Origin of the sequence: Phyllobacterium sp. OV277 (assembly GCF_900104355.1) — a bacterium.
In the GTDB taxonomy this organism is placed as follows: domain Bacteria; phylum Pseudomonadota; class Alphaproteobacteria; order Rhizobiales; family Rhizobiaceae; genus Phyllobacterium.
The window spans coordinates 57672-113786 of the sequence record NZ_FNIY01000010.1; the positions used below are offsets into that span (position 1 = coordinate 57672).

Annotated in this window: 60 protein-coding genes and 1 riboswitch (2 of these 61 running past the window's edge); of the genes, 17 read left to right on the forward strand and 43 right to left on the reverse strand. The window is 56.4% G+C overall.

The genetic code is table 11. From position 1 onward, the window contains the following. Together BLU05_RS22245 and BLU05_RS22250 are read right to left on the reverse strand one after the other, a co-directional pair. On the reverse strand, window positions 1-808 hold the 5' portion of the coding sequence (locus BLU05_RS22245) for an efflux RND transporter permease subunit (protein ID WP_091885012.1). Its footprint begins 2312 nt before the window's first position; only the first 808 of its 3120 coding nucleotides appear in the window; its start codon is at window positions 806-808; its stop codon lies off the left edge, out of view. Continuing rightward, window positions 805-2043, reverse strand: a complete 1239-nt coding sequence (locus BLU05_RS22250) for an efflux RND transporter periplasmic adaptor subunit (RefSeq protein ID WP_091885014.1) — start codon at window positions 2041-2043, stop codon at window positions 805-807. Before BLU05_RS22250 ends, BLU05_RS22245 begins: the two co-directional genes overlap by 4 nt. A gap of 337 nt (window positions 2044-2380) precedes the next feature. On the opposite strand from BLU05_RS22250, the gene BLU05_RS22255 reads away from it, so the two are divergent. Beyond that, on the forward strand, window positions 2381-4654 hold the full coding sequence (locus BLU05_RS22255) for a mechanosensitive ion channel domain-containing protein (RefSeq protein WP_091885017.1): 2274 nt from the start codon (window positions 2381-2383) through the stop codon (window positions 4652-4654). A gap of 4 nt (window positions 4655-4658) precedes the next feature. Here BLU05_RS22255 and BLU05_RS22260 read toward each other — a convergent pair whose 3' ends face one another. The 4 genes from BLU05_RS22260 to BLU05_RS22275 are packed head-to-tail and all read right to left on the reverse strand — an operon-like array spanning window position 4659 to window position 9266. After that, window positions 4659-5459, reverse strand: coding sequence for an ABC transporter ATP-binding protein (locus BLU05_RS22260; protein ID WP_091885019.1), 801 nt, complete (start codon window positions 5457-5459; stop codon window positions 4659-4661). After that, window positions 5456-6451 (reverse strand): FecCD family ABC transporter permease, encoded by a 996-nt coding sequence (locus BLU05_RS22265; protein ID WP_091885022.1) that lies wholly within the window; start codon window positions 6449-6451, stop codon window positions 5456-5458. The genes BLU05_RS22260 and BLU05_RS22265 overlap by 4 nt, the downstream gene beginning before the upstream one ends. Then, window positions 6448-7269 carry an ABC transporter substrate-binding protein gene (locus tag BLU05_RS22270; RefSeq protein WP_244518491.1) on the reverse strand — a complete coding sequence of 274 codons (822 nt, stop codon included), beginning with the start codon at window positions 7267-7269 and terminating at the stop codon, window positions 6448-6450. Before BLU05_RS22270 ends, BLU05_RS22265 begins: the two co-directional genes overlap by 4 nt. Before the next feature lie 32 nt (window positions 7270-7301). Beyond that, window positions 7302-9266, reverse strand: a complete 1965-nt coding sequence (locus BLU05_RS22275) for a TonB-dependent receptor plug domain-containing protein (RefSeq protein ID WP_091885027.1) — start codon at window positions 9264-9266, stop codon at window positions 7302-7304. A 173-nt stretch (window positions 9267-9439) separates the two neighbouring features. Further along, window positions 9440-9657, reverse strand: a riboswitch (cobalamin riboswitch). A gap of 391 nt (window positions 9658-10048) precedes the next feature. Between BLU05_RS22275 and BLU05_RS22280 the strand changes: the two genes are divergently transcribed. The 4 genes from BLU05_RS22280 (at window position 10049) to BLU05_RS22295 (ending at window position 14271) form a co-directional block, all read left to right on the forward strand. Continuing rightward, complete coding sequence (locus tag BLU05_RS22280; protein ID WP_091885029.1) at window positions 10049-10903, forward strand: ferredoxin--NADP reductase; 855 nt, start codon at window positions 10049-10051, stop codon at window positions 10901-10903. A gap of 174 nt (window positions 10904-11077) precedes the next feature. Then, entirely contained in the window at window positions 11078-11542 is a 465-nt protein-coding gene (locus tag BLU05_RS22285; RefSeq protein ID WP_091885032.1) for a MarR family winged helix-turn-helix transcriptional regulator, read from the forward strand. Continuing rightward, window positions 11535-12731, forward strand: a complete 1197-nt coding sequence (locus BLU05_RS22290; RefSeq protein ID WP_091885035.1) for an HlyD family secretion protein — start codon at window positions 11535-11537, stop codon at window positions 12729-12731. The genes BLU05_RS22285 and BLU05_RS22290 overlap by 8 nt, the downstream gene beginning before the upstream one ends. Beyond that, entirely contained in the window at window positions 12724-14271 is a 1548-nt protein-coding gene (locus BLU05_RS22295; RefSeq protein WP_091885037.1) for an MDR family MFS transporter, read from the forward strand. Before BLU05_RS22290 ends, BLU05_RS22295 begins: the two co-directional genes overlap by 8 nt. A gap of 12 nt (window positions 14272-14283) precedes the next feature. Here BLU05_RS22295 and BLU05_RS22300 read toward each other — a convergent pair whose 3' ends face one another. Continuing rightward, window positions 14284-15132, reverse strand: a complete 849-nt coding sequence (locus BLU05_RS22300; protein WP_244518492.1) for a TPM domain-containing protein — start codon at window positions 15130-15132, stop codon at window positions 14284-14286. A 193-nt stretch (window positions 15133-15325) separates the two neighbouring features. On the opposite strand from BLU05_RS22300, the gene BLU05_RS26030 reads away from it, so the two are divergent. Further along, window positions 15326-15493 carry a DUF1127 domain-containing protein gene (locus tag BLU05_RS26030; RefSeq protein WP_139210506.1) on the forward strand — a complete coding sequence of 56 codons (168 nt, stop codon included), beginning with the start codon at window positions 15326-15328 and terminating at the stop codon, window positions 15491-15493. Between the two features lie 56 nt (window positions 15494-15549). Here the strand turns inward: BLU05_RS26030 and BLU05_RS22305 are convergent, their stop codons facing one another. Further along, window positions 15550-16818, reverse strand: coding sequence for a D-alanyl-D-alanine carboxypeptidase (locus BLU05_RS22305; protein ID WP_091885040.1), 1269 nt, complete (start codon window positions 16816-16818; stop codon window positions 15550-15552). Window positions 16819-17167: 349 nt separating this feature from the next. On the opposite strand from BLU05_RS22305, the gene BLU05_RS22310 reads away from it, so the two are divergent. The 6 genes from BLU05_RS22310 to BLU05_RS22335 all read left to right on the forward strand — a co-directional run bounded on the left by BLU05_RS22310 (window position 17168) and on the right by BLU05_RS22335 (window position 22741). Then, entirely contained in the window at window positions 17168-17998 is an 831-nt protein-coding gene (locus BLU05_RS22310) for a metallophosphoesterase family protein (RefSeq protein ID WP_091885266.1), read from the forward strand. Further along, complete coding sequence (locus BLU05_RS22315) at window positions 17995-19149, forward strand: ABC transporter ATP-binding protein (protein WP_091885043.1); 1155 nt, start codon at window positions 17995-17997, stop codon at window positions 19147-19149. The genes BLU05_RS22310 and BLU05_RS22315 overlap by 4 nt, the downstream gene beginning before the upstream one ends. Then, window positions 19142-20080: a carbohydrate ABC transporter permease gene (locus BLU05_RS22320; protein WP_091885045.1), complete on the forward strand. Its 939-nt coding sequence runs from the start codon at window positions 19142-19144 to the stop codon at window positions 20078-20080. The genes BLU05_RS22315 and BLU05_RS22320 overlap by 8 nt, the downstream gene beginning before the upstream one ends. Further along, a complete protein-coding gene (locus BLU05_RS22325; RefSeq protein WP_091885048.1) occupies window positions 20077-20913 on the forward strand; it encodes a carbohydrate ABC transporter permease in 837 nt (278 codons plus the stop codon). Before BLU05_RS22320 ends, BLU05_RS22325 begins: the two co-directional genes overlap by 4 nt. A gap of 25 nt (window positions 20914-20938) precedes the next feature. Beyond that, window positions 20939-22204 (forward strand): ABC transporter substrate-binding protein, encoded by a 1266-nt coding sequence (locus tag BLU05_RS22330; protein WP_091885051.1) that lies wholly within the window; start codon window positions 20939-20941, stop codon window positions 22202-22204. Window positions 22205-22399: 195 nt separating this feature from the next. Next, window positions 22400-22741, forward strand: a complete 342-nt coding sequence (locus tag BLU05_RS22335; protein WP_091885269.1) for a PilZ domain-containing protein — start codon at window positions 22400-22402, stop codon at window positions 22739-22741. Between the two features lie 4 nt (window positions 22742-22745). Here BLU05_RS22335 and BLU05_RS22340 read toward each other — a convergent pair whose 3' ends face one another. The 35 genes from BLU05_RS22340 to BLU05_RS22515 all read right to left on the reverse strand — a co-directional run bounded on the left by BLU05_RS22340 (window position 22746) and on the right by BLU05_RS22515 (window position 52243). After that, entirely contained in the window at window positions 22746-23231 is a 486-nt protein-coding gene (locus tag BLU05_RS22340; protein WP_091885053.1) for a hypothetical protein, read from the reverse strand. Further along, window positions 23228-23674 (reverse strand): flagellar protein FlgN, encoded by a 447-nt coding sequence (locus BLU05_RS22345; protein ID WP_348271770.1) that lies wholly within the window; start codon window positions 23672-23674, stop codon window positions 23228-23230. The genes BLU05_RS22340 and BLU05_RS22345 overlap by 4 nt, the downstream gene beginning before the upstream one ends. A 20-nt stretch (window positions 23675-23694) precedes the next feature. After that, window positions 23695-24267 carry a rod-binding protein gene (locus BLU05_RS22350; protein WP_091885056.1) on the reverse strand — a complete coding sequence of 191 codons (573 nt, stop codon included), beginning with the start codon at window positions 24265-24267 and terminating at the stop codon, window positions 23695-23697. Between the two features lie 49 nt (window positions 24268-24316). Beyond that, entirely contained in the window at window positions 24317-24727 is a 411-nt protein-coding gene (locus tag BLU05_RS22355) for a hypothetical protein (protein ID WP_091885059.1), read from the reverse strand. 1 nt (window position 24728) lies between these two features. Next, on the reverse strand, window positions 24729-25487 hold the full coding sequence (gene fliR / locus BLU05_RS22360) for a flagellar biosynthetic protein FliR (protein ID WP_091885061.1): 759 nt from the start codon (window positions 25485-25487) through the stop codon (window positions 24729-24731). A gap of 11 nt (window positions 25488-25498) precedes the next feature. Further along, entirely contained in the window at window positions 25499-27589 is a 2091-nt protein-coding gene (gene flhA / locus BLU05_RS22365) for a flagellar biosynthesis protein FlhA (protein ID WP_091885063.1), read from the reverse strand. Window positions 27590-28426: 837 nt separating this feature from the next. Beyond that, a complete protein-coding gene (locus tag BLU05_RS22375; RefSeq protein ID WP_091885068.1) occupies window positions 28427-28693 on the reverse strand; it encodes a flagellar biosynthetic protein FliQ in 267 nt (88 codons plus the stop codon). Between the two features lie 16 nt (window positions 28694-28709). Then, the gene (gene flgD / locus BLU05_RS22380; protein WP_091885070.1) at window positions 28710-29108 is read right to left on the reverse strand and encodes a flagellar hook assembly protein FlgD; all 399 of its coding nucleotides are present in this window, start codon (window positions 29106-29108) and stop codon (window positions 28710-28712) included. Further along, window positions 29105-29545 (reverse strand): flagellar biosynthesis repressor FlbT, encoded by a 441-nt coding sequence (flbT, locus tag BLU05_RS22385; RefSeq protein ID WP_091885072.1) that lies wholly within the window; start codon window positions 29543-29545, stop codon window positions 29105-29107. Before flbT ends, flgD begins: the two co-directional genes overlap by 4 nt. A 4-nt stretch (window positions 29546-29549) precedes the next feature. After that, window positions 29550-29894 carry a flagellar biosynthesis regulator FlaF gene (gene flaF, locus BLU05_RS22390; RefSeq protein WP_091885075.1) on the reverse strand — a complete coding sequence of 115 codons (345 nt, stop codon included), beginning with the start codon at window positions 29892-29894 and terminating at the stop codon, window positions 29550-29552. Window positions 29895-29945: 51 nt separating this feature from the next. After that, on the reverse strand, window positions 29946-30995 hold the full coding sequence (locus BLU05_RS22395) for a flagellar hook-associated family protein (protein WP_091885078.1): 1050 nt from the start codon (window positions 30993-30995) through the stop codon (window positions 29946-29948). 2 nt (window positions 30996-30997) lie between these two features. Next, window positions 30998-32470, reverse strand: a complete 1473-nt coding sequence (gene flgK / locus BLU05_RS22400; RefSeq protein WP_091885080.1) for a flagellar hook-associated protein FlgK — start codon at window positions 32468-32470, stop codon at window positions 30998-31000. 28 nt (window positions 32471-32498) lie between these two features. Continuing rightward, on the reverse strand, window positions 32499-33785 hold the full coding sequence (locus BLU05_RS22405) for a flagellar hook protein FlgE (protein WP_091885083.1): 1287 nt from the start codon (window positions 33783-33785) through the stop codon (window positions 32499-32501). Between the two features lie 129 nt (window positions 33786-33914). Beyond that, complete coding sequence (locus BLU05_RS22410; protein ID WP_091885085.1) at window positions 33915-34586, reverse strand: flagellar transcriptional regulator FtcR; 672 nt, start codon at window positions 34584-34586, stop codon at window positions 33915-33917. Window positions 34587-34825: 239 nt separating this feature from the next. Continuing rightward, on the reverse strand, window positions 34826-35296 hold the full coding sequence (locus BLU05_RS22415; RefSeq protein WP_244518498.1) for a transglycosylase SLT domain-containing protein: 471 nt from the start codon (window positions 35294-35296) through the stop codon (window positions 34826-34828). Between the two features lie 52 nt (window positions 35297-35348). After that, window positions 35349-36590 carry a flagellar hook-length control protein FliK gene (locus BLU05_RS22420; protein WP_091885091.1) on the reverse strand — a complete coding sequence of 414 codons (1242 nt, stop codon included), beginning with the start codon at window positions 36588-36590 and terminating at the stop codon, window positions 35349-35351. Beyond that, a complete protein-coding gene (locus BLU05_RS22425) occupies window positions 36587-37798 on the reverse strand; it encodes a hypothetical protein (RefSeq protein ID WP_091885093.1) in 1212 nt (403 codons plus the stop codon). The genes BLU05_RS22420 and BLU05_RS22425 overlap by 4 nt, the downstream gene beginning before the upstream one ends. Then, on the reverse strand, window positions 37795-39054 hold the full coding sequence (locus BLU05_RS22430) for a MotB family protein (protein WP_091885096.1): 1260 nt from the start codon (window positions 39052-39054) through the stop codon (window positions 37795-37797). The genes BLU05_RS22425 and BLU05_RS22430 overlap by 4 nt, the downstream gene beginning before the upstream one ends. Beyond that, window positions 39051-39704: a hypothetical protein gene (locus BLU05_RS22435; RefSeq protein ID WP_091885098.1), complete on the reverse strand. Its 654-nt coding sequence runs from the start codon at window positions 39702-39704 to the stop codon at window positions 39051-39053. Before BLU05_RS22435 ends, BLU05_RS22430 begins: the two co-directional genes overlap by 4 nt. A gap of 1 nt (window position 39705) precedes the next feature. Continuing rightward, a complete protein-coding gene (fliF, locus tag BLU05_RS22440) occupies window positions 39706-41352 on the reverse strand; it encodes a flagellar basal-body MS-ring/collar protein FliF (protein ID WP_091885101.1) in 1647 nt (548 codons plus the stop codon). 125 nt (window positions 41353-41477) lie between these two features. Then, window positions 41478-42428: a flagellin N-terminal helical domain-containing protein gene (locus BLU05_RS22445; RefSeq protein ID WP_091885104.1), complete on the reverse strand. Its 951-nt coding sequence runs from the start codon at window positions 42426-42428 to the stop codon at window positions 41478-41480. Between the two features lie 167 nt (window positions 42429-42595). After that, window positions 42596-43333 carry a flagellar type III secretion system pore protein FliP gene (fliP, locus tag BLU05_RS22450; RefSeq protein ID WP_091885106.1) on the reverse strand — a complete coding sequence of 246 codons (738 nt, stop codon included), beginning with the start codon at window positions 43331-43333 and terminating at the stop codon, window positions 42596-42598. Next, window positions 43330-43818, reverse strand: a complete 489-nt coding sequence (locus BLU05_RS22455) for a flagellar basal body-associated FliL family protein (protein ID WP_091885109.1) — start codon at window positions 43816-43818, stop codon at window positions 43330-43332. The genes fliP and BLU05_RS22455 overlap by 4 nt, the downstream gene beginning before the upstream one ends. 5 nt (window positions 43819-43823) lie before the next feature. After that, window positions 43824-44537 (reverse strand): flagellar basal body L-ring protein FlgH, encoded by a 714-nt coding sequence (gene flgH / locus BLU05_RS22460; RefSeq protein WP_091885111.1) that lies wholly within the window; start codon window positions 44535-44537, stop codon window positions 43824-43826. Beyond that, window positions 44534-45037, reverse strand: coding sequence for a MotE family protein (locus BLU05_RS22465; RefSeq protein WP_091885114.1), 504 nt, complete (start codon window positions 45035-45037; stop codon window positions 44534-44536). Before BLU05_RS22465 ends, flgH begins: the two co-directional genes overlap by 4 nt. After that, complete coding sequence (locus BLU05_RS22470) at window positions 45034-46125, reverse strand: flagellar basal body P-ring protein FlgI (protein WP_244518500.1); 1092 nt, start codon at window positions 46123-46125, stop codon at window positions 45034-45036. The genes BLU05_RS22465 and BLU05_RS22470 overlap by 4 nt, the downstream gene beginning before the upstream one ends. Window positions 46126-46250: 125 nt before the next feature. Then, window positions 46251-46736 carry a flagellar basal body P-ring formation chaperone FlgA gene (gene flgA / locus BLU05_RS22475; protein WP_348271771.1) on the reverse strand — a complete coding sequence of 162 codons (486 nt, stop codon included), beginning with the start codon at window positions 46734-46736 and terminating at the stop codon, window positions 46251-46253. Window positions 46737-46741: 5 nt separating this feature from the next. Then, window positions 46742-47530: a flagellar basal-body rod protein FlgG gene (gene flgG / locus BLU05_RS22480; protein ID WP_091885120.1), complete on the reverse strand. Its 789-nt coding sequence runs from the start codon at window positions 47528-47530 to the stop codon at window positions 46742-46744. A gap of 9 nt (window positions 47531-47539) precedes the next feature. Beyond that, the gene (locus tag BLU05_RS22485) at window positions 47540-47857 is read right to left on the reverse strand and encodes a flagellar hook-basal body complex protein FliE (RefSeq protein ID WP_091885123.1); all 318 of its coding nucleotides are present in this window, start codon (window positions 47855-47857) and stop codon (window positions 47540-47542) included. Then, window positions 47857-48276, reverse strand: a complete 420-nt coding sequence (flgC, locus tag BLU05_RS22490; RefSeq protein WP_091885125.1) for a flagellar basal body rod protein FlgC — start codon at window positions 48274-48276, stop codon at window positions 47857-47859. The genes BLU05_RS22485 and flgC overlap by 1 nt, the downstream gene beginning before the upstream one ends. A 5-nt stretch (window positions 48277-48281) precedes the next feature. Then, entirely contained in the window at window positions 48282-48662 is a 381-nt protein-coding gene (gene flgB / locus BLU05_RS22495) for a flagellar basal body rod protein FlgB (protein WP_091885128.1), read from the reverse strand. A gap of 114 nt (window positions 48663-48776) precedes the next feature. Further along, complete coding sequence (locus BLU05_RS22500; RefSeq protein ID WP_091885130.1) at window positions 48777-49346, reverse strand: hypothetical protein; 570 nt, start codon at window positions 49344-49346, stop codon at window positions 48777-48779. Beyond that, window positions 49343-50689: a flagellar protein export ATPase FliI gene (gene fliI, locus BLU05_RS22505; protein WP_091885274.1), complete on the reverse strand. Its 1347-nt coding sequence runs from the start codon at window positions 50687-50689 to the stop codon at window positions 49343-49345. The genes BLU05_RS22500 and fliI overlap by 4 nt, the downstream gene beginning before the upstream one ends. Window positions 50690-50741: 52 nt before the next feature. Then, the gene (gene flgF / locus BLU05_RS22510; protein WP_091885133.1) at window positions 50742-51467 is read right to left on the reverse strand and encodes a flagellar basal-body rod protein FlgF; all 726 of its coding nucleotides are present in this window, start codon (window positions 51465-51467) and stop codon (window positions 50742-50744) included. After that, window positions 51464-52243: a DUF1217 domain-containing protein gene (locus BLU05_RS22515; protein ID WP_091885136.1), complete on the reverse strand. Its 780-nt coding sequence runs from the start codon at window positions 52241-52243 to the stop codon at window positions 51464-51466. The genes flgF and BLU05_RS22515 overlap by 4 nt, the downstream gene beginning before the upstream one ends. Before the next feature lie 163 nt (window positions 52244-52406). Between BLU05_RS22515 and motA the strand changes: the two genes are divergently transcribed. The 5 genes in view from motA to BLU05_RS22540 are tightly spaced (at most 50 nt apart) and all read left to right on the forward strand, a layout consistent with a single transcriptional unit that may run on beyond the window. Then, complete coding sequence (gene motA, locus BLU05_RS22520) at window positions 52407-53279, forward strand: flagellar motor stator protein MotA (RefSeq protein WP_091885139.1); 873 nt, start codon at window positions 52407-52409, stop codon at window positions 53277-53279. Window positions 53280-53287: 8 nt separating this feature from the next. Then, window positions 53288-54223, forward strand: a complete 936-nt coding sequence (locus BLU05_RS22525; RefSeq protein WP_091885140.1) for a FliM/FliN family flagellar motor switch protein — start codon at window positions 53288-53290, stop codon at window positions 54221-54223. Next, entirely contained in the window at window positions 54204-54686 is a 483-nt protein-coding gene (locus tag BLU05_RS22530; RefSeq protein WP_091885142.1) for a BAB2_0123 family type IV secretion system effector, read from the forward strand. The genes BLU05_RS22525 and BLU05_RS22530 overlap by 20 nt, the downstream gene beginning before the upstream one ends. A 23-nt stretch (window positions 54687-54709) precedes the next feature. Next, entirely contained in the window at window positions 54710-55063 is a 354-nt protein-coding gene (gene fliN / locus BLU05_RS22535) for a flagellar motor switch protein FliN (RefSeq protein WP_091885144.1), read from the forward strand. Window positions 55064-55113: 50 nt separating this feature from the next. After that, a protein-coding gene (locus tag BLU05_RS22540) for a flagellar motor switch protein FliG (RefSeq protein WP_091885146.1) crosses the window boundary here: on the forward strand, window positions 55114-56115 show its 5' portion. Its footprint extends 27 nt past the window's final position; only the first 1002 of its 1029 coding nucleotides appear in the window; it begins with the start codon at window positions 55114-55116; the stop codon falls past the right edge of the window.

The window sequence follows — 56115 nt, forward strand, 5'->3', positions numbered from 1 at the left end:
GCGTGTTCGCCACGGAATCGACCACGCGTGCCACATCGCCCAGACGAACCGGCTTGCCATTGGGCGAGGCAATCAGGATCTGCCTGAACGTATCGGCATTCTTCGATTGCGTATCGGCTTCAATCGCCATCTGCTGGGTCGGGCTTGTCAGCGTTCCCACCGGCGCAATCGAATTGTTGTCGGCGACAGCATTGGTCAATTCATCGATGCCGATACCGCGCGCCGTCATGGCATTGGGATCAACCTCGATGCGCACGGCAAACTGCTTGGCACCGAACACCTGCACTTCGCCCACTCCATCCACCGTCGACAGTGAGGGCGAGATCACCTGTTCGGCATAGTCGTCAAGCTTGGACAGTTGCGCCGTATCGCTTTGCAACGCGATCAGCAGGATCGGTGCGTCGGCCGGGTTGGTCTTGCGGTAGCTCGGCGGTGTCGTCATGTTCGCCGGCAATTGCCTTAATGTGCGCGCGATAGCCGCCTCGACATCCGCCGCCGCCTGATCGATGTTGCGGTCAAGCTCAAATTCAATGGTGACGCGGGTCTGACCCTGCGTGCTTGTCGCGCTGATGGTCGAGACCGAGGGGATCGTGGCAAATTGCTTGATCAGCGGCGTTGCCACCGCATTGGCCATGGTATCGGGCGCAGCGCCCGGCAATTGTGCAGAAACCGATACAACAGGAAAATCCACCTGCGGCAACGCCGCCACGGGCAGAAACTGATAGGCGAAAAGCCCCGATGCCGCCAGCGCAACGGAAAGGAGGATTGTTGCAATGGGACGGCGAATGAAGATTGCGGATATGTTCATTGAACCGTATCCGTCTTGATGGGGTCAGTCGCTTCATCGGCAGAAAGCGCCGGAACAGCACTCTGAGAATCCGCCACGGTCTCGATAACGCTCGAACCATCTTGCAGGTGCAACTGACCATCGATGACCACATGATCGCCTGATTTCAATCCTGCCGTGGTCACGGCGGTATCGCCAACCGTTTCCACCACGGTAACAGCCTGTTTGGTGACCTTCTTGTCAGCACCCACGACAAAGGCAAATGTTCCGTCATTGCCCTGTTGGATTGCAATTAACGGAACTGTCACAGCATCCTTGTGCGTGCCGATTTCCACCGTTGCAGTCACATATTGACCGGGCCAGAGCGCGCCATTGTCATTGGCCACATCGGCTTTCAGGACAATCGTGCCAGACGCCGTATCAACGCTGGAATCAACGAAATTGAGCGGTCCCGAGGCCACAACATTCTTGCTGCCGGGCACCTTGATAAGAACGTTGAGAGGGCGTTCCTTCATGGCATTGCGCAGTGTCGGCAGGTCGCTTTCGGCAACCGTGAACGACACGCGCAGCGGCGCCATACGCGTGATCGTCAAAAGACCGCTGCCGGTGTCGGCCATGCGCACAAGATTGCCAACCGAGGTATTGACCACGCCGACACGGCCATCAATCGGCGCCTTGATGGTCATGTAGGAAAGCTGGACCTGATCCGCCTCGATCTGCGCCTGATCCATGGCGATTGATGCTTTTAATGCATTGACAGCAGCAAGAGCCTGATAGGCCTGCTGCTGTGTATCGATTTTCCGGTTTGACAGGGCTTGAGCGGCAATAAGGTCCTGATTGGCTGAATCAAGATTGGCCTGATCCTTGGCCAAAGCCGCCTTGTCCTTGTCGATCGTCGCTCGGATTGTCCGGTCATCAAGCTGAAAAAGCACGTCACCAGTTTTGACCATCTGGCCGTCCTTGACGCTCGTCACCATCACGACGCCATCAGCTTGCGGGCGGATCACAACCGTATCAATCGGTTCGATATTGCCGACGACAGTCTTTGAAATGGGCACATCTTCGGTCTTTGCCGTGGCTGCCACAATGGAAGGAACGGCCGCAGACCGCCCCTTGCCCGAGCCTTTGCCCTGCGTTGCCGTGGCAACCGTCGTCGGACCTTTGCCAGCTGGCGGCGCATTCAGGTGCGGGTAGAGAAACACATAGCCGAGCCCGGCCAACACAACGAACGCGATCAAAAGACCCAGACGTTTCACTGCACACTACCTCCAGGGCATAGCCCTTAGCCAAACAACTTGTTGGCTATGGAGTTTCTCACCTTCCCTGTGTGTTGTCGAATGACCATTTTGTCATGTTTGCTGCGGCGCACCCATGCGGTTTAAGGGTATTATTTCCCGAGCATTGCAGAGAATAAAGCGACCAAAGCATCGGTCATCGGTCCGGGATCTTGGACGCCGCTTGATGGCCTCCCTTTGCCGCTTTACTTGCGGGCGATCAACAGGCTCATTGTTGCCCCTCAACCAAATGCAATCAGCACTTGAAGCCGACCAAGTAATGAGCGTACTCCTATCGTGAGAACGATGGGGGATTGCGATGCTGAAATACCTGAACATTCCGGCGGCAATCCGCATAGCCCTTCTTTGCCTGTGGGCGGTAGCCACCGGTGTTTTCAGCACCGTCGCCTACGCGCAAACCGCTGGTGAAACCACAACTGTCATTCTGCAGCGCGGTCAAAGCGAAGCCGACATAAACAGCATCCTCAAAGCCGCCTATGCGAGCGGCCGCAATGTCGTGGTCCGCTGGGAAGACCCTGCGCCCGCAGCAGCCTCGCCCGCACCAGCAAAAGCAGCGGCTACTCCGGTCGCCAAACCTCCCATGGCAACCCCGCTTGATCAGGCGGAAGAACTTGCCGGGAACGTGCTCGATTCATTCACCACCGGGCTTTCTGTCGGAATTGCCGGCATCGGCCACATAGCCGAACTGCCCTTCATGATGGATAAGGGTATGCAGACCCAGGGCGATGATTGGGGGCACGTCACGCTCGTTACCCTGGCTGCCCTGCTCGCTGCGGGTATTGCAGGCTGGATTGTGTTCCGGCTTGGCACAGCGCTCATCGTGCGCCCGATCAGCGAAGATGCCGATCTTGTCCACCGCGCACGCGGATCATTTGCCCGCACACTTCGCGACATCGCCGCCATCTGCGCCTTTATTGCCGTCGGGCACATCATCATCAATATGCCGACTGCCGGTTCTCAAATGGCATCTCACCTCACCGTGAGCCTGCTGCACGCCGCCGCGCTCACCCTCATCTATGCCGCCGTCGGCCGGTTGTTCCTGTCACCGGGCGACCCTTCGGCACGCCTTCTGCCGATCAACAATCCTCAATGGCATTTCCGGATGCTTGTCGCCTATGGTTTCATCGGGGCGCTGATCGGTCAGCTCGTCCGTCTGTCGATTGAAAGCGGTGTGAGCCGCAGTGTCACCGAAGGCTGGTTCCTGATCGCCGCAACGGTCGTGACCCTTTTGAAACTCTGGTGGTTCATCGGCGGGCGCAAGGACATCTCAGCCGTGTTTGCCGGACCGGCACCGAATATGACCCGGCAGGTGATAGCAACCGCGCTTCCGGCATTTCTGTCTCTTACCGCCATCCTGATCTGGGTGGTTGGCTGCATGGCCGCCAGTTCCCCCCAGCGGGCCCATTGGGGCGAGGCAGCGGGCGCGACGCAGGTCATCGTTCTGTTGATCCCGATCTTCGCGCTGGGCCTGCATGCGCTGATCGCGGCGATGCACAGGCGGCACCACAATGAAAACGATCTTCCACCCCTGATGCAGGCCCTTATCGCGGCAATCCAGACATTGGTAACAGGCGGCATCTGGCTCCTTGGCCTCTACATCATCATCCGTCTGTGGACCACCTATCTTGACGACACGGGCTATGGCTTGATTCTGTCGATCATCCGGGGACTGCTCCGGGTCAGTGTCGCCATTGTTGTCGGCTGGGCGATCTGGAGTTTCCTGCGCCACTACTTCAGTGCGCTTTCGCCCTCATCGCGCCCTCTCCTCCCTGGTCAGGAAGAGACGGACGGTCCCGCACCAACCGCTGTGGGCCGCCTGTCGACAATCCTGCCGCTGGTTCGCGACCTTGCCTTTGGTGCTATTGTTGCAATTACCGCACTGGTGGTGCTGTCCTCGCTCGGCATGGATATCGGGCCGTTGCTCGCCGGTTTCGGTGTGCTTGGCCTTGCCATTTCGTTCGGCTCGCAAACTCTGGTGAAGGATGTTGTCTCAGGCATTTTCTTCATCGCCGACGATGCTTTCCGCACCGGCGAATATATCGATACGGGCAAGCTCAAGGGAACCGTGGAGCGGATCACGCTGCGCTCGCTGCAACTGCGGCACCAGAATGGCCCGGTTCATACCATCCCGTTCGGACAGATACAGTCGGTGACGAATTACAGCCGCGATTGGAGCACGATCAAATTCGAGCTGCGCTTCGACCGCGACACCGATCCGGAAAAGATTCGCAAGACGGTCAAGAAGGTTGGGCAGGAAATGCTTGAGGATGCGGAATTTGGCAGCGAGTTCCTTGTGCCGCTGAAATTTCAGGGCATTCAGGACATTACTGAAAACTCAATGGTCGTGCGGCTGAAATTCACGGCAAAGCCCGGCAATCCGTCTCTGATCCAGCGCGAATCCATGAAGCGGCTTCTGGTGGCATTCAGGGAAGCCGGACTGATGCTCGCATCCAACGCGGTGACGGTTCGCTCGGGTACGAATGATGCCGTGGGTGCAGGTGCGGCAACCCAGATCGCCATTGAAAAAGCTGCCGAGCAGGCCGCAACGCAGGCGGCGGCCAAGGCGGGCTGATCCATCACCGTTTCCCTGTTATGCCATGTGATTTGTCGACGAGAAGCGTGGGCTGAACGATCAATCCCTGTTCCGTCGCTTCAAGATAGGTTTCGACCCCGTAAATGTTGCGCATGTGCTCGGCTGTCAGCACATCGGCGGGAAGACCATCAGCAACGATCTTTCCCTCGTGAATGAGGACAAGCCGGGTGCACCAGCGCGCCGCAAGCCCAAGATCATGCAGCGAGACAACGATCGCTGAACCTTTGCGCGCAGTATCCGCCAATGATTGCATCAGGCCGATCTGATGCGCCGGATCAAGCCCGGCTGTCGGCTCATCGGCAAGCAGCAAGGACGCGTCCTGCGCCAAAGCACGGGCAATCAGCACGCGTGCCCGCTCACCGCCTGATAGTTCCAGTGCCGAGCGATGACGGAATACTGTGACCTCCATGCATTCCATTGCACTTTCAACCAGTGCAGTATCGTTTGGCCCAAGCCTTGAGAATCCGCTGAGGTAAGGCGTGCGCCCAAGTGAGACGAGATGCTCCACCGAGATGGCCCAACTGATCTCCCGCTCCTGCGGCAGATAGGCGACGTGCCTCGCCCGCTCCTTCGCACTTAATTGGGCGGCCAAAGTTCCGGCGATCTGGATTTCGCCTCTTGAAGGGACAAGTCCAAGAATGCTTTTGAGCAAGGTCGACTTGCCAGCCCCATTCGGACCGATCAACCCGATGAATTCACCCTTGCTGACAGCTAGTGACACATCGTGCAAAACAGGTCTGGCCCCCAGCGATGCCTGAAGATGCGAGAGATTGAGAATATTCATAGCATTGTCCTCCTTGTACGGAAGACAAGCCAGAGGAAGAATGGCGCACCGATGATGGCGGTCAATACACCAAGCTTCAGATCACGGCCCGGCGCAATCAGGCGTACAAGAACATCCGCTGCCAGTAGCATTGACGCGCCGCCAAGCGCACTCGCCGGAAGCAGGCGCGAAGGCCGCGCACCGACCAGCGGTCGCAGGACATGCGGGACGATAAGCCCGACAAAGCCGATAGCACCCGCAACGGCTGTGGCTGCTCCCACCGAGGCAGCCGTGCCAAGAATGGCGAAGAGCTGAACCCGTTTGATATTGATACCCATGCTGGCAGCCGCGTCCGGTCCCAGCGTCAAAGCGTCGAGAGATCGGCCAAGACTGAACAGAAGCACCCAGCCGACAAGAATGAGCGGTGCGGCAAGCTGCACATGCAGCATGGAACGGTCCGTGAGCGACCCCAGCATCCAGTAGACAATCTCCATGGCCGCGAAAGGATTGGGCGAGAGGTTCAGTGCCAGCGTGGTCATGGCCCCGGCAAAACTCGACACGGCAATGCCGGCCAGAATGATGGTCAGCGTACTGCTGCCGCGACCGGCCAATGCCTGTACCAGCAGCACCGCAAGAACAGCGCCCGCCAGCGCCATGAGAGGCAGGGCAAGCGGAAAGGCGAGTGACAGGCCGGTATAGATAGCAATCACTGCACCGAGCGACGCCGATGCACTCACACCCAGCAGCCCCGGTTCAGCCAGCGGATTGCGCAGATATCCCTGCAGCACCGCGCCTGACAGCCCCAGCGTTGCGCCGATCATCAGGCCAAGCAAGGCACGCGGCAATCTTATTTCGCGCATGACCAGCACAATGGCGTCTCCCTGCCCCGTCAGCAGGGCGCGGATACTGTCAGCAGTGCCGAGCGCCGCCGGGCCGACAAGCAGTGACAGAACGAAAAGAACAAGGGTCAACAGCACGAGGCCAGCGATCAGAAGGCGGAAATGATCTTTCATCTGTTGGCCCGCCCTGCCGCATCCGACAACAACTTGACTGCCTCCGCCGTGAATGGCGCACCGCATATCCAGTATTTATCGGGGATATCGATGAGGTTTTTCCCTGACAATGCAGCGCGAAACGCCGGGTGAACCTGCGCCTCATAGGCAAGGGATGGCGCCGCATAGGCATTATGGGCGGCAATCAGGTCGGGCTTTGCCATGACAAGCTGCTCCAGCGACAGTTTTTGCGTGCCCTGCAAGCCAAGCTTCTCACCGAGATTGATCAGACCGGCACGATTGACCACTTCACCGGCCAAGGTGCCGCGACCGGAGGTGAACTGGTTTGCGTAATAAAGCGCAACCGTCGGCGCATCGGCCTGTCTGCCCGGCACGCTTGCCAAGGTTGCATCCATCTCGTGCACAAGTTCCTCAGCCCTTGCCTCCCGCCCCAGAAGCGCGCCCATCCGCCTGATATTGAAGCGAATATCGTCAAAGGAAGATTCGGGCTGAAACTCTTCAACCCGAAATCCAAGGCGTTTGAGAATATCAACCGTTGCCCTTGTCGTATATGTACCGCTGAGGATTAAGTCCGGCTTCATCAGGAAAATTTCCTCGGCCTGACCATGGTTGGTTACAAACGACGCCGCCTCTTTGGCCAGCACCGAACCCGTTTCATCCTTGGCAAGATGCGATACCGAATAAAGCTGCCCGTCCCCCGCCAGAAGCATGGCCAATTGGTCGGTACAAAGGTTCATGGAGACAACCCGCTTCGGCGCTTCGGCGGCAATTGCAGACGGACTGCCAAACAGTGCGATTGCCGTTGCCAGCTTCGCCACGCCTCGCGCCCATCTACATTGCCTGAACATAATCAGAAGCTTCCCTTCAACCCGACAAAAGCGGTACGACCCGGCGTGTTGAAACCAAAAATCTCCTGATAATCTTCATCGAACAGGTTCTCGATCCGCGCATAAGCTTCCATCTTGTCACTGAACTTATAGCTGCCACCAATTGTGACCAGCGTATAGTCCTTCAACACCACCCGCGTGGGGAGAGGCGGTGTAAAAGCTGTATCTTCCATCTTTCCATTGAAGGTCACCTCGCCAAAAACGCGGGCGCGATCTTCAAGGAATGTGTAGGCGGCATTCAGCGAGCCTGAATGTTTTGGCCGCCTTATTTCGATCTGACCATCCGGATCTTTCGCATCCGTATAAGTGTAGGTCGCAGTTGTGGTGAAACCACTGGTCAAGTTGAGCGTCGCCGCAACTTCCACACCCTGACGCTTGCTGCGCCCATCCTGATTGACAGGCGTATAGCGGAAATCAGGTGTTGCAATGCTGGTAATCTCATCGGTCAGGTTCTGGCGGAAATAGGTCACGTCAACCACCAACTGCTCATCGAAAAAGCTCTGCTCGACACCCACATCCCAGCCAAGGCTCTTTTCCGGCCGCAGGTTTGGATTGCCCTTGTAGGTTGAGGGAATATAGCCGAACTGATCGTAGAATGTCGGATTGGTAACGCCTGTACCAACGGAGCTGTGCAGTCTCGTTCCCCAGGCCGGAATTTTCCATGCCGCACCGAAACTATAGGTCGATGCATCCTTGAACCGGTCATTATCATCGTGGCGGAGGGCCGCGTTCAGATAAAGCTGGTCGAAAAACTCACCTCGATATTCCCCGACAAACGAATGCATGGTCCGGTCGTGTTTCTCGAACTGCGACGCGTCAAAATACGGGCTGGTAAAATCCGCCTTGGCAGGCCTCTGCTGGAAAGTCTCGCGCTCACCCTGATATCCCGCTGTAATCTGATGCCTGGCGTCGGCAAAGGCTGGCGTATCGAACTTGTAGGTCGCCTGATAGGAACCATTCAGCCGGTTGCCCTCATTACCGGAGATATATTCGTCATGCTTGAGATTGTCGCGCAATGTGTTGGTGTCGCTGATCCGTGCTTTCTGGGTCAGGGCACCATCCAGCGATGTCCAGGTGATGCCGAGCGAGCCCAGCAGTTCCTTGGTCGTGGTCTGGTCGTCACCATCAATGACAAGCCCCTGAAACGGTGTGCCATATCCGCCATCGGGATCGAGATCGCTGCGGCGGTTTACATAACGGAATGTACCATCGACAACCACGTCGGGCGTTATATCGACCTTGAACTTGCCATTGATGGAGCCGTTCTTGTCGCCGTCCTTCTCTGAACCGAAATTCGAGATGTTGAACCCCTTGTTCTGGCGATATGTGCCGGAGAGGGCAAAATCATAATTATCCGCGCCGCCCTGCAGCAGCACATTGCCAAGCCATGTGCCATCCGTGCCCGCTTCGGAGCGTCCGCTGATCTTGAAACCGTCGCGGGTGCCGCCTTTGGTGATGATGTTGACCACACCGGCCAGCGCGTTCGAGCCCCAGAACGCACTTTGCGGGCCGCGCAGAATCTCGATGTGATCGACATCGGCAACCGGCAAGCCGCCAAAGTCGAATTCGCCATTCCCGGTTTCGCTGGCTTCAACGCCGTCAATCATGACAAGAAGGTGGTTGGCTTCTGCGCCGCGTACCCTCACCTGCGTCAGGCCGCCATAGGAGCCCCCACGCGAAACGGCAAAGCCCGGCACCTGACGTAACGCATCGGCAACGTAGCGTGTCTGGTTCTGCACCAGCTGCTCGCCTGTGATAACCGTATAGGCCCGCCCGGATTTCTCCGCATCAATGCGCGACTCGCCAAGATTGATATAAATTGGAGCAAGGACAATCGCCCCATCCCCTCCGGTTGTCTGTTCCTGCGCAATGGCGACCCCGCTCAACAGACCAATGATAGCCCCTGCAAATCCCGTTTGCCTTAACATGATGCCCCCAGAGCATAGGGAACGGCTGGCGTTCCCCCGGTTACGTCTGAACCGCGGGCTGGATAGGCAACAGGGGGATGATAATGATCAACCTGCAATCGCTCCGGCACACGGCAACACTTTTTCAAATGTCACCGCGACGAGCGACCGCGCCCAAACACACCCCGTGTTCGAGCTGGGTGACCGGAACGGGCAGGTCTCCTGACTTCCGGATCACTGCATGTCCCCCGCCTTCCCAATCACGCAAAAGCGCTTTCAGTGGCACTGTGGAGGACCGCTCACCGGTTACAGTTGCGGGGGCAGCCACGGATTAGGCCCCTTCTTGGGTCATCCTCACCGTGTTCCCTTTTCATCCGCTTTTGATCGCGGAACCAATTCCATATTCTGGATAGCAACCCCATCCTGAACGGTCAACAATCACGAGGGGTCTAAATTGTTGACATCGCTCCTCCCACGAAAGAGAAAAATTTAATCTATAAAAGCGACTGAATCTGTACACACGATCTGCGAACGTTTCGGCCTTAGCCAAATTCTTCCAATATATTGCCCGCCAATGGTATTTTCGCCGTGATCAGAGCCTATGCAGCAGCCGCTAATTTGCTGATCTGCCTTGCAAAATCAGCCATTGCATATTAATCGCTGCCGATTACATAAGGTTTGCTGGCCTTACCAGGCGCGCATTTTCGCCGATGAACCAGTTGAATGATGCCAGTTGAATGATGAATGGAGCAACGCCCGGCTCGTTCATTTGTTGATATCAGTATCGAACGAGAGAACCCGGGATGACTGCATTTTCGTCAGTAGCTGCAACAGCGGCAACCATTCTTGAGCCAGACGACGTTTCGGCGCCGGTTGCGTTTCCTATTCCTGATAATGTGTATGCGGAAACAGTGACCGAGGTTCGCCATTATACGGACCGCCTGTTCCGCTTTCGCATTACCCGTCCCGCGAGCTTCCGCTTCCGTTCGGGCGAATTTGTCATGATCGGCCTGCCCAATGCGGAAAAGCCTGTCTATCGCGCCTATTCGATTGCCAGCCCGTCATGGGATGAGGAAATCGAGTTCTTTTCGATCAAGGTTGAAAATGGACCGCTGACCGAACATCTGCAGAAGATCAAACGCGGCGATACGGTCCTTCTGCGCAAGAAATCGACGGGCACGCTGGTTCTCGATGCGCTGCTGCCGGGAAAGCGTCTTTATATGCTGTCGACAGGAACCGGTGTTGCGCCCTTCGCCAGCCTGATCCGTGATCCTGAGACCTATGAGAAGTTCGAAGAAGTCATTCTGGTGCAGACCTGCCGCGACGTCGCCGAACTCAAATACATCACCGAAATGGTCGAGGGCATCAAGGATGATCCGTTGATCGGCGAATTTGCCGCCGACAGCCTGCGGCTCTACACCACGACGACGCGCGAAAATTTCACCCATATGGGCCGCGTCACCGATCTGATGACAAGCGGTAAGATGTTCAGTGATCTCGGCCTGCCGCCGCTCAATCCGGAAACCGATCGCGGCATGATCTGCGGCTCGATGCACATGATCCACGATACGAAGGCCATTCTGGAATCCTTTGGTCTCGAAGAAGGCGCGAACAACAAGCCGTCAACCTATGTCGTTGAACGGGCCTTCGTCGGCTAAACCGTTCCCCTTCATCCAGATTTGAATAATGTGCCCGGTCTTCACAGACCGGGCATTTTTGTTTCGCGCATTTTTGTCACCGATTTGTGACACCGGGCCTCTTCTAAAAGATGAGTCTACATGCTATATGTATCGTTGTTATAAGCATCCTTACGAGTTTTAAAGCCCCACATCATGGATAATATGCCCACTCTTGGCTTTCTGTTGCATGAGGTTGCGCGGTTGTTGCGCAAACGATTTGAACAGCGTGCAAAGCACTTAGGCCTGACACGCTCGCAGTGGCAGACCCTTGCGTACCTCGCAAAAAACGAGGGCATCCATCAGGCTGGATTGGCCGAAATTCTCGAGATCGAGCCGATCACGCTGGTGCGTATTCTGGACAAGCTGCAGGAACGCAACCTGATCGAACGGCGCCGGCATCCGACTGACCGCCGGATATGGCTGCTTTATCTGCGTGACGAAGCGCGCCCACATGTCGATGACATGCGCGTTATCGGCGAAATCACCCGCTCCGAGGCGCTGGCCAATGTACCTGCCGACGACCGGGAGCATCTGCTTCGAACTCTAACCCTTATGAAGTCCAATTTGATCGATGCCTGTCAGACACCGGTCGATGACAGGAAGAAACACCATGGCTGACGGCTCCCCAACCTCCCGCATTCCCGCCAATTCTGACGAGGCTGTTCTCGAAAAGACCAACGCAAACAGCGACGCGCCGGTTGCTGCGCGCGTCAACGAGCCCGTGCCGTTGCCCGATATCACCCCGCCGAAGACGCGCCGCAACCGCACACGGCAAATTCTCTTCACTGCTCTTCCCATCGCCCTTATCGTCGGCGGCTATTTCTACGTCACGGGCGGACAGATCATGTCCACGGATAATGCCTATGTGCAGGCGGATATGGTTGGCGTTTCGACCGATATCTCCGGCCTTGTCAGCTCGGTTGACGTGCATGACAACGAAATCGTCAAACAGGGCCAGATTCTGTTCCGGATCAATCCGGATGTTTACCGCATCGCCCTTGAAGGCGCACAGGCACAGCTTGGCACGGTGCGCAACCAGATCCTTAACCTGCAGGCAAGCTACAAACAGACCTTGGCCGAGATTGCGCAGGCGGAGTCGGATATTCCTTTTTACCAGAAGACCCTGCAACGGCAGGCGGATTTGACCAATACAGCCGCCGTGTCCAAGGCGACCTATGATCAGGCCAAGCATGATCTGGATGCCGCGCAGCAGAAGGTCGATGTTGCCAAGGCGCAGGCCGCAACCACATTGGCCCAATTGGGTAACGACGTCGACCAGCCGGTTGAGCAGAACCCATCCTATCTGGCCGCGAAAGCCACTGTGGATAAAGCCCAGCACGATTTTGATTCAGCCACCGTGCGGGCTCCCTTTGACGGTGTTGTCACCAATGTCAGCGCGCTGCAGGTTGGTGCTTACCTTCAGGCTTCGCAGGCGGGCTTCAGCCTCGTTTCGACAACCCATATGTGGGTTGCCGCCAGCCCCAAGGAAACTGAACTCACCTATGTGAAGCCCGGCCAGCCAGTGACCGTGACTGTCGATACCTATCCCGGTGTCGAATGGAAAGGCACGGTTGCCAGTATCAGCCCCGCTTCCGGCTCCAGCTTCTCGCTGCTCCCCGCACAGAATACAACGGGCAACTGGGTGAAGGTTGTGCAGCGCATTCCCATGCTTGTCGACATCACCGATTTGTCGGGGAAGCCGCCGCTGCGCATGGGCATGAGTGTTACCGCCGAGGTCAATACCGACCATGCACGCGGTCTGCCGCACTTCCTGCAATCCCTCTTTGGCAGCAAGGATCATGTCTAACTCCGTCGCACTGCCGGGCGTTGCGCCTATTGCCAATCGCGGCGCGATAACGGCCTGTGTCATTCTCGCCGTGATCATGCAGGCGCTCGACACAACAATTGCCAATGTGGCGCTGCCCTATATTCAGGGCAGTGTTGCGGCGAGTGCCGACCAGATCAACTGGGTCCTGACCTCCTATATCGTCGCCGCGGCGATCATGACGCCGCCCTCAGGCTTTCTCGCCGCCCGGTTCGGACGCAAGCGCGTGCTGCTGACGGCCATTGCCGGGTTCGTGGTTGCCTCGGTGCTCTGCGGCATTGCCCAGTCGTTGCCGCAGATCGTGGCGTTCCGCCTTTTGCAGGGCCTGTTCGGCGCTTCCCTCGTGCCCCTGTCGCAGGGCATTCTGCTCGACATTTATTCCGTCGAGGAACGCGGCTCGGCCATGGCGCTGTTCGGTGTTTCCGTCATGGTCGGCCCCGTGCTTGGACCTGTCATTGGCGGCTGGCTGACCGACAATATCAGCTGGCGCTGGGTCTTTTACATCAATGTCCCCATCGGCCTGTTGGCGTTTGTCGGCATTTCGGCCTTTGTTACAGAAACCGGGCGTGAGCTTAAAGCCAAGCTCGACTGGTTCGGCTTCGGCACGCTCAGTCTTTCCATCGCCGCTCTGCAGCTATTTCTCGACCGCGGCGAGCAGCTCGACTGGTTCTCGTCGGGCGAAATCCAGTTGGAAGCGCTCGTCTGCTTCAGCGCGTTCTATCTATTCCTCAGCCACACCTTTACGGCGCAGCGATCCTTCGTGAACCCGCGCCTGTTCCTCGACAGGAACTTTGCCGTCAGCATGTTCTTCATCTTCATCGTCGGCGTAACCTATCTCGCCTCGCTCGCCCTGATGACCCCTTACCTGCAAACTTTGATGGGTTATCCCGTCACGACAGCCGGTATCGTCATGGGTCCGCGCGGCGTCGGCACGATGGTGTGCATGTTCATCGTCGGCCGCCTCATCGGCAAGGTCGATACGCGGCTGCTGCTGGTGCTTGGCCTCGGGCTGACCGCATGGGCCATGTATGACATGACCGGCTGGACCCCTGACGTATCGCAATGGACTATTGTTTCCGTGGGCTTCATTCAGGGTGCAGGTCTCGGCTTCCTGTTCGTGCCTTTGACGACAATTGCCTTTGCCACTTTGCCAGCCAGCATGCGCGGCGAAGGCACCGGTCTTTATAACCTCTCGCGCAATATCGGCTCCAGCGTCGGCATTTCCATTGTCACGGCGCTCATCACCGAGAATGTGCAGAGCAACCACGCCTCGATTGCCGCCTATGTGACGCCGTTCAACCACGCCTTCAATGCGCCCGTGGTGATGCAGCATCTCGACCCGCTAAAGGCAGCGGGCCGCGCATCGCTTGACGGGATCATCACCCTGCAGGCAACAATCATCGCCTATATGGATGACTTCAAACTGCTGATGCTGATGTCATTGGCGGCTATCCCGCTTGTGTTCCTGTTGCGCAAACCCGCGCCAAGCGCAGCGCCACCGGAACATGCGGTGATGGAATAGAGGTCCCAAATATCAAAGGCGGTCATCGGAAAGCACCGCAAGAATATCCGTTACTCCGTCTTTGATGCCACCATTAAGGTCGCCTGCGCGAAATTTCGGGATAATCCTGCTCTCGATAATCCGCTTGGCCGTGGTGTTGGTCAGTCTGTGCTCCAGACCATATCCGACTTCAATACGCACCTTGCGGTCCTTGGGCGCGACAACAAGCAAAACGCCATTGTCTGTCTGCTTCTGGCCAAGTTTCCACGCGTTGAACAGACGGGTGGAAAACGCCTCGATGGGCTCGCCGTCAAGGTCGGGGATGGTCACGACAACCAGCTGATCCGACGTCTTGTTCTCCAGCAATTGCAGTTCATTGGTCAGTGCTTCTTCGGCGATGCTATCGATAACACCGGCGTTATCGACGACACGTCCGGTGAGGGGAGGCAATTCGGCTGCATAGCCATGGACCGAGACAAATATGAGCAAGCTAAGCGCCAGAGCCGCATGACGAGACCACCAAAGCCAGCGCCATAAGCGCGATATTTTCCGCCCGTCATCCGTATCGGTAATGGGAATATAGCGGCCCCGCTTCTCGCAAAGCCAGGACAGATCGGTTTTCCCGGCATTGCGCAGATAAGCAACAGCCTCGGCAAAAAGTGGTGCACGAAAGTCTTTCGACCGCAAAAGGCGTTTGCTTGATCCTTTCGATACGGACATGAAAGCCGCCTGCTCCGTTTGATCCGCATAGGCACGCACGACATAGGAAAGCGACCCGTCCGAAAAGACGTAGATATCGTATTCATAGTGATAATCATAAAACCCTTCCGGGTTCAGATCAGACGCATCTATGTGGTGCGATATCTCGACATTCATTGGCATGCAAACTGGATACTATGGACGATCTGGTTCCACAATCGCGCCATAGACAATAGGCGCCTAACTCTCGGAGGATCAGGCAATCTCTTCGGTCAAATGAGATACCGCGTTTTGACACAGCCGCGCATACTTCATCGTGTTCACAGGAGCCTTTCAAGGTTCCTGTTTATTCGTTGAACAAAGACGAGGTATGAAGATGAATATTTACCGTAACTATATTGCCTGGCGCAATGCGCGCCGCATCATTGCCGAACTCAACAGCCTGCCGGTGGATCAACTGGTTGATCTGGGTATCGACCCGCTGATCCATACCCTCGACATTCCCGTTCGGTCTTATTCGGGCGGTCAAAGGGAGAGAGGCTGATCTGTTCGCAAGGCAGGCACCCAACAGACAAAGCGGTCGCGTCCATTCGTCTGATTTTAATTGCGTGACGCGATGCAGGCAAAGGAACGGCGCTTCAACTCGGAACAGGCGGCACTTGCAGCCTGCGCATCGCTGAAGCCGCCGAACCGGACACGATAAAGCTGCGCACCGCGCTTTGACGCCGGTTCAATATAGCCCTTGGCACCCGGCAGGATCGCCTGGACGAGTTTATCGGCCCTGCCAAGCAGCCGGTTGGCGTCGGCACGGGTATCCACCGCGCCAATCTGGATATTCCACTGGGCCGAGGACTTCAAAGGTTCCAGCCCGCCATCACCCTGCTCAATCTTCGATTCATCAATCAGTTCGGCAATACCGGGTTTATGCTGTACAACTGATCTGTCTGCGGTGCGCGGAACCGGGATTGCCGACGCACCAACCTGATTTGTTCCAGCGACGGCATTGCTAGCGACAAGATCGCGGCTCCGCTTCGAGCCATCGCTTGCCATCGGCATGTACTGATCCAGAAGCTGCGCCATCCGGTCATCGCGCGAACGGCCGGTTTTACCGCCAAGAACAACGCCGACAATGTGCCGGTTATTATCCGTGAATGACGACACCAGATTGAAACCCGCCGCATCCGTATAGCCGGTTTTGATACCGTCAACCCCGGCATAGCGGTACATCAGATTATTGTGGCCATTGATCTGCTTGCCGCGAAAAACAAAGGATCGCTGGGAGAAAAGACCATATTCTTTCGGGAAATCCCGCATCACAGCCACGCCCAGCGTCGCCATGTCCCGCGCCGTTGTCGACTGACCTTTCTCGGTTAGCCCCGATGCATTGCGGAAAACCGTGTTCCTGAGGCCAAGCTGGCGCCCGCGCATGGTCATTTGCTGGGCAAAGCGCGCTTCCGTCCCGCCAAGGTGCTCGCCCATGGCAGACGCCGCGTCATTGGCGGAAAGAATGATCATGCCGTTGACTGCCTCACGCACGCTCAACGTATCCCCGGCCCGCATCCAGAGCTTTGCCGGAACTTTGCGCGCGGCATTCGCCGATACGGCAATCCTGTCATCCCAATGTAGCCTGCCCTTTTTGATCGCCTCGAATGTCAGGTAAAGCGTCATCATCTTTGCCAGCGAGGCAGGCCCATGCGGCGTGTTTGCATTGCCCTCGCCCAGCACTTTTCCGGTCGAAACATCAAGAACAAACCAGGGCTGTTCGGCAGCCTGCGCAATCACCGGAAGTCCAACAGCCAGACAGGCGATGCCCGCAACCAGAACTCTCAAACGGCACAACAGGCTTTGGAAAGCGAGACCAAGCGGCATTGCGGAATCTCCGGTTCGAAAAGACGGATGAAGGGTGCAGACCAGCTGACCGGGCACGCGCTCAGACTACGGAAACTGAGGTTGATAAGGTGTAAATATTTATGGTGAACAATGCAATTGTTCACCGCTTTTATGGGCTGCAAGCATGCCCGCAGTTTCTGTCAAATTCCTCCCGCAACCGCAGATACGTTCATTGAACTGTCACCAGCCTGAAACGCTGGCGTCACAGACCAAGCCTATGAAGGCGCAACGCCAGATCGTTCGAGCGGCTTGGCTTCGCACAGCTATGCACATAACCGACGTCCGATTTTCAGATGCCCCGTATTTGATTTTTCGAAAGAGATATCCCGTGAAGATCATCCAGATTACCGACACACACCTCAGCCCCGGCAAGGAACACTTCAATCCGAATTGGGCGCCGTTGGCGCAATGGGTGGCAGACCAGAAACCGGATCTGATTATCCATACGGGAGACCTTTCCATCGATGGCGCCGACATCGAGGACGACCTTGCCTTTTCCGTCAAGTTGCTCAACGAGCTTACCGCTCCGGTCCTGAGCCTGCCCGGCAATCACGATATCGGCCACATGCCCGCAAGCCCCCAACCTGTTAATGCGACGCGGATCGACCGTTGGCGCGAAATGGTCGGACCCGACCGCTGGTTCCATGATGTGGATGGCTGGCGGCTGGTGGGCCTCAACAGCCTCATTCTGGGCAATGATAGTCTGGAGGAAGCAGAGCAATTTGACTGGCTTGAGGATGTGCTCGCCGAAGCAGCGGACCGCCGCATTGCCGTCTTCGCGCACAAGCCGCTTTTTGTCGATACTGCCGATGAAGGCGAGACCGGCTATTGGAGCGTCCGCCCTGCCCCGCGCAAGAAGCTTCTGGCGCTTTTTGCAGAATATGATGTGGCTCTGCATGCCAGCGGACATCTGCATTGTGCATGGCAAGGCGCACACAATGGCACCAGCCTTGTGTGGGCACCGGCTTCTTCCTTCACCGTCGGGGATATGGTGCCGGATATGCCCGGCAAGCGCATTCTCGGTGCAGCGGTCCATACGCTGACCGATACGGTTAAGACCGAGATTGTCGAAATTGATACCTTGTCCCGCTTTGTCCTCGATGACGTTATCGAAGAGGTCTATCCGCGCGCGCCGAAAGCACCGGAGAGTGCCGCATGAGCGCGTTTGCCCTGAGAAATATCTCCAAATCCTATGGCTCCAACAGCATTCTTGACGATGTCAGCATCGAAGCCGAGGAGGGTGAATTCATCGCACTGGTCGGGCCATCAGGCTGCGGCAAGAGCACCTTGCTGCGCATTGCTGCCGGTCTTGATCACGGCGATACCGGCAGTATCTGGATGGGGAACCGCGAGATCACGGCGGAACATCCGGCTGATCGCAACGTGTCAATGGTTTTCCAGTCCTACGCTCTCTACCCGCATTTGACCGCCGAACAGAACATTGCGGTGCCGCTGGCCATGCGCAAGCTTTCCACCCTGCAACGAATGCCGTTTCTTGGTCGCTTCATGGCGGGCCGCGCCGCAACGCAAGCCGCCATCAAACAGCAGGTATTGACCACGGCAACCAGCCTCAAGATTGATCATCTGCTTGATCGGAAACCCGGACAGATGTCCGGCGGGCAGCGGCAGCGTGTGGCGCTGGCACGGGCGCTTGTGCGCCAGCCCGGCGTCTTTCTGATGGATGAACCACTTTCCAATCTCGACGCCAATCTGCGGGTGCATACGCGCGCCGAGATTGTCGATCTGCACAGGCGCACCGGCGTTCCCACCATTTACGTTACCCATGACCAGTCCGAAGCGCTGAGCATGGCTGACCGCGTCGCGGTCATGATGGGCGGCAAGGTGCTGCAGTTTGCTTCGCCTGCGCAAATTTATGACGATCCACGCCATATTGAAGTGGCAAAATTCGTTGGCAGTCCGCGTATCAACATCATCAACGCCGTTACATCTGAAAATGGCAGGGTATTTTTCGCTGGTAAGTCCATGATCGAAGGCGTTACGGGCCCGGTGGGAACTGCGGTTCGGCTTGGGATCAGGCCGGAGCGCATCAGGCTCAAACCTGAGGGCGCAGACGGTATCGCCGCCACTGTCTCACGGCTGGAGTTCCTTGGCTCGGAAGTGCTGGTCACAACGGATGTCGCGGGCACTGAGGATGGTATCGTCGTCAAAGCCGCACCTGCCGATGTCGCGCATCTTGCTGCCGGGTCGCCGGTTATGCTGCAGGTTGACAAGGATGCCTGTCTTGTCTTCGGCGATGATGGCTTGCGTGTTCCGCTGCGCAATCCGGTGAGGGTTGCCGTCGATGCGTGAAATAGCTGTAGACGCCAACCTTTCCCACCCCACAGCAAGACAAGCCGCCATCCGTGCTGCAAAACGCGAGGAGCGTGTGGCATGGCAACTGGCGGCTCCAGCGATCATTCTCATTATCGCCCTGATATTGCTGCCGACACTTGCTGTCTTTGTTTTCAGCCTGACAAATTACGAGCTGGGCTATGATGATTTCCAATTTATCGGGCTCGACAATTACATCGAGCTTTTCAGTGACCGGACGTTTCTGATTTCGCTCCAGAACACCGCTGTCTATACGGCCATTGTCACACCCTTTTCCGTGTTCATCGGCCTTGGGGTGGCCCTGCTGATCGAGGGTGAAACACGCGGGCGGGCCTTTTTCCGTACGGTCTATTTCCTCCCCGTCGCTTCCCTGCTGGTCGCCATGGCCACCGTGTTTCAATATCTGCTGCATCCGACCATCGGCCCTGTTAATGCCATGCTGTCAATGCTCGGTATTGCCGGTCCAAACTGGCTTGGCAGCAGCAGCACGGTGCTTATCAGTCTGGCGATTATCGGTATCTGGCAGTCCGTCGGGTTCAACATGGTGCTGTTTCTGGCGGGCCTCACGGCAATCCCGCGTGAGCTTTATGCGGCATCGGAAGTTGATGGCGCCAAGAGCAGCTGGGAGCGCTTTCGCCTCGTCACATGGCCCATGCTCGGCCCGACCACCCTGTTCGTCACAACAATCAGTGTGATCAATGCGGTGAAGGTGTTCGAGACCGTCAAGACCTTGACCGAAGGCGGCCCCAACAAGGCCTCGGAAGTCCTCCTCTGGACTATTTATCAGGAGGGATTTGTCTATCTGCGTGTCGGCTATGCCTCCGCCATGACCGTGATCTTCCTCGCCTTCCTCATCGTCCTGATGCTCATCCAGTATCGCGTTCTCGACAAGAAGGTGCATTACACATGAGAAGCACCGCACTCCTCTCCATGCGCAATTTGCGCCTTGGCATCCTGTCGGCGGGAGCACTGGTCTTCCTTGCCCCCTATATCTGGATGATCTCCACCGCCGCAAAATCCCGCGAAGAGATATTCTCCTCAACGCTGACATTGCTCCCGCAACACTGGGCGCTGTGGGAAAATCTCGCCAAAGCCTTCACCCGGGTTCCGATGGGGCTGCTTCTGTGGAATGGACTGGTCGTTTGCGGCCTGATCTTCTTCTTTCAGGTGGTCATCGCCATTCCCTGCGCCTACGCCATGGCAAAGCTGCGGTTTCGCGCGGCGCAAACCATGATGACCCTCGTCATGCTCGGGCTGCTCATCCCCATTCACGCAACCGCCCTGCCTATTTACGTTGCCTTGAACAAGGTCGGGATGCTGAACAGCTATTTTGCCCTGTCGGCGCCGTTCTTCATCTCCGTCTTCGGCATCTTCCTGTTCCTGCAATTCTTCCGCGCCATGCCGAATGATCTGATCGCCGCTGCCCGTCTTGATGGCATGTCGGAACTCGCCATCGTCAACAGGGTGATTGTTCCCAATGCATGGCCCGCAGTCACAGCCTTTTCGATCTTCTCGGTGGTTGCGCACTGGAACGATCTGTTCTGGCCACTCATCGTCATCACCGGCACCGAACGGGCAACCCCGCCTCTCGGTCTGCTGTTCTTCCGCGCGGCGGAAGCGGGCGACGATTACGGGGCCCTGATGGCCGCAACCCTCATCATCACCCTGCCGCTCGTCGCAGCATTCCTGCTGGCACAGCGGCGTTTCATCGAAGGCATAACCCTCACCGGCCTCAAAGGCTGACTGTTCCCAAGACCAGGAGATAATAATGAGCTTCTTTCGAAAGACGATTGCGGCAGCCGCAATCGCCACCACATTCTGTGCCCCCGCTTTGGCGGAAACGACCCTGAACGTACACTACCCAATGCCGGGTTTCTTCAAGGATGTGATGGATGTCATCTCCAAGAAGTTCATGGAAGAAAACCCTGATATCAAGATCAGCTTCGTCAGCCCTTCGGCCACCTATGAAGAGGGCATCCAGACGATCCTGCGTCAGGCCGGCACCGCTGAAATGCCTGACGTCACCTTCATCGGTCTCAACCGTCTGCGCATGATTGCCGAGCGCGGCGTCAATATCGACATGAAGCCGCTGATCGCCAAGGAGGCTGATATGGCCGCTCAGGGTTTCAGCGACAATATCCTGCGCCTCGCCCAAGTTGGCGATCAGCAGGTCGGCCTCGCCTTCGCCACCTCCAATCCGATCATGTATTACAATGCCGATCTCATCCGGCAGGCGGGCGGCAATCCGGACCAGCCACCGAAGACGTGGGACGAAGTGATTGCGCTCGGCGCCAAGGTCAAAGCGCTTGGCAATGGCAATGAAGGCATCGACTTCCGCTGGCAGGGCGATGACTGGATGTTCTCGGCGCTGCTTTTCGGTGCCGGTGGTACCATGCTTTCACCCGACGAGAAGAAGGTCGCGTTCAATGGTCCGGAAGGTATTGCCGCCTTCAATCTCGTTAGCCGTCTGGTCAAGGAAGGTGGCATGCCTGTTCTGACCAAGCAGGCGGGCGAGCAGGCTTTCGTAGCGGGCAAGGTGGGCTTTGCTTTCCAGACCACGGGTGCGCTGCGCAACACGATCAAGAATGTCGGCAGCAAGTTTGACCTGCGCACCGGACCATTGCCGCTGCTCAACCCGGAAAAGGGCCATCTGCCAACCGGTGGCAATGCTGTCGTGATCCTCACCAAGGATGCAGCCAAGCAGCAGGCCGCATGGAAGTTTGCAAAATTTGCCGCCGGACCCTTTGGCGCATCGGTTGTGGTTCCCGGCACCGGCTATGTGCCGAACAATGAACTGGCCGCGAAGTCACCTGAGTATCTTGGCGATTTCTACAAGCAGAACCCGTTGTTTCAGGCTGGTCTCAACCAGATGAACCGAATGATCCCCTGGTATGCGTTCCCCGGCACAAACGGCGTCAAGGTAACCCAGACCATCGTCGACAATCTGTCGCGCGTTGTCGAACAATCGGCCACACCGGAAGAAGCCCTGAACAGCGCGGCTGATGAAGTTCAGAAGCTCCTGCCGCGCCGCTAAGCATTGTACAATCCCCTTATCAGTTGTCCCGTCAAACCGACGGGGCAACTGATACGCATCCCACAACATGAAATGCCGTATAACGGTTTTGCAATGGTTTGAGACTATGACCTTCAAGGACAACCACCGGTTGGAGATATGTGACACAGACATATGCTCGCGCCGATCTATCAATCCTTGCTGGACCGACCATCGATGCCACCGACAGACTCCGGCTACAAAACGGAAAAGCGCATTCAGGAACGCAAGCGCACACGCCTGCGCTCGGGAAAGCTTGCGACGCTTGATGGCCAGTTTCTGACCGAATGTCATTTCCATAATATCGCCGGTGGCGGGGCACGGATCAGAACCGTTGGGCCGTGCGTGGTCCCTAACAGATTCTGGCTGTTTGATGATCAGCATCGCGGCGCACTGATGACTGAAATCGTCTGGCACAAGGACGGAGATTACGGCGTGCGCTTCATCGAAGACACAAATATAGCGCCGCTAAGCGCGGCCGTGCTCAGTGCACTTGCCGGAAAATACTATTCGCTTTGATTGATCATGGTGCCGGTGGCGTCTGGCGCGGCAGGCCCTTGGTGTTCTGGTCGCGGATTTCCTTGGCCGTTATGTAGTTGAATTGCTCGACAAGCAGGTCGCGCACCAGAGGTTCCGGGAATTTCGCGTTAACGCCGTCAATCACTGATTGCTTGACGCTGGCAAATTCAACCTTCTGCACATCTTTCACATCGGAAAAGTGGCCGTAGAACTGGCGGAAAACTTCATCATTGATAAACGGTCCAACCGGCACCGTGACAGAGGCCTTTACGCGGCTATCCAGCGTATAGCCGAGCTGCACGACGATATAGCCTTCCACCGTGCCGTCGAGAATAATCGGGACGCTGAAGACATCCGTCTTGCCGAAATCGAGCATGTCCTTGCTCTGGGATGAGATGGCCGCCGTCGCCGAATTCTGCCATACGGCAAAATACAGCGACCCCAGCGCAACGCCGCATATCCACAGACCGATCAGGACAATGCGGATCATGCGCCCTGCCCGTTCCTCATCTGCTGGACCGTATAGGTGCCATCGGCTTCCTGCGTTTCAAGCGCATCGCGGATGAGGCCGGTCAGTTCCGTCACGGCGCGCAGATGCAACTTGATGGCATCGCAATTGCGATCCAGCTTCTGCCGCAGCGCATCGAGTACAGGCTGAAGCGACTTCAATGCCGGTATCCCCGCCGTTTTTGCGGCTTTGTTCATCGCCTTGTTGAAGTCGCGCAGGCCACGGCTCTTGTGCGAATTGATCTCGGCAAGATCAATCGTCTCGCCATCAAGCAGCAATTGCGTTTCGCGCTCAACCACTTCTTCCAGACGCTTGATCGCAAAGAGAACGGGCTCAAGCGCCGGTTCGATCTGCTGGGGTTCAAGCGGAGCGTGCTCGATCACTGCGCCATGCTCTTCATTGTCGTTGACTACATCCATATTCATTTCCTCCAATCCTGGCGGCCTCAGCCCTGTCTGATATCTTCAACAGGTTTCGTCGTTTTCAATTGCTTGTGAATGAGTTGCCGTTCGATCTGGTACAAAATGACATTTGAGTCCTGTTTTTGAGTGAGACTTTGTTCGCCTGATACAGCGGGCGTTTCACTCGCTGCCTCGTTTTTCGCTTTCTTGGCGCTCTGCTGTTCCAGCATCTTCGCCACACCAATACCACCCGCATCGGCCATCTTCTTGGCCACTGCCTCTGACATCATCGATTTCCAGTAATCCCCGGCAATGCCCTGACCGAACACGGCCTGATTGTCGCCGGTGAACATCGACTCGACAAAGGATTGCAGCATGAATGATTCAAATTTCTTGTAGGCCGCATTCTGCTTGTCCGGCGCATGTGTGCTGCCGATGGAAACCGTTGGAGTACCCGCCTGTTGTATCGATGCAAAGGTCTCGCGCGAAAGCCGCGTCTGGGCTTCGACACGCGCAGCGGCGAGGCTGCGAAGTTTTTCGACCGAAGCCTGCAAGGTTGCCGGATCTGCTGCATTGGCAACATCCAGCACCAGATCGGAAGGTGGATTAATGGCCATCAGTCATTGTCCCATCGTGTTTCATGCTTTCCACCTTACCTGCCCAAACTTACGGGAGGCTTGTGCCGCCAGCGATTGTATGGATGACATATTCCTCGATTTCGTCAGCCGCAGCGATTCGCTCCATATCCTGTTCCAGCTGACGAAGCCGGTCGCGCAATATATCCAGCGTGCGTGAAACCATCAGCAGATCGCGCTTTTCAAAGGTCATCCGCTCGGACAGATCAGCCTCTTTTGCCTTGTTGGTTTCAAGCCGCTTCATAATGAGATCGGCAGGAACGATACCCCCACCATTTTCGAAGCGATCATTCTGCATCTTGAACAGAGCCGTGTTTTCCTCGTCAATCGCAACGGATTGCGCGGTCAGCCGCGAGAGCTGCATTTCATGCCGGGCCTTGGTCAGGCCCTGCAGCTTGATCATCCCCTGAAGTGATCCGCGTGAGCCTGATCTGATGGCCATGTCAAAAATTCCTGAGATAGGTGCCGGCCTCGCTGGTAAAGAACCGGAGAAGATCGGGCATAGTGAAATAGAGAAGCATCAAACCGCCCGCGAGCACGAACGGCATGGAGATGAAATAGACAGGGATTGTCGGGGTCAGCTTGTTGATCAGGCCAACGGCAATATTGACGACAACCGCAAAGACAATAAACGGTGCAGCAATGCGAATGGTGCTGAAGAAGGCTTTGGACAGTGTATCGGTCAGATTGACCATGGCTGTTGCGGGCTGGAAAACCCCATCAACCGGGATAGCCGAATAGGATGAGAGCAAGGCACGCAGCACTTCAAGATGCAGGTCCATCACGAAGAACATCAGCAGGGCCGAGAAAGTGACAATGGTGGCAATCGCCGCCTGCGGTTCTTCGGATTCGATGCCCGCCCCCGGAGCGCCGGAATAACCCGTCGCCATGGCAATAGTGTTGGCCATGAACTGCAGAGCCCAGAAATACATGCGTGCCAGAATACCGATCAGCGCGCCGACAATGGCTTCAATGACGATGATGCGCATCAGCACGAGAGGCGCGGCATTGGCCGCGGGTGTTACCTGCTTGAGCACGAGCGGCACGACCATCAGTGAACAGGCGAGAGCGAGAAAAAGCCTGACCTGCAACGGAATGCGCGGGCTGGAAATACCGGGCATAATCAGCAGGCACGCCCCGACACGGGCAAAGACCAGAAAGGCGGCGATCACCATGTCGCTGAGCGCCAGATTCTGCAGCATCGTTCAAAGCCTCACGAGATCGTTCCGAGCGAACGCACTTCGACGCCACGGGCAATCTCCACATGGGACAGCACGGAAAGCGTGGCAAACAGCCTTTCGATGATCATGCGGATATAGGGCCGCGCTTCCGGCGAAGCGACGAGCACGAAACGTTCCCCCGCATCCAGATGCTTGCGGATTGCCGTGCTGGCCTCCGTACCGAACTGTTCAAGCAGACGCGGGTCAATATCAAATTCGATGATATCACCCTTGGCATCGCGCTTGAGGCTCTGATGGAAAACCATGTCCCAGCGATTGCCAAGACGCAGGACGCTGAGCACGCCATTATCCGCAAGATCGCCGCAAATCTGCTGTGACATGCGCATACGCACATGCTCGACGATCATTTCCGAACGGCGGATATGCGGGGCAACTTCAGCAATGGCTTCAAGAATGAGATTAAGATTGCGGATGGAAACCCGTTCCGACAATAGCAGCTTGAGCACCGCCTGCAGGCCCGAATAGGAAAGATGGGCGGGGCAGATATCATCAAGCAGCTTGCGATATTCAGGGCCGAGCCTGTCCAGCAGCGCCCGCATATCCTTATAGGACAGAAGCTGCGCCAGATTGTTGCGGACAATCTCGCTGAGGTGCGTGAGCATCACCGAGAGATTGTCGACGGTCATGTAATTGTCGCGCTTAAGGTCAGCGGCAAAAGTCTCAGGCACCGAATAGGCCTTCATGCCAAAGGCGGGTTCCCTCACCTCTTCACCGGGAATTTCGGGGATCGGGCGGTCGCCGGGAATAACCATAATTTCGCCAACGCGCAGTTCCTGCGAGACAACCACCGTGCCATGAATCTTGATACGATAGACTTTTGGCGGAATGAGAAAATCATCCGTAACTTTGATCTCCGGAACGACAAAACCATATTCGGTGGCAAACTTCTTGCGCATTTTATTGACGCGGTGCGCAAGTTCCAGCTGCGAGGCCATCAGACGGGTCGACAGCTGCTTGCCCAAGCAAAGCTCAATCTGCGCGGTTTCGAGTGAAGCACGGACGGAATTGCGGTCCTCGTCCTCAGCCGCTTTCTTTTTCTGGGCATCATCGGCCAGCGCGGCCGCCGCCACGCGTGCAAGTTTACGCGGAACCGAAATGCCGATGGCAACAAGGCCAAGCGCGAGAATGAAGAATGGAAAGGCGGGCAGACCGGGCAGGACGCCGAGCACGAACAACAGCAGCGCCGCCACAAATAGCGCCTTTGGATAGGCACCGAGCTGGCCGAAAACAGCCTTGTCGGTGGAGCCGCGTGTGCCGCCTTTGGAGACCAGCAGGCCAGCCGCAAGCGATACGATCAGCGCCGGGATCTGCGTGACCAGACCGTCACCAACCGAAAGTTTGGTGAAGACGTCAGCCGCCTGACCCACTTCCATGCCGTGGCGGGTAACGCCAATGATGATACCGCCGAAAATATTGACGGCGGTGATGATAAGACCGGCAATCGCATCGCCGCGCACGAACTTTGACGCACCATCCATCGAACCGAAGAAGGCGCTTTCTTCCTCCAGCTCGCGGCGGCGGTGCTGCGCCTCCTTCTCGTCTATCAAGCCGGATGAGAGGTCGGCATCAATCGCCATCTGCTTGCCGGGAATGGCATCAAGCGTAAAGCGTGCGCCAACTTCCGCGATACGCGTCGCGCCCTTGGTGATGACGAGAAAGTTGACGATGATCAGGATGGCAAACACCACAAGACCGATGACGAAATCGCCGCCCATGACGAACTGGGAAAACCCGTGAATGACCTGTCCCGCCGCCGCATAGCCCTCATCTCCGTGAGTGAGGATGACGCGGGTCGTCGCGATGTTGAGCGACAGACGCATCATGGTGGCAATCAGCAGAACCGTGGGAAAGGCCGAGAAATCGAGCGGGCGCTGAATCCACAGCGATACCATCAGGATCAGGACTGAAAGCGCGATGGAAAATGCGAGGCCAATATCAAGCACCATGGGCGATACGGGCAGGAAGAGCACCGTCAGAATAACGACGATGCCGAGCGCCAGTCCGACATCACTGCCGGTCAGATAACCCTTGTCTCCCAGTTTTTTGACGGCGACCTGTTGCACGGCATTCTCCTATGATCGTTGGAGCATAGGGAGCGAAGCTTACGCGAAGCCAAAGCGGGGATGTTGTCCGTGCTTTGCAAAACCGGATTTGCGTGGTTCGTGGTTCGTGGTTCGACAAGCTCACCATGAGGGAGAGGGTGGATGCAAGGGAGTCAGGTTCTGCAATCTGAGTAATCTACAACGTTGGTGATTAGCCTTACATCCACCAATCTCCCTCATGGTGAGCTTGTCGAACCACGAACCATGCAACGCTGGCTCTACAACACATTGCTCCCCCGTTGCCACACCGCTTTCGCGTCTGGCCATTGAAAAAGTGGGAAAGACGGGCGGTCCATCGGGAGCGCTGAAGTCTTTGGTTGGTGTTGCGGTGTTTACGATCCCTCGGACCACCCGCCCCGGCGATTTGTGTTCCCGCTCTTCACCGGTTTCCTGGCTGTCAGGCTCAGTACCGGCATAAGAGCGGAACCTCTCCGACCTGCGAGACTACCACCCGCAAACAGAAGCGCCGGTCCTTTCCTGACTTCGAATAGTTTCCGGAAGCATTCCCGCCGGAAAGGACCCCATCAGAATAAGCGAGGTTGGAGAAACGTGGATAAGTTGGTGGTGATTTTTTTTGGGGAATGGTGGTTTGGTAAGGGTTCACAGTGGTGCTCACCCCCCTCTGTCCTGTCGGACATCTCCCCCACAAGGGGGGAGATCACATTGACATCAACGCCTTTGCACAATTTGAAACGTTTCCGATTGTGCAAAGGCAGTAGTGACAGCTGATCTCCCCCCTTGTGGGGGAGATGTCCGACAGGACAGAGGGGGGTGATACATCCACCGCAATGCGAAAGCTCAGAAACCCTTTTCGATGCGTGAATACGTCAGCAGGGTGAGCGTATTGATCTGCGAGCCGACAAAGGGTGCGGTCAGTGCAAGTACAGCGAGAATAACAATGATCTTCGGCACGAAGGTCAAAGTCACTTCCTGGATTTGCGTCAGGGCCTGAAACAGCGCGATACAGACGCCCGCCAGCATGGCGGCGCCCACCGCCGGGCCGGAAGCGACAATCACCGTCCAGATCGCCTGGTTGATGATGTCGAGTGCATCGGCCTCATTCATGATTGGCTGCTGGCGATCAACTGATGACGATGCCGGCGGTAACAGGCAATTCGGCACCGCCCTTCAGCTTGGCAATCATACCGTCACTGTAGATCTTGACCGATTCCACCACGCCGGTGACTTTGCCATCGGCGCTTGTCACAGTCCTGCCGATAATGCCGTCAGCCTGCGACAGCGAAGTGCTTGCCAGAATCTGATCCAGTTTCTTGTTCATCAATGTCGACTGTTCAACATTGGAGAACTGCGCCAGCTGCGCCACATATTGCGTGCCGTCCATCGGCTGTGTCGGGTCCTGATTCTTCATCTGCGCGACGAGCAGCTTGAGAAAGGACTGATAGTCGACACTCGGACCGCCCGTTTTGGACGTATCCGGTGTGTTGCCGGTTGGTGATCCGACGGAAGAAGTGGTGGTCATGCGATTGCCTCCGGCCTGTTTGGCTGGTCCGAATGGGTGGGATGGATGGTGTCCAGATCGCCGGACAGAATTTGTGCTTCCAGCGGATAGAGCGAACGTATGGCCTTGAGTGCCTCAAACACCCGGTCATTGCAGACGATCTCATCGATCAGCTTCAGCTCCTTCAGCATCAGCTGGTTTTCAAACGTTGCCAGCAGGTTTCCCAGCATACGCTTGAAGGTGATGTTTGCATCATGCCTGATCAGCGGATTGATCAGCATGATCTGCGCCGCATAATAGAGCTGACGCAGCGGCGTAGTCGTTTCACTTGCCTGCAGCACATGACTTTCAAGCAGGAAGGTAACGTCATTGAGAAATTCGAGGGAGACTTTTCGGTCTGCACTCAGAATAGCGCCGTTGATATAGACTTTTTCACCGGCACGCAGGGTAATTTTCATGATGTCAGATCCCGTCACGAATGGTTCTGGTGATCTCGATGATGCCATCATAATCGACCGAGCTGCCCTGCCGGATAGCTTCAAGCTCTTTCAGGATATAAATACCGATCGAAATCAACGAGGCACGCAATTGCTGCGGCAGGCCATTTTCGGGACTGCCGAGATCCTCAATCACAATCACCCAGAGCCGGGAGGTAAAATGCACCGCCTCAATGGCTTTGAAGGAATATTCGCCCTCGTCGCGCGCTTCCTCCAGCATCAGGATCGACTGGTCGAACAGCGAGCGTTCGCGCTCCTTGGCGCTCTCTGCGCCGTCGTCCATGATGTCGTTGTATCGGGCCTGGTACATGTGTCTTTCCGGTATCGACGTGAACGGGCGCGCGAGCCGCGCACGTTGCGATTATTTCAGATAGTTGAGCAGGCTCAGGCTCTGCAACTTGACAGTCAGGGCATAGGACGCCTCGATCTGGGTTGTCAGCGCGGTCACACGGTTGGCCGCCTCGTAGGGGTCAACAGCCTCCAGATCGAGAACCGAACTGTTAAGGACCTTGATCTGCACGGTCAAACGGTCCGTTGCATCCTTGGTCCGGGCCTGCGCATCGCCAAGGAAGGACTGGGCGCTCGTCAGCGACGAGACGCTTTGGCTCGTTGTGGAAATTGCCTTGTCCATGACAGCATCAAAGGCACCCTGGCTCAAACCGATATTTCCAAGTTCGGCCACCATGGTGTAACTCATGGCCAATTGCCGGAAGCCGGCATTGTTGGCGCTGACGGACGTCTCGGCCAGTTCCGTCGGTGCAATCCGGCTCTTGACCAGCGTATCGGACGCCGACGACCAATTATTGGACCACGAACCCGCGCTGAACTGTGCCGTCATGGTCGTGTCGAGAAAAGTCTTCATCTGATCGGCGGTGATGTTCTTCACCTGCGGATCGTTCATCGGAAAACCGAACTGGGTCTGAAAAGCAGTCTGGATCGCCGCCCGTGCTGGATTACCGGCGGCATAGTAGTCATCCATCGGTTGCACATCGGTATTCACACCGGCAAAAACATACTCGCCATTATAGTTGGTATTGGCGAGGCCTGTTGTTGTCTGCAAGCCGCTCTTGGCCTTATCAGCTGCAACCGAATGACCATCAGCCGAGCCGCGCAGGGCCGTGACCGTGCCGAGAAAATCCGTCGCGTTCTTGACGAGATTGCCAAGGGCATTTTGCGAGGTCGTCATGCGCTGGCCAATGAGATTGTTGGTCTCGGTAAGGACCGTCAGCCGGTCATATTCCTTGCGCAGTGAAATCGACTGGCCGGTGCGGCTGCCAAGCGCAAGGCCCGTATCGGAGACAAAGCCTGTTGTGGCTTCTTCCTTTGCCTTGATAAGATCCGCCTGTGCTTTCGCCAGAATGTTCCGGGTCGAATTGGCAAGCATGTAGGATGAAATGGACTGGGTCTTCATCGCTATTTCACCGCGTTCAAGAGTTCGTTCAACATGGCATCCACGGCGGACAAAATGCGCGCCGATGCCTGATAGGAATGTTCAAGTTCGAGCATCGATTGCATCTCGACATCGATGTTCACACCGGATGCATTGGAAATGGCGTCCTCTGCCCGCGATGCCAGCACGCCATTATAGGTATTGGTCTCGGTGACAGATTTGCGTTTGGTTTCAAGCGAGCTGATCGAGGCGGCGGAATAATCCAGAAGGCTTTTCTGCCCGCTTATGCCCGCATTGGCGTCGTAAGTGCGCGGCGCATTGATGGCCCCGATCAGTCCCTGCAGACGTGCAGAGTAGCCAGCCGATCCACCGGTGTTCTGCACATAATCCGGGTTGGCTGGATTGGTGCCACCATCGCGCAGCAGCGTCGGGCTGCCACCTTCTGACAGGATATAGGCGGAGGAAACCTTGATGGTTCCGGCAATACCCGGTGAAATCGTGCCATCCGCAGGCATGCCCGGCGCACCGGAATAGGTGAAGAGGCCTGGAACATTCGGCAGTGTCGGCGGGTTTTTCTGATCCTTCTCGGCGAACATGCTGACAAGGCTGCGCGCGACTTCATCTAGCTGGTTCTGATAGGCAGGTGCCGTTTGATCACGCAATTGCAACAGACCGCTCAAACGGCCCGTTCCAAATGGCTGCTGGAATGTATCATGCGATAGCGGCACGCCATCCACATAGACCTGATTGCCCGTTGTACCCGCTGCGAAAGCACTTGTTGGTGTGAAGCCGACCTTGCGCGGTGATCCTTCGAACAGGGTGACACCGGACTCGGCAAAAATGACCAGATCATTGTCGCCGCGCACCATCGTCGTGATGCCGATCTCGCCGGAGATTTCCTTCAGCAAACCGTCGCGCTGGTCGAGATAATCCGATACGTCAGCACCGGAGCGCGTTCCGTTGACCACCTTGTTATTGATCGTCTCGAACTTCGCCAGCAGCGAATTGATATTCTTGACGGAATCATTGATGTCGCTATCGGCATCCAGCCGCAGCTTCTGGATCTCGTTCGAACCCTTGTTCAGGGCATTGGCGAGATTGACGGCTTTGGAAACGGCCGCTTCGCCAACGGAATTATTGCCGGGCTGCGATGCATACTGCTGCAGCGAGTCACGCAGGTCGCCCAGCAAAGCGCTTGGGGAACCGGATGCATTATTGGCGGAATAGATGCCCGACAAGCGGTCGAGGCCGCTCTTCAGCGTATCGGACATTCCGAGCTGGCTGTTGGTCTCGATATATTTGGAAAGAAGCGCGTCATCGGCCGAACGGCGAACCGACAGATAGGTTGATCCGTTGGGACCACTGACGACTGAACCAATACGACGCGTAAAATTGGGATCGTTGGCACCCGCAATATTGCGGGATACCAACGCTGTCTGTTTCGACGTCGTCGTCAGAGCACTCTGAGCGGTAAGGAGTGCCGAAGTTAATGACATGCCTTAGGTCCAATCACCATTTGGAGTATTACCTTTTCAGATTCACCAGCACGTCCATCAAATCCGCACCGGTCTGGAAGACCTTGGAATTGGCCGTGTAGCTTCTTTGCGCTTCAATCATCTCAGTCAGTTCCTGCGCGATGTCCGCGTTGGATTCCTCCAGCGCGCCCGAAGTCAGCGTGCCGAAACTGCCCTTGCCAGGCTTGCCAAACTGAACATCGCCGGATTCCGCACTGGTCGAATAAACATTGCCTGACAGAACCAGAAGCTTGTCGGGACTTGGAACATCGGCCAGTGCGATCTGATAGATGGCACGCTGCGCACCGTTCTTGTAGCGGGCAACAACGGTGCCATCCGCGGCGATATCAACATTGTCGATAGGGCTCGGCGTGCTGCCGTCAATCTTCGCTTCGATCGGGGTAAAGTCACCCGCAAGCTGTTTCGTCGCTGACAGATCAATCTCGAGCAACTGACCATTGGGAATCTGGACCGAAAGCGACTTGTCGGTGGATGTCAGCTTTCCGGTCACACCATCAAAATTGTAGGTTTCCGTCTTCATTGCAGGCTTGGAATAGGGAAAGCCTCCACTGGCTGATGCATCGGCCTTGTTGTAAACGGTCGCTTCCCAGGTGGCGTTCTTGGTGACCGGATCTTCGCTCGTCTTGGTAAAGTAGACGTCGAGAACAACCAGATTGCCCAGATTGTCGAAACTCTGCAGCGATGTCTTGGCCGTGTATTTTGCGGTTCCTGCTGTGTTGGCCGCTGCATTTGACGGCAGGTCTGCCGCCGCAATAACGGCTGAACCTGCAGGAAGATTTGCGGTGAATGTCCCCTTGCGGCTTGGATCGGCAACAAGGTCGTTCTGCTTGATATTGATCTTCTCCAGACCCTGATAGCCATTGATAACAGCATTCGTCTGGCCATTCACAATCGGATTGCCCATCAGGTAGTATCCGGCGGCATTGACAAGATTGCCCTGCGCATCGGGAACGAAGGAGCCGGCGCGTGTCAGGTACGGCGTGCCGTTTGTATCATTAACAACGAAGAAGCCGTTGCCCTTGAGCGCAAGGTCGGTCGAGGATGTGGTGAAGCGAAGCGAACCGTCGTCAGAAATATGATGGCGGACAACCGTTTCCACGCCGCCGGAATTATAGGCGCCGCCGGAGCTTGGCAGAACCAGCGAAGCAAACTGCGTGCTCGCCCGCTTGTAGCCTGTGGTGCTGGAATTCGCGATATTGTCGGATACAGTCGACAGACGGTTGGCCTGGGCATTCATGCCCGATACACCCGTCCGCATCATTCCATAGAGGCTCATTTCCGTCTCCTTGCGCCATGATTCCGTTCAGGATCGTAACCCTGCGATGCTTGCGTGAACCTGACGCTTTGAATGCCTTGTGCGATCTTTATCGAACCCGCCCCGCCAGCAGCGGAGCGGTTCATCGCGTCAATCGAGATTGATGCAGTAGCCAAGGAAACGCTTGGAATCGATGGGATCGTGACCGAGCTGTTCCCGCAGTTTCTTGCGAAGCTTGCTGATGTGGCTCTCGACAACACTTTCCTCGACTTCGCTGTCGAAAATGCCGTAGATCGCGCTAAAAATTTGCGCCTTGTTCAGACGGCGGCCACGATTGGCAATAAGATATTCCAGGATGCGGCGCTCGCGGCGCGGCAGCGAGAATTCGACGCCGTTGACCTGCGGATCGCGACCATCGGAAAAGACGCGGATAGGACCCACCTGCGTGCCCACGTCGCCATTGCCGTAACGGCGGCGGATCGCATTGATACGGGCCAGAATTTCGCGCACATGCATCGGCTTGCGGACCACATCGTCGACACCCGCCTGGAACAGTTCAAGCGTGTTTTCAAGCGACTGCGTGTCGTTAACCGCGATAACCGGTGCCGAGCAGCGCTCACGAATCTTGTGGGGAAACTGGCTGCGGTTGGCACATTCCCCTATGAGAAACGCTTCCACTGCCATAATATCGCTCTGCTGGACGGTAGAAACCCAGTCACCGAAATCATCGGGAGCGAACCCTGTTGTTGTTATGCCCTCGCGGGCGAACCACGCCGAATACCCACTCGTCACCAGACTTCGTTCGTCGACGACTACAATCACGACCCCACCTTCCGAATCAGTAAAAAACCCCAATAACACACACCTAGCGGGGTCGATGACTCGCCGACAATCCCCAACAAATTGACTGCAATTTATTGGGAGTCTGAAATAGTGATTTCGGGTGGGGAACGGAGATCAAGCGGAGGTACGACTCGCACGCTCAAATGCTTACCGGCTACATCTTAACCAAAGATGACCATGCGAACAAATTCACGTTTTATTACTGATCATTAACGCCTTCACTTATCGCAAAACATTCGCGCTTTTTGTGTCCAGTTTCCAAAGCCGGAAGCCACCATATTTTCCATTACCCGGCAAACATATTGCTTCTGCGCGGGGTCATTGTTGGGGCCCGCATGATAGCGTGCTACGGCCATGGTCCAGTTGCCCTCCCGCGCCCGGAGCTGTTTGAGAAAACGCGCCGCGTAATCCACATTGCTTGCAGGGTCCAGCATTGCGTTCACGGAAGGAAATGCGCTGGCGTGAAAGTAGTGATTGATCTGCATGCACCCGAGGTCGATCAGCTTGGCGCCCTGCCCCTGCGCTTCGTTAAATTTTGCTACGGCAGCCGCCGCTGACGGCATGAAAACCGCCTTGCCCTCAATGTTCATAGCATAGGGTTGCAGCGACTCCTTACGCCCGGTTTCGGTCAATCCAACGGCATAGAGAATGCCGATCGGGATGTTATATTTGCTCGAAGCACGGTGCATTTCCCGTTCGCAAAGATTGTCGGCGCGAACGGCTTGCGCGGCAAACAGGCCGCTACACAACCAAGCCGCGAGAAAGAGTGTTATCCGGAACAGTTTTGGCAGCCCTGTCGTCACGCTCATCGGCTCTGCTGTCTCCAAAATGCTGCTGGCCGGAAGAGCGGTCGCCCTGCGTCCCCTGTGAGCCGGAATTGGCTTGGCCGCCAGCTCTTCCACCCATCTGCTGGTCCTGCCCTGTCGTGCTTTGCTGGCTCGATTGGGTGTTGGCCACAAGGCTGCTGCGATCGACAACAGAGATGGTAACCGTCGACGTATCATCGGCAACTCCTGCCCTCTGCAACGCCTTGCCAAGAGCTTCGTGATCCCGTGCAAGATGCTCTGCCGCCGCCTTGCTCTCCGCCATGAGCTGGATATGCATGCCCTCTCCGGTCAAGCGCAGTCGGGCAGTAACCGTTCCGAGTTCGATTGGCTGTAGCTGGATCACAAGCGTTCTTGCAGCGCCCGTGCTGTGATCCGAGATGATCTGGACATCGGCAATGGGCTGGCGGTTCTGTGATGCTGGTGCAGCAGCGACGGGGGTGGCAGCGCTGGTGCGTGGCTCGGCAGATGGCATAGGTGACGCTGGCGACGGAGTATGATTGGTCACTGTTGGCGCGGCCTGTTCGGGCACCTGCTTCGCACTGGTGCGCGCTTTGGGTGTGATGGCATCAACGGATTGAGTTTCGGTCTCCTGAGGCGGAGGGGCGTCAGACCTGACAGGTTCGGCTTTGGCTTCAGCGCTTACGGCGCCTTTTGCATCAGGTTTTTCGCCGGATGGGAATGAAACTTTCCTGTCGGCCTTTGGCAAAGCCGGGACTATCTCATCACCAGCAGCCGCGGTCGGTTCCGCAGAGCTGTCTTCAATCAGCTTCGGATCAAAATCCAAAACCCGAACAGATTTGGCCTGATGCGGCGCCTGCTCACTGTCTGCCGGTTTCTGTCTGTCCAAAAGCTGTTCGAAAGCGAGAATGGACTGGCCGAACAGCGCCTGTACCGATGGCCCGGCATTTGCCTGTTCCTTGTCCTTATCCTTTTTCGTCTCTGGCTCATCCCTGGTTTCAGAAACATCATCATCGGTGATCGCGGCACCAGCCTCCGTTGGCAAGCGCAGCGGTTTTGCCTCCAGCATCGATTTGAAATCAGGCGCATCGTCCTTGCCCTTGGCATTCTTTTTGTCGGGAAGGCGATGCCCTTTGCCGGTATCCCCGATAATGGCGTCCTGCAGCGATCTGAGAGGCATATCAGGTCCAATGGTCATTTCTTGGCCTTCCCTAGAAGCGCGTCTATGGCGTCGAGTTTCTTGCGTGTCTCATCGATCATCGGATCAATCGTTGCCTCAGATTTCGGCGTATCGACCTTCACCTTCGTATCCGTCGTCGCAGCGCCCGCTTTCACCACGCTCTTCTGCGGTGTTTCCACCGGTACGACGGAAGGCTGCTCCAAAATTTTGCCGCCCATGGCCGTCGCCGCTTCCAGGAGCTTCACATCGCGTTCATGCAGCCGGTCTTTCGGCAATTCGGACAGCATCCTCACTGCATCGGTGGTCTTGTCCGTACCGACATTGCTGATGCCGAGATAGAGCCGCGCCTGCGTATCGTCAGCCTTGAGTGACTGTGCGAGGGCCTCGGCTTTTTGCGACATGAAGCGGGCGCGCGGCATATCACCAACAACAATGGCACCGCGTGCGATACGCAGATAAAATGGCAGGCGAGCACCGGTCCATGCCAGCGACGCTATTTCTTCGATCTCGTCATTGCTGATCTTGCCTTTGAGCACCATGACCGCATCGACCAGTTGCCGGAAAAAATCCTCCGAATAGGGCGACAGGCCAAAGCGCTGCAGATAATTGCGTGCCAGCAGCTTCACCTTGTCCTTGTCGCCAAGATTGGCCGCCATCATCAAGCCGCGCCGGAGCGCCGCCTCCTCAAGCAAAGTGCCCGGCGCGGTCAGCCGGATATAGTCAAGGCGCTTCAGGGCTGTCGGCGCATCAATGGCGGCAAGCTGCGCCGCCGTAACAAGCGAGATCGACGCGACAAGTTCGCTCGGTATATCCGGCGGTAACTCGCCACTGAAGTTATCAACAATGCCAAGAGGATTGCCATCCGCATAAGCAAGTGAACCAGCGACAAGCTTGGGGCTGATACTCTCAAGTTTCGTGGTTGTGAGGATATTGCGAACAACCTGCGGATTACCGCCATTGAGGAGATAGATCAGGATGGCATAAGCATTGGCAGGCTTCTGCCACACATCAGGACTGGCCGCTTCAAGCTGCCCGGCAATATGGCCCAGAACCCGGTTGAGCATGGGAAGGGCTTCGGGCTTTCCCGAGGCAACCTGATCCTGCAACATGCGCATCGAGCGCACCAGCAGATAGGGTTCCGGCGATGGCATATCGGCATGGGCAATGCCAAGCGGCAAGCCCATAAATCCGATCAGCAGCCATCGCAAACGGAAGCCCTTCATCATCTCTTGGCCGTTTTCAGAAAGATATCGATACGCCGGTTCTGCGCCGCATAGGGATCAGCAGGAACTTTGGGATCGCGGTCCGCATAACCTTCCACACGCAGGATGCGCTTTGCGTCAAGTCCGCCTCGCGTCAGCATGTAATAAGCCATATGCGCGCGCGCCGATGACAGACGCCAATTGTCATAGCTATCGCTCTTGAAAGGACGCGCGTCTGTGTGGCCGCTGATGATGACTTCACCCTTGCGGGTGGCGATGATCTTGCCAATCTGATCAAGCACCTGCACGACGCGCTTGTCGGGCTTTGCCGATCCAATGGCAAACATGCCGTAGTCAACCTTGTCAGTCAGCTGGATCATCACGCCGTCGTCGGTGGGGACCACCGTAATGTCAGGCGTCTTTTCATCAGCCGCAGCACCCGTCTTCTGGGAAATCTCTGCCGCAAGTTCGCGCGCTGATGCAAGCTGCGCCGCATCCGGCTGTTGATCGCCTTTTGCCGGAGTAACGGCGACGGCAGTTTCAACAGGTTTGGTTGACGCGTTTTCAACCTTCTGCTGTTCCGCCTGCTGCTTGGCATTTGCCGGATCGATTGTCTTTGTATCAGCGGGTCCCGCTTGTGCTTCGGTCTTGGCTTCAATGCCCGCCACACGCTTTTCCAGTTGCTCCTGCGAAGGCGGCGGGACAGCGGGACTGTCGGTCAGCGGGAAGAGATCGTCTTCCACATGGGTCGACCAATAGTTTGGATTGAAAGGATCGCGATAGGCATCTCCGCCCTCGGCGCCCGTCGATGGACCCGCAGCATTCGAACCGCCTTCACCCTTGGCAGACCGGTTCTGCAAGACACCGGAATCCGTGGCTATTTCCGCAAGGACAGCATAGGGGTCTTTGAAAATCTGCCGCTCTTCCGTCTCCGGTTTGGATTGCTGATCCTTTTCGTTGCGGGCGCTCTTCGTTTCCGCATCGGTGGAATTAGGGCGCTCAAAACGTACCTTGCCTTCCTGATTGTCGGTGGCTTCGATGCCCTTGGGCCTTGCCTGCCTGTCCATCAGTTTGACCGGATTGAAATAGCTCGCCACCGCCGCTTTTGTTTCTTCGTTGGCCGCATTGATGAGCCACATGACCAGAAAGAACGCCATCATCGCGGTCATGAAATCCGCATAGGCAATCTTCCAGACGCCGCCATGGTGGCTGTCTTCACCATCATTGCGGCCACGCCGAACGATAATGATTTCACGACGGGTTTCCGGATCAATATTCATCGGGTTGTGTCCTTCACCGCCTCAATCAGGCGGCCCAGCCGCGTTTCGACAACCACATCATCGAGCTTCATCGATAGTTCCGATTGGTCAGATTGCGTGAAGGTGAACCGCATCAAATCGATATCAGGCCGATTGCGCAGGGGATCGATCAGATGTGCCGGGCCTGATATGTCAATCATCACCCCTTCAAGCCCTTTGGTCAGGCGCTCGACTTCGGTTGTGAAACCGGTGATGGCACGTTCACGCAAATTCTTTTCAACCAATGGTGCAAGTACAGTTGCAAGATTACTGGAAAGTTGTGCCGACACAGCCGCGAGCCCCTCTGCCAGCTGTTCAAACATGCGGTCGCCGATGCGCTGCATGAACTCGGCTTCCGCCGCCGCCAATTGCTCCAGAAAATCCCGCTCCAGCCGCAGCTTCTCAGCCTCAAAGAGCACGGAGGCTTCGGACTGACCCTCGGCGCGGCCAAGTTCAAAGGTTTCCTTGATCTTCAGCTCGATATCGATGAGTTCGACAACATCCTCAGGCGCAGCATCGCTGTCGAACGGTTCGGCGCGTTCGCGCGTGGCGGCCGCAAAGACCGTGATCCGGTCATCCGGTACGTGTTTTGGCGTGAAATCTGTAAGCACGCTGGCGATAGATCGTGCCATATCAAGCTGCCTCGTGAACCCACTGTTTCAGGATCGCCGCTACGCGCTCTTCGTCCATCTCGATCATCTGTTCCAGCCGGTTCTGCGCTGGAACGCGCATGCGCCGCCGAAGCTCGCTCAGATCATCATAAGGCAGGCTCTGGTCCGAATTGGTTGCCAAGGTCGGCTGGGGCCGTGACGTTGCGGTGAAATCGGGAACGGCGACATCTGTGCCCGCCACCAATTGCAACGCATCCTGGGGCTTGGCCATTTCGCGCATCAGCGGGCGCACGCCAAACCACAGGATCAGACCGACAGCGACGATCAGCGCCGCCGCGTTGACGAAGCTGCCCGCCTGCCGGAAAATGGTCTCTGACAGCGGCGTGGCGGTTGGTTGCAACTGCTCGTCAGTTGCTTCCATGAAGTTCAGCGCGGTCACTGTGATGACATCCCCGCGCTTCTGGTCAAGACCGGCGGCGGTTGCCACCAGCTCGGTGATCTTGGCGATCTGCTGTTCGACGAACTTGTCAGGCACGGGCGTTACGCCTGCTGTTGCAAGCAACCGGGCCTGATCGATGACAACGGCAATCGACAGGCGCTTGATCTGGTAACTGTCGCTGACGGTCGAAATCGTCTTGGAGTTGACCTCGTAATTGGTCAGTTCTTCGCGCTTGTCCGTCTTCTCCGTGGAGTTGTCACCATTCTTGCTCTGGATTTCCTCCTGCGGAATATTCTGTTCGACGCCAGTCGCGTTGTCGCTCTTTGAGTTCTTCGAATCGCCGCTTTCACGCACAACACGCACAGAACGTTCTACGCGTGATTCCGGATCGAAAACGGTCTCATTTGTCTGGCGCTTATCCGTATCAAGCGCCACCTGAACGCTGGTCTGGAAATGACCAATGCCCAGATAGGGCGCAAGCGCTTTGCGGATATTGTCATCGACGGAAGACGACACATTCTGTTCCAGGGTTGCCGACATCACCGCACCGGCATTGGAGCCATCATCCTTCGATGCGAGCAGGCGCCCATTTGTATCAAGCACAGTAACTTCGGATGGTGTGAGCTGCGGAACGGCAGCGGCGACAAGCTGGCGGATGGACTGTGCCGATTCCATCGAGAACCCGCCTTCAGTACGGATCACCACGGAAGCGGACGGCGCCTGATCGCCACGGCGGAAACTGCCCTTCTCTGGCAAAACGATATGAACACGCGCCGCCTTGATGCCACGGATTGCCTGAATGGTCCGGGAAATCTCGCCTTCCAAGGCACGCACCCGGGTGATTTCCTGCATAAACGAGGTCAAACCGAGCGAGCCCATATTATCGAAAAGCTCGTAGCCAGCATTGTTGCTGGTCGGCAGACCTTTCTCAGCCAGATACATACGGGCCTGATCCGCCTTGCCAAACGGCACAAGCACTGACGTTCCGTCAGACTTCACATCAAAGGGTATACCTGCCTCACCCAGCGCCATGCCCATGCGGTTCACATCATCGCGGCTAAGACCCACATAGAGCGTCTCATATTGCGGGCGATTGAGGTAAACACTGGAAATAAGAATCGCGCTGAACAGCGTAATGCCAATAACGGCGAGCCCGATGAGCCGCCTTGCACCCAGCTTCTTCATGGCATCCAGAAACTGCCCGAAAGACTGTCTGATATTCTTTTCCATTAATGCCCACCACGCTTGCGTCATCCGACCATAGAGGTCGAAGCTTGCGCGAAGTTAGCCCCAATGAAAAAGGCCACGCACGAGGCGTGGCCCAAGTCAGAACTGATCCCGAAGGATCGTCACCCTTAGCCGCGGAACAGCTGCTGGATGCTCTGGTTGCTTGCATTGGCAATCGACAGCGCCTGAACGCCGAGCTGCTGCTGAACCTGCAGAGCCGACAGACGAGCCGATTCCTTGTTCATGTCAGCATCAACGAGCGAGCCAATACCGCGATCAACGGCGTCGGACAGGGCACTGATGAAGGACTTCTGTGTGTCGATACGGCTCTTGGCGGCACCGAGCTGCGAAGCACCGGAAGCAAGGCCTTTAACAGCAGCTTCAACACCAGTCAGGATATCGTCGAGCGCCTTGTTGTCGATGGTCGCACCGGAAACGTCGATCGTCAGGATCGAAGTCTGAGTGGTGGTGGCACCGGTCGCAGCTGGCGTTACGGCGAATTCCTTATCGAGAATGCCGGTCTTGCCTGTTGCAAGCGTATCGATCAGGCGGGTGTTCTTCAAAGCAACGTCGATTGATCCGGTTGTAACTGCACCGGTTGTTGCATTACGGTTGTACGAAGCAACAACGCTGAAGTTTGCAGTTGCAGGAACAGCATCATTGGTTGAGTCAGTGCTGAGAAGGTTGGAGCCGGCGTAAGAAGCGCCTGCATTTTCCTTCAGGGCGCTGATCGCAGCATTGATCGCTTCCTGGTTCTTCTTGCGGTCGTCAACGCTGGCGTTCTTGGAAGACAGGACCAGGTTCTTGATCGTGTTGACCGAGTCAATGGCCTTGTTCAAGGCAGCATAGGCGGTATCAACCTTGCCGCTGCCGAGACCAAGAGCGTCCTGAATAACGGAGTTTGCACCATTGTCTGAGCGCATGGTTGTAGCAATCGACCAATAAGCGGCGTTGTCAGAAGCTTCGGAAATCTTCAGGCCCGTAGCAATACGGTTCTGTGTAGTAGCAAGATTCTTGTTGGTAACAGACAGAGTCTGGAGTGCAGTCATTGCTGACGCATTGGTAAGAATGCTGGACATGGAAAGCCCCTATAAAAGATACATGTGATGGGGACATGTCGGATTAAAACCGACTTAACAGAGCGGCATGATGCCTGTAACCGAAGCGGTCACCTGTTATGGACGTTAGGACTACGACGTAAGTGTTACAGTTTCAATAACGTTCAGGATTAATTTTTTCTGCATGGTTACGAAAACGAACGTATCAGGCTGCCAACCAGAATATTCCAGCCATCGATCAGCACAAAAAACAGAATCTTGAACGGCAGGGACAGCACTGTCGGCGGCAACATCATCATACCCATGGACATGGTGAGCGTGGCAACGATCAGATCAATCACCAGAAATGGCAGAACGATCAGAAAGCCGATTTCGAAGCCGCGGCGCAATTCGGAAATCATGAACGCCGGAACAAGAATACGCATGTCGACGGCCTCATTGGCCTTGGTGCGGAAAGATTCGTCCGCCAGATCCTCGAATAGCCGCAAATCCTTGTCACGCACCTGCCGCAGCATGAATTCGCGGAACGGCGTGGTGATTTCGCGGATCGCCACATCCTGCGTGATCTGGTTATTAACGAGCGGCTGCACACCATTTTGCCATGCCCGGTCAAACACCGGCGCCATGACATAGAACGTCATGAACAGCGCAAGGCTGATCATGACAAGATTGGCAGGCGTTGTCTGCAGGCCGAGGCCAGCACGCAACATGGAAAAGGCAATGGCAAAGCGGGTAAAGCTCGTCGCCATGATGAGAATGCCGGGCGCAATGGAAAGCACCGTGAGCACTGCCAGCATCTGGATGATCTGGCCACTGGTGGAGGCGCTGCCCTGCGGGATCAAGCCATCGAGGAGCGAGGGCGTTTGCGCCATGGCGGTTCCGCCAAGAACAAGCAACAGCAGCGGTGTGAGAAGACGTCGTTTCATTCCATCACCAATGCCCAGATATAGACTTTTTCGACCTTGCCTTCGGAGCGCATGCGCGCCCTCTCCTGCAGATCCATACGCAGATATTCAAGCCCAGCCGCCCCGCGCAATTGCATGAGGTTTACGGTTCGCAGGAACGCCATGAAATCACCGGCAATCGTTGCTGCCAGTTCGTCGGATATTTTTTCGCCGGGTTTTGCCACAACGCCCGCTTCCAGCCTGATCCAGACATCCTGCGGGATTTTCACATTGGTGAGGATCGGCTTGAGTGCAACAACAGTGCCTGATGGCATATCTGCTGACACTGGACGGGACTTGTCACCGGATACCGCGCTCTGTCCCGAAGGGACATTCAGCCCAAGCTGAGAGCCAAGAAACCAGCCGCCAGCCGCCGCGATCAGGGTCAGCACCACCACCGCAGCAATCAGCGCCACGCTGGACGGTGCTTTTGATTGAGGTGTTGTGTCTTCGGCGAGCGTACTCATATCATTCAGATCGGCGACACGGTGTCGAGGACCTGCTGGCCCCAGGCTGGTTGTTGTGTTTCACTCTGACGGCCACGACCGCCATAGGAGATGCGCGCTTCGGCGATCTTCTCATAGGAGATAATGTTGTCGCCCGAAATGTCACGCGGACGCACAACACCCGCAACATTCAGCACACGCAACTCGTAGTTGACGCGGACTTCCTGTGAACCACGGATGACCAGATTGCCATTCGGCAGAATATTGGTGACAATGGCCGCAACCTTCAGCACGATCTTTTCCGACCGTTCGATCTTGCCTTCGCCCTTGGTGCGGCTGTCTGAATTCAGGTCGAGATTTCCACCGATATTGCCTGCGGTAAACCCACTGCCGCTGACATCGCCCTTACCACCATAGACCGAAGAGGCAACACGGGAACGGCTGTTCTTATTGTCAAATTTCGCTTCTTCATTGATCGCGATACTGACCGTCAGCACATCACCCGGATTGGTCGCGCGCGGATCACGGAAGAAGCCAGCTGCACGGTCCTGCCACAGAGAATAGCGCTTTGGCTGCGGCTGGGTCGGATAGTAGGACGGATCGGAGACACTGAATGTCTGGCCGACACCGGCGCCCACCGGCGACATTTGCGGTGCGCGGTTCAAATCGCGAAAATTATCGGCACATCCCGAGATGGTGACAACACTGGCGATGGCAAGCAGGGATGCCGCTTTTTTCATTGCGCGGTTCTTTCTTTATTTGTGACCACGCGCGATCCAACGATCACACGAGCAAGCCGGGAGGATTTCTCCGGCGGCATTTCATTCAGGATAACGCTGGAGACACGAGGATTGAGCTTCAACAACAACGCCGCGGCGGCTTCATCGCCCATCAGCGCCATCTGCGCAGCGGCAGCGTCTGGACGCATCTTCGAAATGATGCCAACAAGCGAATCCTCGGCCTTGTCGATAAATTCATCACGGCGTTTCAGCCAGACCTCATATTCCTTGCGCTTGGCTTCCAGTTCCTGAATGCGACTGTCGATATCCGCCCGAAGCTGCTCAAGCTCCCGCGTCTGCATGGCATAGCGCGCATCCGTGGCCTTGTCGGTGATATTGGTGCAATAGCGGTCAATTTCCTGCCCGGTCTCATCCTTGGGCGCCGCGTCCTGCGCCCAACCGAAGGACGGCGTGGCAAGCATTGCGACGACAAGGAAGCCGATTTTCCTACCTATACTCATTGGACCACCAGTTCCGCGTGCAATGCGCCCGCTGTCTTGATGCCCTGGAGGATGGCAATGATACCCTGCGGCTTCACGCCGATCTGGTTGAGGCCCTTGACGAGACTTTCGAGATCCGTACCGCCAAGAACACCAAGTTTGGAAGTCTGCTGAACCTGAATATTCGTGTTCGGTTCAACGGCAGTCACGCCGTCGCTGAAAGGCTCTGGTTGAATGACTGTCGGTGTCTCGGTTACGCGAACAGACAGGCTGCCATGACTGATGGCGACACGCGATATCCGGACTTTCTCGCCAATGACAACCGTTCCGGTGCGCTCGTCAACAACGACGCGGGCAACTTCATCGGTTGGTACAGGCAGTCCTTCGATTTCGGCCAGAAAGCGCGCCGCTGTCATGTTTTTCGGCTTGCGCAGACGGATCGACTTTGCGTCACGCTCCTTGGCAACCGGCTGGTTGTAACGCCGTTTGGCAAAGGCGTTGATTGTATCGGTGATGCGAACAACGGTGGTAAAATCGGGCTGACGCAACTCGACGACAAGCTCGCCCTCCTGGCCAAAATTGCCCGCGACTTCCTTCTCGACCAAAGCACCATTGGGAATACGGCCACTGGTGGGAACGCCCTGCGTGACTTTTGCCGCATCGCCCGAAGCGGTAAAGCCTGAAACAATCATATTGCCTTGCGCCGCCGCATAGACCTGCCCATCAGCACCTGCCAATGGCGTCATGACGAGTGTGCCACCCGACAGCGATGTCGCATCGCCAAGCGAGGAAACCGTCACGTCGATACGCGATCCGCGCCCGGCAAAGGGCGGCAGATTGGCGGTGACGATAACAGCGGCAATATTCTTGGCGCGCGAAGTACCTGCGGGTGGACTGATGCCGAGATTATCCAGCATGGCGCGCATGGATTGCTCCGTGAACGGGGCATTGCGCAGACTGTCGCCCGAGCCATTCAGCCCGATAACGAGACCGTAACCGACAAGCTGGTTTTCGCGCACACCCTGAATGGCGGCGATATCCTTGAGCCGGGCAATAGCGCCACCATCACCGAGAGGCGAGGCCGGGCCACCCCAGCGCCCCTCATCCACCTCTTTCTGCCAGGCGGCCTGTGCCTGCCCAACGGTCTTGTAACCCTTGTCTTTGGGAGAGGATTCGCCCGCGTGGAGCGCGGACGTTACAAAGAAGGCAAGCAATGCTATTGCGACGCGCCTGATCATTGCATGCCCACCTGAATGCGCCCGTCCGCAAGGATGGTGCCCGATACGGTGATACCGCTGTCGAGATTGCGTACCTTGATGAAATCGCCAACACGGCCTGCTTCCAGCGGTGTCCCCCGCGCCGTGATCACCAGCGCACCCGTATCGAAGACAAGCACTGCCGGAACCCCGCGCTGGACCATATCAGGCTCATTGACTGCGGTCAGAAGGATCGGCTGGCCCGGCAGCAATGTGCGGCGTGATATCTTGCCGACGAGCTGGTCTGATGAAAGGACATATTGTGCGGCGGCACTGGCACGGATGGTAAAATACTTCTCGGTCAAACCGGCATTGCCGATGGTCTGTCCGGGATAGATGATCTGCGATGGCACAAGAAATGCGATCCGTTCGGCGCGGGCGGCAACGGAAAAGACCAGCGCGCACAGGCAAAGTGCCAGCACGCGAATGGTCCAGTTTCCAATGATCTTTGCCGCCGTCATCATTATCCTCAGCGCAGGTTCTTCGATACAACAGACGCCATTTCATCGGCTGCCTGAATGACTTTCGAATTCATTTCATAGGCACGCTGGGCCGTGATCAGATCGGTGATTTCCTTGACCGGATCGACGTTGGAGTTTTCCAGATACGCCTGCTTCAGCGTGGCAAAACCCGGATCACCGGGGACACCAACAACCGGATCGCCCGATGCATCGGTCTGCTTGTACAGATTGTCGCCGAGCGGTTCGAGACCGGCCTCATTGGCAAAATTGGCAATGGTCAGCTGGCCCAGATTAACAGGTGGTGTCTGGTTAGACAGTTTTGCAAAAACCTGACCGGACTCGCTGATCGTGACCTCCAGAGCATCCGTCGGCACGACAATATTGGGCTCGACCAGATTGCCGTTCAATGTCACCAGCTGCCCCGTTGCATTGGTGTTGAACGCACCAGCGCGGGTATAGAGTATTTCACCGGCAGTGTTCTGAATCTGGAACCAGCCGCGCCCCTTCAGCGCCACGTCAAACGGATTTCCCGTCTGGTTGAGGCCGCCCTGAAGATGCAGGTTGCGAACAGCCGATGTCTGCACGCCAAGCCCGACCATCGCGCCTTCAGGGATGATGTTCTGGTTGGCCATATTGGGCACACCGGCACTGCGCTCGGTCTGATACAACAAATCCGAGAATTCAGCCTTTGCGCGCTTGAACCCGGTCGTGTTGATATTGGCGATGTTGTTGGCAATCACTTCCAGATTGAGCTGCTGGGCATTCATGCCTGTCGCCGCGATGGTGAGCGCTTTCATTGTGATTCCTTAAATCGGCATACGGCTGATTTCGAGATAGGCCTGGACGATCTTGTCGCGGATGGCGATGGCCGTCTGGAGTGATTTTTCGGCATCCATGACCGCGTTGACCACATCGCGCGTCGGCACGTCGCCGGTCATGCTCTTGAGCGAAACCGCCTCGGCATTTTGAAGCTTGCCGCTAAGCTGCGACAGGACATTGTCGAAGGAAGGCTGGCCGGTTGCTGCCGCAGGCGAAGATGCGCCCGGCATGGATGTCTGGTTGACAGTTTCCGACAACTTGGAAAGAGCGTTGCGGGTGGAAACACTGAGAAGCTGGTCTATCATCAGGAATTCCTTAGGAGATCGACGGTCATGGCAATCAGCTCGCGTGCTTGCTTGACGACCTGGAGATTGGCTTCATAGGAGCGGTTGGCTTCACGCATATCAGCCATTTCAACAACCATGTTGACGTTGGGATATTTGACCATGCCCTTGGCATCGGCTGCCGGATGGCTTGGATCATATTCTTCGGTGAAGGCTGATACGTCGTGGCCGACCTCGGCGATGCGCACGGTTTCAACGCCGCTGCCGCGATCAAGTTCGGTGGCAAAGGATACAGTCTTGCGGCGAAAGGGATCACTGCCGGCCGTCTTGCCTGTTGATTGGGCGTTGGCCAAATTCTCGGACACAATGCGCAAACGCGTCGATTGAGCGTTGAGGCCTGATGCGGCAACCTTGAGAGCAGCCTGTAGCGGATCGGACATCTGGTTCAGCCCTTCACTGCCGACAGCATCATGCGGTGAAAAGCTTTCACGATGCTGGTGTTGAGGGCAAATTCACGGTTGATCTCGCCTGATTTGACCATCTCGCCTTCAAGGCTGACAGTATTCTTCGAATGGTTCTGCTCGGTCACATCATCCTTGCGCAGGGCAGTCGCAGCGATACCGGATGCGTTGATTTCAAGGTGTTTGGAGTTGGTCGCTGCCATGGTCAGCTGAGTCTGCTCCAGCACATCCATGAAAGGCTCGACATCACGCGCCTTGAAGCCCGGCGTATTGGCATTGGCGACATTCCCAGCAACAGCAGCCTGCCGCACGGACAGCCACTCAGCCTGACGTGATGCCAATTCGAACAGATGAATCCCCTGCATGTGCCTGCCTCGCGCCCCAACCAATCAACTGATGCCAATCTAGGTGGTCAATCTTGCGTGAGACTTGCGGCGCGGTCGGGTTGGGAACTTCTGACCGCGCAATGAGTCATTTGCTCAGTTCGTGCGGCTGATCACTTCACCGTCGGATGTCTTGATCTGCCACGAACCTGATGACGTGCCCCGTTCAATGGCTACAAGCGTGCTTCCATCCGGCAGAGGCGATCCTTTTTCAACAAACCAGTACCCGGTATTGTCTTCGATCATCACCAGACCGCCCACCACTTCGCGCACCAGAAACACCGGTTTATCGGGAAAAGGTTGTTTGCTGGCAGCGTTGATCCCGGCAAGCCGGTCGCCTGTCAAAGCGGATGTGGTTGCGGTGATCATCGGATCAAGCGCACCATCTCTTGTCTTGGACAGCGAAGCCTCGGTGCCATTGTTCTTGCGCACGACCTTCTGGTTGGTCCGGTCGAGCGGATCGCGCACGGTTTTGCCGGTTGGTTCAGGCTTCGGCCGCGCTTCCAGAATATCGTAATACATGACAAACGGCAGGATGGCGCAGATGGTGGCAAGGACAAAGCCCGCACCCTTGATATAGCCATCAAAGCGCTTGTCGCGCTGGCGTGGCTGCACTTCTGCCGCGTCATTTGCCGGCGATGCGTCTATGGGTTTTTGTTTTGTCATGCCCCCTCCTTTGGCCGAAGCGCTGCGGCGAGATCGCTATAGGGATCCATCGAAAGCGGCGTGGCCGGTGTCTGCTGCATAGCGTCGTAAATGCGTGGAACCAGATTGACGGCCTGATCGAGCAAAGGATCGCTTCCCGCCTGATAGGCACCGATCATGCGCAAATCACGGGTTTCCTCGAAACGGGCGATCAGTCCGCGCATACTGGCGACAAGCTTCCCCTGTTCGGGCGACCAATTGTGCTGGGCCAAACGCGAAATGGAGCCGAGAATGTCCATGGCCGGGAAACGGCCCTGTGCAGCAATGGAGCGGTCAAGCACAATATGCCCGTCCAGCGTGCCGCGAATGGCATCGGACACCGGATCATTGTGATCATCGCCATCAACAAGAACCGCATAAATACCGGTGATTGTTCCGCCATTGGATGATCCGGGGCCTGCACGCTCGAGCAGGCGCGGCAACTGGCTGAATACACTGGGTGGATAGCCGCGCGAAACCGGCGGTTCACCCGCTGCAATGGCGATTTCGCGCGCCGCATGGGCAAAGCGGGTGATGGAATCAACGATGAGAAGAACATTGTCACCGCGATCGCGGAAATATTCGGCAATCGCTGTTGCTGTGTTGGGTGCGAGCCGCCGCATCATCGGGCTTTCATCGCCTGTCGATACAACAGTAATGGTCTTGCCAAGCTTGCCAGCCATCGTGTCTTCAAGCATGTCACGCACTTCGCGGCCGCGCTCTCCGGTCAAAGCCAGCACAACGGTGTCAAAATCCGTCGCCTTGGTCATCATGGCAAGCAGCGTGGATTTACCAACGCCCGATCCCGCAAAGACGCCCATGCGCTGGCCAAAACACATGGGCGCAAACACATCAACGACGTTCACACCAGTGCGCAGACCTGTTTCCACACGGCTGCGGTTCATCGCAAGCGGCGCCGCGCAATCGACGGGCTTGGGATCATCGCCTGATGTCAGCAATCCCTTATCGTCAAGTGGAAGGCCAAGCGCGTTGATGACCCTGCCCTTCCAATCGGGCGCGGGGGCAATACGGAACGGTCCCTCGGGAAAAACCGGTGTTCCAAGCGACGGCATGATCCGGTCATCGAAAGGTTTGACGAGGACCTGCGTCTGTCCGATCCGCACCACCTCTGCGGGGTACAATTGATTATCGCTGCGGATAGTGACCATGTCCCCCAGCTGGGCGCGTTCGGAAATACCGCGCACACCGATGGCCGAACGTGAGACCTCATTGACATAGCCGCCAATGGCAACGGGAGCCGGAGATGTGGTGACCTGCGAAACAAGCCGGGCCAGCGCCTCGAGACTTCCCGTCCCGCTGCTCATTGTTGGTAAGGCTGTTTCAAGGTCCTGCATGCTTATCCGGCCCGCTCAGGCATCAGCTTTTCGATCCGAGCGTCTTGATGGCCTCGGAGAATGTGCCCTCATTGCCACGCAGCAACGCATCCACCCGCTCGAAGGCGCGGGTGACGCTCATCAGCCGGGTCATTTCGCCAATTGCATCGACGTTCGACCCCTCAATGGCGCCCTGAATGACACCCGCATGTGGATTGTCGAGCACCGGCTGTGCCGCAACACTTGGAATAACTGCGGAATTGTCAAAATAGGTCAATTTGGCATTGGGGTTGATGGTGAACAGGCCGATCGAACCGAGTTGGCGCTTGTTCTGATAGACTGCGCCGTCAGCGGAAATCTCCGGCGGACCGCCATTCGGATCAATCACCAGCGGCTGCCCGCCCGCATCAAGAATGGGATAGCCCTTGACGGACAGAAGCTCGCCTGTCGTCGACATCTGCATACGCCCGTCACGGGTATAGACCTGTCCGGCCGGTGTTTGCATGGAGAACCAGACATCACCCTTTGCCGCCATATCAAGCGGATTGCCGGTCTGGGTTATCGGGCCAGCTTCAGTCTTGATGTAACTCTGGCCAGCAGAAACGAAGCTTGAATCCTCCGCAGCCTTCGAGACCATCGTTTCAAACTTCATGCCCGTGGCGCGAAAACCCGGTGTCGACATGTTGGCAACATTATGCGCCAGCGCATCAAGGCGGCGTTCCAGCGATATCTGCGACGACAGGCCGACATAGATCGAGTTTTCCATCAGCGACCGCCAAGCTTGAACGATTGCAGGGTTGTCAGAATGCTCTGCGAGATGCCGACCGTCATATCACCTCCAATAAGCATGGACGGGATACTGGTTGCCGTCGAAGGATTGTTCATTTCATACATGGCAGTAAAACGGGTGAGGAATTTCTCAAGTTTCGCCGGGTCTTTGAGCGATTTCAGATCAAGCTTGTCCTCAACCATCTTGGCCTGCCGGTCGATGTCCATATTGGATGTTTGCGCCGGGATGGAGAACGTTGTCTGGAAAACCTTCAGCAGCGCCTTATCGCCGAGGATTTCATAAGCATTGGTAATCGTTGGAGCTTTCCGCGCAAAATACAGTGCAAGCCGCACGCCTTCATTGTCCTGACCCGCTTCCTTCTCCAAAGTCTGACGCGCATATTTGTCCGTAACAGGCTTGAGCACAGCGGGTTGGCTCGTTGCCTTGTCACCAAGCTTGGCGAAATCAAAGGTCGTCGCAAACTCGAGATAGCGTTTGTCGGTCAGCTTGCTGGCAAAGCTGTCCTTGCCTGTACCCTCAGTCAGAACTTTGCGAATAAAAGCCTTGGCGAAATTCATGTCCTCAAGGCCCATGGCTTTCATGGCATATTTATACAGACGATCATCCTTCATGAAATCGTCGATGGTTTTCACCTTGCCGATGTTCTTCAGATAATAATCCGTATCACGCTGAACCGCAGGCTCCTTGGCCACGCGCGTCAGCGAACGCGTCAAATCTGACGAGATCAATTTGTAGCTGGTCATGGTATTGATCATTGCACCGGCACTCCCAAAGCTTCTCCCTTATCTGTGCCAAATCAAGCTTGCCTGAAGCTGTCCGCCTGTTTCTGATCAATCGTGAACCTGTCACCGCCTGCAAGGTTCACGCAAGCCGGACTTGATAGTGCTCCATTGCTGGCAATATTTGCAGGAGAGTGCTTTGGGTATCCTTGTTGGACTTGTAGTAACGATGGGGTGTCTCCTTGGCGGCTTCATTGCCATGGGCGGGCACGTCAGCGTCCTCATGCAGCCATGGGAATTCGTCATTATCGGCGGTTCCGCACTCGGTACTTTCCTCGTTGCCAATCCGTTTTCAGCGGTCAAGGACACGGGCCGCGCCTGTATGGAAGCCTTCACCAACAAGGTGCCGAAACAACGCGATTATCTCGATGTACTTGGCGTTCTCTATGCACTGATGCGCGAATTACGCGCGAAATCGCGCAATGAGGTGGAAGTCCACATCGACAATCCCAATGAATCATTGATCTTTCAGGCCTTTCCAAGCGTCCTCAAAAACCACGACCTTACCCAGTTCATTTGCGATTACTGCCGCCTGATCATCATCGGCAATGCGCGCTCGCATGAGATCGAAGCGCTGATGGACGAAGAAATCCACACGATTTCCCGTGACAAGCTCAAGCCCTATCACGCGATGGTCAGTATTTCCGAAGCGCTCCCTGCCCTTGGCATCGTTGCGGCTGTGCTCGGTGTGATCAAGGCCATGGGCGCGCTGAATGAATCCCCGGAGGTGCTGGGCCATCTGATTGGCGCTGCATTGGTTGGCACCTTTGCCGGTATCTTTCTTTCCTATGGCGTGGTCGGGCCGATTGCCACCAAAATCAAGACAACGCGCGAAAAGCAGAACCGCCTCTATATGATCGTCAAACAGACGCTGCTCGCCTATATGAATGGCGCATTGCCGCAGATCGCACTTGAATATGGCCGCAAGACAATTTCGGCCTATGATCGCCCATCCATCGATGTGGTCGAGCAGGAAACGATCTCCACCGTCCCGCTACAGCAAGCGGCATAGGCTGAATAATGGACGTCGAAGCAGAACAGAAAAGACCTGATGTGCTGGCAGAAAGCATCCTGCGGGCTGCGGGCATGTCGGTTGACGATCTTAAATCGCTCGAAACTGTCTTTCGCGATCTCGCGACGACTTTTGCCGGCAAAATAGCCAGCCAGACCGATGTGGCCATTTCGGCTGAGTTCGTGCGCATGGAGTCCATTGAGAAGGATGCCATATCAAGCACATTGCTGCGCTCCGGCCTGATTGGAACCGTGCAGGTTGTCAAATGGGGATCAAGATTGCTGCTGGCAGCAGATCGCGCTTTCGTCGATTGTGGCATCGATGCACTGTTCGGCTCCGGCGCGAGCCAGGATAACCCGCCGCACCGGCCAATGACATCTGTTGATCTTGGTGTGGCCCGGCAAATCTTCTCCGATGTAACCTCATCGCTGGATCACATGTTCTCAAGCGGCGGTGAAGCGCTGTTCCAGATCGCTGAGTTGACGGAAGCTGCGCATTTTTCCACGGCAACCGTCAACGATACGCGCATGATCTGCTGCACCATGCTGCTCAAGGTGGGCGGTCATAGCGGCCAGATCATCATCATGATGCCGCGTTCAAGCTTCCGCCCCATGCAGGATGCGATTGCGCGGATGCTACAACAACCGGCACACCATTCCGACCCCACATGGGCGAAGAAGCTGCGCCTTGAAGTCAGCCGGGCACATATTGACATCGAGGCCTTTATTCAGCAGGGCTCAATGACGCTAGAGCAGATTGCTCTGTTGAAACCCGGCCAGATCCTGCAACTGCCGAAAGACGCGATCAATCAGGTGCGTCTGCGCAGTGGCAAACAGGCGCTGTACAAATGCCGTCTCGGCAAAACCGGCACTGCGTTCACGGTGCGTATTACCGATCCGATCAATGAAGAAGAGGACCTGCTCGATGAGCTTGCTGCTGGCTAATCTCATTTCTGCTGCCCTGATAGCAACGGGGCTCGCGGTTTTCTTCGTGGCTTTGCGCAAGGCCAACCGTTTGACGGCGATGAGCCACGCCATGGCGCAGCAGGTGGCGGGCTCAGCCAGGAGCCTCGAGCAGGCGCTGCTCTTCCTGCAGAATGAGCGCGAAACATGCCGTGACGAAAGCGTTCGTCTTGAAGCCAAGCTCAAGGATTCCGATCGTGCCCGTTCGGAGATGACCCGCGCCATTCATCTGGTCGAGCGGGTCAAGAACGACTTCAAGAACAATGTGCATCCTTTTCCAACCGTTGATGCCATCCAGCGGACAGCTACGCCTGCATTTGTTGCGCAGCCAGCACCAACGGCTCCCGTCGAAGCGCGCAGCACACCGGCCGCACCAGCTAAAACTCTGCCTGTCTTCGTCAATCGCATTGTTCGCAGTGCTGATGTGGCAAATGCCGTCCTTTAACCCCGTTTGAACCGGATTCACCCATGACCATTTCCGACAAGAATTCCATTGAAGACGAGCTTAACGAGGCAATTGAAGATCTCAAGCGCGATGAACCGCAGCCGAACCGCAAGCCTGCGGGATCAAAGCCCAATATTGATCTCATCATGGGCATTCCCGTCGATGTGCAGGTTGTTCTCGGCAGCACGTCCATGCCTGTGGCCAATCTGATGAAGCTTGGTCGCGGCGCTGTCGTGACGCTCGACAAGCAGATCGGCGATCCAGTTGATATCGTGGTCAATGGCCGGGTGATTGCCCGCGGTGAAGTGATTGTGCTTGAAGATGACTCGTCACGCTTCGGTGTCAGCCTGACCGAAGTGATCGGCAGCGGCAGCTAAAACCCCAAACTTTCGCCTTCCCTTTTAAAGCATGAGAGAAGCCAGACCGCATGAGCGATCAAGATACACCACAGAGCGAAAGCGCCATTCAGGACCTCTCCGGCCCGGAAAAGGTTGCAGCATTGCTTGTGGCAATCGGGCGGCCTTCCGCATCGCGGCTTCTCAAACATTTCAATGCGGATGATCTGCGCTCGCTTGCCGGTCATGCACGCAAGCTCGAGCCGATTACACCGGGTGATTTTGAAGAACTGGTCAAGGAATTCGAAAACGCCTTTGCCGATGGTGCCCCCGTCTCCGAAGCCGGAATGCGCTTCGAAGGATTGTTGCGCGAGACGCTTTCAGCCGAAGAGGCGAGCGCGGTCATCGAAAACCGCCGTCCGGAGTTGCTGACACAGGAATCCGTTTGGGACATTCTACCCCGCATTTCACTCGATGTCCTGCAGACTTACCTGTCGACGCAGCACCCGCAGGTCACCGCCTATGTGATTTCACGGCTTCCCTCCGACATTGCCGCACGGCTGCTGATCAGTTTTGGCCCGCAGGAGCGCGGGGCGATCATCCAGCGTACCCTGCATATCCGTAAGGTTGGCCCGTCGACGATTGCCATGCTCGAAGCTGTCCTGCAGCGCGAAATCACCGGCAAGGACAATGCGGGCTCGGAAAAGAGCCATCACGGCACCATTGCCAATATCATCAACCAGCTCGAAAAGTCAGAGATCGACGAATTGCTGGCGGGCCTCACCGAACTTGGTGCCGAAGACCTTGCCAAGATCAAGGCCAAGCTCTTTACGTTCGAAGATATCGTCCGCATCTCGCAGCGCGCGCGGCTCATCCTGTTTGATGAAATCCAGACGGATGTCGTCACCTCCGCATTGCATGGCTGTGAGCCGCGTCTGCAGGAACTCATACTCCAATCGCTGTCGACGCGTGGTCGCCGCATGGTTGAGACTGAATTGTCCAGCCAGACGAATATCAATGCCAATACCGTCACCGAAGCGCGCCGCTCCATTGCCCGCACGGCAATCGCCCTTGCCGAACGCGGCGATATCAAG

Excerpts from the sequence above, each read along its gene's own strand:
- BLU05_RS22425 (WP_091885093.1), bottom strand. The coding sequence starts at position 37,798 with ATGATGAAGGGCTTCCGTTTGCGATGGCTGCTGATCGGATTTATGGGC.
- BLU05_RS22315 (WP_091885043.1), top strand. The coding sequence starts at position 17,995 with ATGAGCGCGTTTGCCCTGAGAAATATCTCCAAATCCTATGGCTCCAAC.
- BLU05_RS22340 (WP_091885053.1), bottom strand. The coding sequence starts at position 23,231 with ATGATCCGCATTGTCCTGATCGGTCTGTGGATATGCGGCGTTGCGCTG.
- BLU05_RS22330 (WP_091885051.1), top strand. The coding sequence starts at position 20,939 with ATGAGCTTCTTTCGAAAGACGATTGCGGCAGCCGCAATCGCCACCACA.
- BLU05_RS22435 (WP_091885098.1), bottom strand. The coding sequence starts at position 39,704 with ATGGCACGATCTATCGCCAGCGTGCTTACAGATTTCACGCCAAAACAC.
- flbT (WP_091885072.1), bottom strand. The coding sequence starts at position 29,545 with ATGAAAATTACCCTGCGTGCCGGTGAAAAAGTCTATATCAACGGCGCT.
- BLU05_RS22465 (WP_091885114.1), bottom strand. The coding sequence starts at position 45,037 with ATGAGTATAGGTAGGAAAATCGGCTTCCTTGTCGTCGCAATGCTTGCC.
- fliP (WP_091885106.1), bottom strand. The coding sequence starts at position 43,333 with ATGAAACGACGTCTTCTCACACCGCTGCTGTTGCTTGTTCTTGGCGGA.
- BLU05_RS22320 (WP_091885045.1), top strand. The coding sequence starts at position 19,142 with ATGCGTGAAATAGCTGTAGACGCCAACCTTTCCCACCCCACAGCAAGA.
- fliI (WP_091885274.1), bottom strand. The coding sequence starts at position 50,689 with ATGAGCAGCGGGACGGGAAGTCTCGAGGCGCTGGCCCGGCTTGTTTCG.
- BLU05_RS22395 (WP_091885078.1), bottom strand. The coding sequence starts at position 30,995 with ATGAAGACCCAGTCCATTTCATCCTACATGCTTGCCAATTCGACCCGG.
- BLU05_RS22295 (WP_091885037.1), top strand. The coding sequence starts at position 12,724 with ATGTCTAACTCCGTCGCACTGCCGGGCGTTGCGCCTATTGCCAATCGC.
- BLU05_RS22275 (WP_091885027.1), bottom strand. The coding sequence starts at position 9,266 with ATGTTAAGGCAAACGGGATTTGCAGGGGCTATCATTGGTCTGTTGAGC.
- flgH (WP_091885111.1), bottom strand. The coding sequence starts at position 44,537 with ATGAAAAAAGCGGCATCCCTGCTTGCCATCGCCAGTGTTGTCACCATC.
- BLU05_RS22290 (WP_091885035.1), top strand. The coding sequence starts at position 11,535 with ATGGCTGACGGCTCCCCAACCTCCCGCATTCCCGCCAATTCTGACGAG.
- fliN (WP_091885144.1), top strand. The coding sequence starts at position 54,710 with ATGACCATTTCCGACAAGAATTCCATTGAAGACGAGCTTAACGAGGCA.
- BLU05_RS22305 (WP_091885040.1), bottom strand. The coding sequence starts at position 16,818 with ATGCCGCTTGGTCTCGCTTTCCAAAGCCTGTTGTGCCGTTTGAGAGTT.
- flgK (WP_091885080.1), bottom strand. The coding sequence starts at position 32,470 with ATGTCATTAACTTCGGCACTCCTTACCGCTCAGAGTGCTCTGACGACG.
- BLU05_RS22485 (WP_091885123.1), bottom strand. The coding sequence starts at position 47,857 with ATGATAGACCAGCTTCTCAGTGTTTCCACCCGCAACGCTCTTTCCAAG.
- BLU05_RS22260 (WP_091885019.1), bottom strand. The coding sequence starts at position 5,459 with ATGAATATTCTCAATCTCTCGCATCTTCAGGCATCGCTGGGGGCCAGA.
- flaF (WP_091885075.1), bottom strand. The coding sequence starts at position 29,894 with ATGTACCAGGCCCGATACAACGACATCATGGACGACGGCGCAGAGAGC.
- flgA (WP_348271771.1), bottom strand. The coding sequence starts at position 46,736 with ATGATGACGGCGGCAAAGATCATTGGAAACTGGACCATTCGCGTGCTG.
- flgG (WP_091885120.1), bottom strand. The coding sequence starts at position 47,530 with ATGAAAGCGCTCACCATCGCGGCGACAGGCATGAATGCCCAGCAGCTC.
- fliF (WP_091885101.1), bottom strand. The coding sequence starts at position 41,352 with ATGGAAAAGAATATCAGACAGTCTTTCGGGCAGTTTCTGGATGCCATG.
- BLU05_RS26030 (WP_139210506.1), top strand. The coding sequence starts at position 15,326 with ATGAATATTTACCGTAACTATATTGCCTGGCGCAATGCGCGCCGCATC.
- BLU05_RS22375 (WP_091885068.1), bottom strand. The coding sequence starts at position 28,693 with ATGAATGAGGCCGATGCACTCGACATCATCAACCAGGCGATCTGGACG.
- BLU05_RS22350 (WP_091885056.1), bottom strand. The coding sequence starts at position 24,267 with ATGGCCATTAATCCACCTTCCGATCTGGTGCTGGATGTTGCCAATGCA.
- BLU05_RS22265 (WP_091885022.1), bottom strand. The coding sequence starts at position 6,451 with ATGAAAGATCATTTCCGCCTTCTGATCGCTGGCCTCGTGCTGTTGACC.
- BLU05_RS22285 (WP_091885032.1), top strand. The coding sequence starts at position 11,078 with ATGGATAATATGCCCACTCTTGGCTTTCTGTTGCATGAGGTTGCGCGG.
- flgD (WP_091885070.1), bottom strand. The coding sequence starts at position 29,108 with ATGACCACCACTTCTTCCGTCGGATCACCAACCGGCAACACACCGGAT.
- BLU05_RS22255 (WP_091885017.1), top strand. The coding sequence starts at position 2,381 with ATGCTGAAATACCTGAACATTCCGGCGGCAATCCGCATAGCCCTTCTT.
- BLU05_RS22280 (WP_091885029.1), top strand. The coding sequence starts at position 10,049 with ATGACTGCATTTTCGTCAGTAGCTGCAACAGCGGCAACCATTCTTGAG.
- BLU05_RS22455 (WP_091885109.1), bottom strand. The coding sequence starts at position 43,818 with ATGAGTACGCTCGCCGAAGACACAACACCTCAATCAAAAGCACCGTCC.
- BLU05_RS22445 (WP_091885104.1), bottom strand. The coding sequence starts at position 42,428 with ATGTCCAGCATTCTTACCAATGCGTCAGCAATGACTGCACTCCAGACT.
- BLU05_RS22515 (WP_091885136.1), bottom strand. The coding sequence starts at position 52,243 with ATGATCAATACCATGACCAGCTACAAATTGATCTCGTCAGATTTGACG.
- BLU05_RS22355 (WP_091885059.1), bottom strand. The coding sequence starts at position 24,727 with ATGGCCATCAGATCAGGCTCACGCGGATCACTTCAGGGGATGATCAAG.
- BLU05_RS22325 (WP_091885048.1), top strand. The coding sequence starts at position 20,077 with ATGAGAAGCACCGCACTCCTCTCCATGCGCAATTTGCGCCTTGGCATC.
- fliR (WP_091885061.1), bottom strand. The coding sequence starts at position 25,487 with ATGCTGCAGAATCTGGCGCTCAGCGACATGGTGATCGCCGCCTTTCTG.
- BLU05_RS22525 (WP_091885140.1), top strand. The coding sequence starts at position 53,288 with ATGGACGTCGAAGCAGAACAGAAAAGACCTGATGTGCTGGCAGAAAGC.
- BLU05_RS22415 (WP_244518498.1), bottom strand. The coding sequence starts at position 35,296 with ATGCACCGTGCTTCGAGCAAATATAACATCCCGATCGGCATTCTCTAT.
- BLU05_RS22300 (WP_244518492.1), bottom strand. The coding sequence starts at position 15,132 with ATGCCAATGAATGTCGAGATATCGCACCACATAGATGCGTCTGATCTG.
- BLU05_RS22430 (WP_091885096.1), bottom strand. The coding sequence starts at position 39,054 with ATGAATATTGATCCGGAAACCCGTCGTGAAATCATTATCGTTCGGCGT.
- BLU05_RS22420 (WP_091885091.1), bottom strand. The coding sequence starts at position 36,590 with ATGACCATTGGACCTGATATGCCTCTCAGATCGCTGCAGGACGCCATT.
- flgB (WP_091885128.1), bottom strand. The coding sequence starts at position 48,662 with ATGCAGGGGATTCATCTGTTCGAATTGGCATCACGTCAGGCTGAGTGG.
- BLU05_RS22500 (WP_091885130.1), bottom strand. The coding sequence starts at position 49,346 with ATGACAAAACAAAAACCCATAGACGCATCGCCGGCAAATGACGCGGCA.
- BLU05_RS22530 (WP_091885142.1), top strand. The coding sequence starts at position 54,204 with ATGAGCTTGCTGCTGGCTAATCTCATTTCTGCTGCCCTGATAGCAACG.
- BLU05_RS22345 (WP_348271770.1), bottom strand. The coding sequence starts at position 23,674 with ATGAATATGGATGTAGTCAACGACAATGAAGAGCATGGCGCAGTGATC.
- BLU05_RS22405 (WP_091885083.1), bottom strand. The coding sequence starts at position 33,785 with ATGAGCCTCTATGGAATGATGCGGACGGGTGTATCGGGCATGAATGCC.
- flgC (WP_091885125.1), bottom strand. The coding sequence starts at position 48,276 with ATGTCCGATCCGCTACAGGCTGCTCTCAAGGTTGCCGCATCAGGCCTC.
- BLU05_RS22335 (WP_091885269.1), top strand. The coding sequence starts at position 22,400 with ATGCCACCGACAGACTCCGGCTACAAAACGGAAAAGCGCATTCAGGAA.